This window comes from Marinomonas sp. S3726, from assembly GCF_000967665.1.
Classification (GTDB): domain Bacteria; phylum Pseudomonadota; class Gammaproteobacteria; order Pseudomonadales; family Marinomonadaceae; genus Marinomonas.
This window is the reverse complement of record NZ_JXYC01000018.1, coordinates 1-57,671: the sequence shown is the minus strand read 5'-3', so window position 1 is coordinate 57,671 and position 57,671 is coordinate 1. Positions and strand designations below refer to the sequence as shown.

30 protein-coding genes and 1 riboswitch (1 of these 31 running past the window's edge) are annotated in these 57,671 nt (G+C 38.0%); of the genes, 19 read left to right on the top strand and 11 right to left on the bottom strand.

The window, feature by feature from the left end; genetic code table 11:
• From TW85_RS14880 to TW85_RS14860, 5 genes are all read left to right on the top strand, one after another.
• Positions 1-2,092, top strand: partial view of an ATP-dependent helicase gene (locus tag TW85_RS14880; RefSeq protein WP_046017931.1) — the 3' portion only. The gene continues 218 nt to the left of window position 1, outside the view; the window shows 2,092 of its 2,310 coding nt (coding positions 219-2,310); its start codon lies off the left edge, out of view; the stop codon is at positions 2,090-2,092.
• 198 nt (positions 2,093-2,290) lie between these two features.
• Entirely contained in the window at positions 2,291-3,283 is a 993-nt protein-coding gene (locus TW85_RS14875) for a D-cysteine desulfhydrase (protein ID WP_046017930.1), read from the top strand.
• A 101-nt stretch (positions 3,284-3,384) separates the two neighbouring features.
• Complete coding sequence (locus tag TW85_RS14870; RefSeq protein WP_046017929.1) at positions 3,385-4,092, top strand: transporter substrate-binding domain-containing protein; 708 nt, start codon at positions 3,385-3,387, stop codon at positions 4,090-4,092.
• A 182-nt stretch (positions 4,093-4,274) separates the two neighbouring features.
• Positions 4,275-4,709, top strand: a complete 435-nt coding sequence (locus tag TW85_RS14865) for a GNAT family N-acetyltransferase (RefSeq protein ID WP_046017928.1) — start codon at positions 4,275-4,277, stop codon at positions 4,707-4,709.
• Positions 4,710-4,838: 129 nt separating this feature from the next.
• Complete coding sequence (locus tag TW85_RS14860; RefSeq protein ID WP_046017927.1) at positions 4,839-5,330, top strand: DUF1842 domain-containing protein; 492 nt, start codon at positions 4,839-4,841, stop codon at positions 5,328-5,330.
• Between the two features lie 53 nt (positions 5,331-5,383).
• Here the strand turns inward: TW85_RS14860 and TW85_RS14855 are convergent, their stop codons facing one another.
• Both TW85_RS14855 and TW85_RS14850 read right to left on the bottom strand, forming a co-directional pair.
• The gene (locus TW85_RS14855) at positions 5,384-7,240 is read right to left on the bottom strand and encodes a M3 family metallopeptidase (RefSeq protein WP_238326223.1); all 1,857 of its coding nucleotides are present in this window, start codon (positions 7,238-7,240) and stop codon (positions 5,384-5,386) included.
• Between the two features lie 255 nt (positions 7,241-7,495).
• Complete coding sequence (locus TW85_RS14850) at positions 7,496-7,915, bottom strand: MarR family transcriptional regulator (RefSeq protein WP_046017925.1); 420 nt, start codon at positions 7,913-7,915, stop codon at positions 7,496-7,498.
• A gap of 500 nt (positions 7,916-8,415) precedes the next feature.
• Here TW85_RS14850 and TW85_RS14845 point away from each other — a divergent pair, with 500 nt between their 5' ends.
• Together TW85_RS14845 and TW85_RS14840 are read left to right on the top strand one after the other, a co-directional pair.
• Complete coding sequence (locus TW85_RS14845; protein WP_046017924.1) at positions 8,416-8,715, top strand: hypothetical protein; 300 nt, start codon at positions 8,416-8,418, stop codon at positions 8,713-8,715.
• 170 nt (positions 8,716-8,885) lie between these two features.
• Positions 8,886-9,584 carry an aspartate/glutamate racemase family protein gene (locus TW85_RS14840; protein ID WP_046017923.1) on the top strand — a complete coding sequence of 233 codons (699 nt, stop codon included), beginning with the start codon at positions 8,886-8,888 and terminating at the stop codon, positions 9,582-9,584.
• 192 nt (positions 9,585-9,776) lie between these two features.
• Here the strand turns inward: TW85_RS14840 and tal are convergent, their stop codons facing one another.
• Entirely contained in the window at positions 9,777-10,727 is a 951-nt protein-coding gene (gene tal / locus TW85_RS14835; protein WP_046017922.1) for a transaldolase, read from the bottom strand.
• Entirely contained in the window at positions 10,717-11,763 is a 1,047-nt protein-coding gene (gene dusA / locus TW85_RS14830) for a tRNA dihydrouridine(20/20a) synthase DusA (protein ID WP_046017921.1), read from the bottom strand. The genes tal and dusA overlap by 11 nt, the downstream gene beginning before the upstream one ends.
• A 676-nt stretch (positions 11,764-12,439) precedes the next feature.
• Here dusA and TW85_RS14825 point away from each other — a divergent pair.
• The 4 genes from TW85_RS14825 (at position 12,440) to TW85_RS14810 (ending at position 17,052) form a co-directional block, all read left to right on the top strand.
• Entirely contained in the window at positions 12,440-13,336 is an 897-nt protein-coding gene (locus TW85_RS14825) for an alpha/beta hydrolase (protein ID WP_052702230.1), read from the top strand.
• Between the two features lie 197 nt (positions 13,337-13,533).
• The gene (locus TW85_RS14820) at positions 13,534-13,857 is read left to right on the top strand and encodes a hypothetical protein (protein WP_046017920.1); all 324 of its coding nucleotides are present in this window, start codon (positions 13,534-13,536) and stop codon (positions 13,855-13,857) included.
• A gap of 1,092 nt (positions 13,858-14,949) precedes the next feature.
• Positions 14,950-15,615 carry a response regulator transcription factor gene (locus TW85_RS14815; protein WP_046017919.1) on the top strand — a complete coding sequence of 222 codons (666 nt, stop codon included), beginning with the start codon at positions 14,950-14,952 and terminating at the stop codon, positions 15,613-15,615.
• A gap of 12 nt (positions 15,616-15,627) precedes the next feature.
• Complete coding sequence (locus TW85_RS14810) at positions 15,628-17,052, top strand: ATP-binding protein (protein WP_162197503.1); 1,425 nt, start codon at positions 15,628-15,630, stop codon at positions 17,050-17,052.
• Positions 17,053-17,129: 77 nt separating this feature from the next.
• Here the strand turns inward: TW85_RS14810 and TW85_RS14805 are convergent, their stop codons facing one another.
• Together TW85_RS14805 and TW85_RS14800 are read right to left on the bottom strand one after the other, a co-directional pair.
• A complete protein-coding gene (locus TW85_RS14805; protein WP_046017917.1) occupies positions 17,130-17,618 on the bottom strand; it encodes a 6,7-dimethyl-8-ribityllumazine synthase in 489 nt (162 codons plus the stop codon).
• Between the two features lie 125 nt (positions 17,619-17,743).
• Positions 17,744-17,887, bottom strand: a riboswitch (FMN riboswitch).
• Between the two features lie 180 nt (positions 17,888-18,067).
• Positions 18,068-19,006, bottom strand: coding sequence for a cupin-like domain-containing protein (locus TW85_RS14800; protein ID WP_046017916.1), 939 nt, complete (start codon positions 19,004-19,006; stop codon positions 18,068-18,070).
• Positions 19,007-19,145: 139 nt separating this feature from the next.
• Here TW85_RS14800 and TW85_RS14795 point away from each other — a divergent pair, with 139 nt between their 5' ends.
• A complete protein-coding gene (locus TW85_RS14795; protein ID WP_046017915.1) occupies positions 19,146-20,399 on the top strand; it encodes an MFS transporter in 1,254 nt (417 codons plus the stop codon).
• Positions 20,400-20,414: 15 nt separating this feature from the next.
• Here the strand turns inward: TW85_RS14795 and TW85_RS14790 are convergent, their stop codons facing one another.
• Positions 20,415-21,731, bottom strand: a complete 1,317-nt coding sequence (locus TW85_RS14790; RefSeq protein WP_046017914.1) for a hypothetical protein — start codon at positions 21,729-21,731, stop codon at positions 20,415-20,417.
• A 119-nt stretch (positions 21,732-21,850) separates the two neighbouring features.
• Here TW85_RS14790 and TW85_RS14785 point away from each other — a divergent pair, with 119 nt between their 5' ends.
• The 3 genes from TW85_RS14785 to TW85_RS14775 are packed head-to-tail and all read left to right on the top strand — an operon-like array spanning position 21,851 to position 48,456.
• Positions 21,851-27,013, top strand: coding sequence for a non-ribosomal peptide synthetase (locus TW85_RS14785; RefSeq protein ID WP_046017913.1), 5,163 nt, complete (start codon positions 21,851-21,853; stop codon positions 27,011-27,013).
• The gene (locus tag TW85_RS14780) at positions 27,013-39,063 is read left to right on the top strand and encodes a non-ribosomal peptide synthetase (RefSeq protein ID WP_046017912.1); all 12,051 of its coding nucleotides are present in this window, start codon (positions 27,013-27,015) and stop codon (positions 39,061-39,063) included. The genes TW85_RS14785 and TW85_RS14780 overlap by 1 nt, the downstream gene beginning before the upstream one ends.
• Positions 39,064-39,090: 27 nt before the next feature.
• On the top strand, positions 39,091-48,456 hold the full coding sequence (locus TW85_RS14775; RefSeq protein ID WP_046017911.1) for a non-ribosomal peptide synthetase: 9,366 nt from the start codon (positions 39,091-39,093) through the stop codon (positions 48,454-48,456).
• 61 nt (positions 48,457-48,517) lie between these two features.
• On the opposite strand, the gene dctP is transcribed toward TW85_RS14775, so the two are convergent.
• Genes dctP through TW85_RS14755 form a run of 4 tightly spaced genes read right to left on the bottom strand, consistent with a single transcriptional unit; the run spans position 48,518 to position 52,445 of the window.
• Positions 48,518-49,588 carry a TRAP transporter substrate-binding protein DctP gene (dctP, locus tag TW85_RS14770; RefSeq protein WP_046017910.1) on the bottom strand — a complete coding sequence of 357 codons (1,071 nt, stop codon included), beginning with the start codon at positions 49,586-49,588 and terminating at the stop codon, positions 48,518-48,520.
• 45 nt (positions 49,589-49,633) lie between these two features.
• Positions 49,634-50,926, bottom strand: a complete 1,293-nt coding sequence (locus tag TW85_RS14765) for a TRAP transporter large permease (RefSeq protein ID WP_046017909.1) — start codon at positions 50,924-50,926, stop codon at positions 49,634-49,636.
• 45 nt (positions 50,927-50,971) lie between these two features.
• The gene (locus tag TW85_RS14760; RefSeq protein WP_046017908.1) at positions 50,972-51,508 is read right to left on the bottom strand and encodes a TRAP transporter small permease subunit; all 537 of its coding nucleotides are present in this window, start codon (positions 51,506-51,508) and stop codon (positions 50,972-50,974) included.
• Positions 51,509-51,542: 34 nt separating this feature from the next.
• On the bottom strand, positions 51,543-52,445 hold the full coding sequence (locus TW85_RS14755) for an aldo/keto reductase (protein ID WP_046017907.1): 903 nt from the start codon (positions 52,443-52,445) through the stop codon (positions 51,543-51,545).
• Positions 52,446-52,745: 300 nt separating this feature from the next.
• Here TW85_RS14755 and TW85_RS14750 point away from each other — a divergent pair, with 300 nt between their 5' ends.
• The 4 genes from TW85_RS14750 to TW85_RS25555 all read left to right on the top strand — a co-directional run bounded on the left by TW85_RS14750 (position 52,746) and on the right by TW85_RS25555 (position 56,840).
• A complete protein-coding gene (locus TW85_RS14750) occupies positions 52,746-53,465 on the top strand; it encodes a GntR family transcriptional regulator (RefSeq protein WP_046017906.1) in 720 nt (239 codons plus the stop codon).
• Between the two features lie 26 nt (positions 53,466-53,491).
• Positions 53,492-54,613, top strand: coding sequence for a Gfo/Idh/MocA family oxidoreductase (locus TW85_RS14745; protein WP_046017905.1), 1,122 nt, complete (start codon positions 53,492-53,494; stop codon positions 54,611-54,613).
• A 186-nt stretch (positions 54,614-54,799) separates the two neighbouring features.
• Complete coding sequence (locus TW85_RS14740; RefSeq protein ID WP_046017904.1) at positions 54,800-55,780, top strand: TauD/TfdA family dioxygenase; 981 nt, start codon at positions 54,800-54,802, stop codon at positions 55,778-55,780.
• Positions 55,781-56,045: 265 nt separating this feature from the next.
• Positions 56,046-56,840, top strand: a complete 795-nt coding sequence (locus tag TW85_RS25555) for a hypothetical protein (RefSeq protein ID WP_052702229.1) — start codon at positions 56,046-56,048, stop codon at positions 56,838-56,840.
• Positions 56,841-57,671: the final 831 nt, after the last annotated feature.

Sequence of the window (57,671 nt, the reverse complement as noted above, 5' to 3'; positions counted from 1 at the left end):
TGCAGAAAGAACAAGCGCCCTAAAACCAGATGTAATGACATTTCATAGTTTTGGCATGAAGTTAGCGAGAAGGATGGAGCAGAGGCAGTTAATTGAGCGAGCTCAACTCGTTACAGATGACTTTTCTTTAGTTAAGCTTTTACGAGAGGCCATGCAACAGCTAGTTCGCCTTAATGTGAGCATTGAACTGCATGATGAAAAAGATTGGCTAGAAGATGCTATTTTGTTTCTTGATCAAGTGAAGTCATCTACACAATCTGCTAAAGCGGTATTCCACGACGTTAAGCTCTCAAAAGAAAGAGCTTTTTTCCCCGCTTTATATAAGCAATTTGAAGCCTTACGGCAGCGCAAAAAAATACGCTTTTTCTCCGACCTGATTAGTGACCCTTTAGCTTTTATACAAGCAGCAAACGAAGAACAAACAGCCTTGTATCAGGGCTTGGTACCTAAATACAGTCATTTGTTAATTGACGAATTCCAGGATATTAATGACAGCCAATATGCTTTGTTAAAGAAGTTATATCAAGACTCTAGTTACTGGATGATGGTTGGTGATGTTGAGCAATGCATTTATGAATGGCGTGGTGCAAAGCCAGATATTATGCAGAATCAAATTGATGAAGACTTCAAGCCAATAACACGATTTGATTTAAGTACAAGTTTTCGATTTGGGCACCAAATTGGATTAATGGCAACGAATTTACTGGCATTTAACATTAGAAAAGAGGTAAGCCAACCTGCCTGTTCTTTGCAACCATGCGTTATTGGTAAAGGGCAAGAAACTGAGTTTGCATTTGCTCAGTATGATAAAACAGGTAAAGCGCTTCTCTCTGAGCTAAAGCTTTGGGGAAATAGGGTAGGTACTTTATCTAATGCAGCCGTGTTAGTGCGTTTATACAGTGATATGGTCCCCATTCAATTGGCATTGATGCACAGAAAGGTTCCTTATCAATTACACGGTGATTCACCCTTATTTGAAAATCGACAAATCCGTATGTTAATGGCTTATATTGCCGTCATGGCTGGTGGTTTTGATGATGCAAGCCTTTTTTATAATAGGGATGACATTAGTTATTTAATGACAGTACCAAGCTTAGGTATTCCACCTAATCAAAGAAAAGCAATTAACCAAAGGGCGATCGCATCACCTCACCTTATTCCGCAAATGCTCGAAAGCATGGCTGATGAAGCGGGTGGGTGGCGTGCTAAAAAACTACTTGAACGTGCAGACTGGTTAAGAAGTCTAACGCTTTATAAAAAACAGCCCGATAAAGGCATTATCAATACTTTAGAGAAACTGGGGATTTATCGATATTTTGAAAATACCAGTAGTAAAGATATCCAATATAATGAAAAAGTTGCGACCTGCGAATCTTTCATTGCCTACATAGCGGGTGTTCAGCTTGATGCACCATCCTTACTTAATGAACTTAAGCAGCTTGCCATTCAAGATAAACAAAAAGAACAAGATAAAAATTTAGATGGTTTGCACCTAATGAGCTTGCATAAGGCCAAAGGATTAGAGTTTGATCTGGTGATCATGGCAGGGCTTAAGGAAGGACAGTTTCCTTATTATGAAGCGAATAAAATGGATACAAGATTAATAGAAGCTGAAAGACGTCTTTTTTATGTTGGGATTACCCGTGCGAAACAAAGGCTTGTATTACTTAATAAACCCGATAAGAAAGAGTTAAAGCGATTAACACTTGCTGAAAAAGCAGTAAACACGAAAAAAGCATCAGATCTATCTCGATTTATTTTTGAGTCCCAACCAATTCTGTCTCAAAAAGTTTTAACAAGACATATCGAAGGTCACACAGACCCTTTAGAAGTAAAGGACGCAGCCCAAGTTAAAACTTATTTTTCACTTGCTGGACTGTCTTTAGTTCAAGAATTAAATCAAGTGGAGAGTCAATTTAGTGGAAGGCTCAAACCGGGTGAAAAAGTGCGTCACGATCAATTTGGCCAAGGTGTGGTCATAAGGCAAGAGAGTGATGGGCACGAAATGATCTTTGTTGAATTTGAAGGTGTTGGATATAAGCGTTTTAATCCAAAACATACCAAGCTTGTAAAAGTTTCAAGTAATCGATAGTCATTTAAGTGTATCTCAAATTATTATATTCTAAAATGTGATAAGCTTATTTCTTTTCGTAATAAGATTTAAGCTTGATGTGGTTATTCTCTATAAAAACTAACCTCTATTTATCATTTGGTTCCTACTAAAACCTTCATATGAACATGCTATTTGTTTTTATTAACTCTGTTTTATACCTGAATTAAGGAGTGATTAATGAGTTTATTTGATCAGTTACCTCGCGTATCTCTATGCCATCAACCAACCCCGATAGAGTATATGCCGAGGCTTTCTAAGCACCTTGGGATCAACCTATATATTAAACGTGATGATTGTACTGGTCTTGCTGGTGGTGGTAATAAAACACGAAAATTGGAGTTTCTGTTAGGAGAAGCAAGGTCCCAGGGAGCTGATACATTAATCACCTTAGGTGGCATACAATCAAACCATGCACGCCAGACGGCTGCTGCAGCAGCAAAATACGGTTTTAATTGTGAACTTGTACTTGAAGATGTTGAAGGAACGGTAAAACAAGATTACTACGCCAATGGTAATATTTTGTTAGACCAATTATTTGGAGCAAATATCCATCGAGTTAATGAGGGCGTTGATTGCTTAGATTATGCTTACCAACTTAAAACAGAATTAGCCAAGAAAGGGCATAAGGCATTTGTAATTCCCCTTGGAGGTTCAAGTGCGATTGGAAGTATGGGCTATGTTCAATGCGCTAATGAGATTTTAGACGAGTCACAATCTAACAAGATTAGCTTTGATAAACTTTTTTTAGCGACAGGCAGTGCTGGTACACAAGCTGGATTATTAGCAGGTTTTAAAGCGGCAGATTGTAAGCTTCCTGTTTATGGTATGTGTGTGAGCCAAGACAGCCAGACAAAAAGTGAGTTAGTCACTGCATTGTTAGCTGAATCACTTAAATTAGTCGGTTTAGAAGGTACTGGAACGCAAGGAGATGTGATTACAGATGGCGCTTATGTTGGAGAAGGCTATGGTATTCACACTCCAGCTGTTGTTGAAGCAATCAATCTATGTGCCCAGCTAGAAGGTATATTGCTAGATCCGGTTTATACGGGTAAAGGTATGGCTGGACTAATCGATTATTGTCGCTCTGGAAAAATAACACCAGGTGAAAATATTCTTTTTATTCATACCGGTGGAAGCCAAGGATTATTTGCCTACAGAGAGACCTTTTAGCGCTGTGTTAACTGAATTTATAACTTGTTACTAATTGATAATACCACTGATTCCTCCCTTCGTATTAACCTATACTAAGCAAAAATAAACAGGTAAAAGCTATGTATAGGTTAATTCCTGCTTGCGTTTTTTTCATCGCAAGTCAATCCATTCAAGCCCTCCCTAACAATGTAAAACTTTCTACTAAAATTTGGCCTCCATATCATTACTTTGATTCTCAAGGTGAGTTAACTGGGATTAGTGTTAAGCATTTGAATTGTAGCTTTGCTTCTATGGGCATTAATCTAACAATCGAGGTCGTGCCTTGGAGTAGAGCGCAACAACATACTCAAATGGGCATAAGTGATGGTTTTTTTTCTGCTTCATGGAATGCTTCTAGGGATGAGTATGCAACACGATCTGTTGATATCGCTCCGCAAAATTGGATCTGGTACACCTTAAAAGATTCAGGCACGGATACAAGTTCGGATGACTTTAAAAAAACAGCAAAAGTTGCAGGAACTAGAGGTTCAAATATTGTTCATTGGCTTAAAAAAAATAATTACAATGTGTCTGCAGAGACAATGGCTCTTGATAATATGGTTAGTATGATTTTAACGGGTAGAGTAGATGCTTTTATGGAAAATCAGTTTGTTGCAGAAGATGCTTTGAAAGACAGTAAACACTTTGCAAAACTAGAACAAACAATAGCGAGATCTATGCCTGTTGGTGTGTATTTTAACCATCCATTCTTAACTAAATACCCAACATTTTTAGAGTCGTTTAATCAGGCCGTGGAACAATGTCATCATCAAAAAAATAGCGATTAACTGTATGATTATCTTAAAGTTACAAATGCTGTTTATTGTAACTAAATCACAAAAAATTGTTAGATAATTCATTCAATGTAGAAAATTGTACCCAAATTAAATTCAAGTTCGTTTGCTCATGTATATCTGTTATAAAAGGCAAAAATTGGTATATATAAATACAGGTATAAAATCTAGAGTTTATGATCATACAAGCTATCACCTGGCAGGAATGCTTACCTATAAGGCAACAAGTTTTATGGCCGAATCTGCCTGAAATCTTTTGTCAAACAGAAGAAGATAAAGACGCAAAACACTACGGCGTTTATATTGATAATCAAATAGTCAGTGTTGCTTCTCTTTATTCGAAAACAATCAATGATATTTGCCGAGTGAGATTAAGAAGGTTTGCAACGATTCAATCTCATCAAGGTAAAAGTATCGGCAAAAAACTCCTATCTCATATTATTCAAGACTTAACATCGTTAGGCGTAGATTATTTTTGGTGTGATGCACGAAAAGATAACCAACAGTACTATAAAGAACTTGGCTTTAACATTATTGGTCAGGCATTTTATAAAATGGATATTGAATATTATAAGTTTGAGCTTAAACTGAATCATATTCACTGTGAATAACAGATGTAATTCAATGTAATTAGCTTTTTCACAAAAGCTTACTATGCTCAAAATAGATTACAGCCTTAACAAGGATGCGTAGTCATGTTTGTAATCAATTAAGTCAGATTGACATATAAGGATGAACACATGAGTATACAAGCTGAAAATCAACAGGGAATGTTTCACGTATCATATTGCATTACACAAAAAATCTCAGGGCAAACTCATTTAGGTAGTGCCACACTCAGGTTAAACTTAGTAATAAATGGCCCAGATAAAACAGTAAATGGCGTTGGTAATGTATACCAAGCAACAAACCCTCCCGTAAATGTTATTTCACACCTTAATGGCGAATGGTCATATTTATCTAACAATAGTGACAATCATGTTCTGATTGTACTGGATGGATTCGACCTTTCGACTATTCAATTTGGTGGCCAGCCCATGGAAAGTAAAAACCTTACGTTAAAAATTGCAATCTCAGAAGACTGGCAAACTGGTTCTGCAAGTTTTAACTATCTCTATGAAGGGGAATGGTATGAAGTTGAATATGCACTAGTAGAACTACAGGATAGGGAAGAGACCCTTAATTTAGATGCTGTATCTAGCTATACAGGCTTTCATCAACCAAACATCTAATCTCTATGCACGACCTAGATTATAGGTCGTGCATAAGTTATTGATATAAAAAGTTAAGATGCAAAGTAACGACTATTAATATATTGCTCAAATTGATCACACATTTCATTATCGTTGACCTTATTTGAGCAGATGACATGATCGCCATCAACTAATTTAATATCTGCATTTAAACTTGCCGCTTCTTCTTGATCCCGCGTTTTTAATGCTTCTATTTTGCGCTTTTCAATCTGCCAAGCTTGTTCACTTGTTAGGTTGCATTGTTCAGCTAAAAACTTTGCAGTGAACCCTTCACCCGTAAGGCTTTCTAGGGTGGCATTATGGTTAATGCTGTTTCCTGGCTTCCAGTAATGTTCCGCTAAAAGAGGGCCTATTTTTGGGTTATCAGTTAAATAGCCAAAGGCGTTTATGAAGAAAGCGCGTGTTTGGTATACAGCCATATGCGCCAATAAATAACCTTGATAAGAACAGGCTGCCTCTTGAGATAAAAGGTGAGGTATTGCCAGTAGTGGCCTTGGGCTCGTTTCTAACCCTAAAATAGATTTCTCTGTTTTTCTCGCTAACTTTGTTAAGTATTCAGGTGTTAAATCTGATTCATCAGCGCTATAGACGGCATGCTCAAAATAAGGGACTACTAAAATACTTCTTTCTTCATAAGATTGAAAAGGTTGATTTGATTCTATTAAAGATTTAATCAACTCATCGGGTATTGCTTGCCCATCGTTATTGCTAGCGTAAAGCTTTAGCCAATCTGCATCATTTAATAAACTATCGCAGAACATGGATTGTGTTTCAGCATAAGCCATAGACGTTGGTGCAAACTCTTGTGAGAAGCAAGGTGCATTTTGTTTTACGTTAGCAAAATGAGCCGCATGTCCCCCTTCGTGAAACAGTGTGTTAATACCGTTATAACCACTCCCTACTTGGTCAGGCTTGGCGTTACTTGTAAAGTTAACTTTTGCTGCTTGCCAATCGCCATTATTCATTAAAGAAGGAATAGGACCATGGCAAAAACCGTTCTGAAACTTACCTTCTCTATCTAGTAGATCAAGAGTTAACTCGGCACCTGAATAGTCAATATTTAATCGGCCAAATGACTTGACCCAACGTTGTAGTGACTTAGCAAATGGTACATAAGCATCTAACTCACGATTAGCATCTCCTGAGTACATGAAACGAAAGTTATGTCCTAGTCTAGCTTTAATGCCTTTTGCATGAACTAAAGTCTCTATGCTTTTGAGGTTTCCATCACGTGTTTCTTTTTCAAAATCATCTAAGATTCTAAAAAGTTCATCGCAGCTCATTTGCTCAGTTTTATTAATTTTATAATCAAAAAAGTTTTTATAGCCCTGATCGCGAGCAAATTCATTTCTTTGTTTTACGAGCTCAATATAGCCATTTTCAAGCACCCATTGTTCAAGGTTTAGTAAGGCTTGGTGTGATGTTTGTCTGACACCCTCAGAATCACTATTACTGATGTTTGCAGATAGAACCGTCAATGATGCTGGCGTTGTAATTCCATTATCATTTTGAAAGTGCATTATGTATTTCTGTCTTTTAGCAAATAATTCAGCCTCGCTTTTAATCAGTGCTGACATCTTTTCTCTACCAGATTCACTTTCTATCGCATTAGCCTCAAAAAATGATAACCAACCTTTTAAACCATGTAATGTGTCAGGGTCATTTTTGTCTTCCTGAGCCAAAAATTCACGAGTTTGTGTAATACGAATAGGTGCAGAAATAAAAGCATTCAGATCTGACTCTGCTTGAGCAAATGCGTCATGCTGATCGCTTGTCCCCATGTATGTTTGCCAAAATAAATTTTCTTTTTCTTTATGTAGACTAAGATATTCATCATTAAGTTGATTGAAGTAATCTTTGGCATTATGGCTATTCATAGTTAGAGTCAAAATTTCATCCTTGTTAGTTTTACGTGTATTAAATAAACTCAGGCGATTTGCTTTTAATCTGTGTAATTAAGTAGAAATGTGTTTGTGGCTAACAAGCCTAATCACTTTGTAAAACTCTAAGTAATTGATTAATTTACTTAAAATACACTTTTATTAACTTTATGTGTAATCTAATAAGTTTAAATTTATCATAACGCGTTGTGAAGTGAGTGGGGTTGGGTGGTTTTATGAGCCTTTCGGGCTCATAAGGTGAGCTTAAACAGAGAGCTTTCCAAGTATCATGGCCAAGCTTGATGCTTCTTCTTTATCTAATCCGACTAACATTTTATTTAGCACTTGGCTGCGAGTAACGTCTAGTTTTTCTGCAATAATTTTAGCTTCATCGGTCAGATACATTTTTGAAACTCTAGCATCTGTTTCACTTGATTTACGAATTAAGAGATTTTTAGATTCTAATTCTTTAATTTTTCGTGTGATTTGAGATTTATCTCGGCAAACTGACTCCACTAATTCCCCAATTGTAAGCCCAGGAGATCGAAAGGTGACCATGATAAGCATAGTGTCTTGATGCGTTATTGGCAGATCTAGTTCTTTAACTGCGTTATCCATCGCTTTAAAAAACTTCTTTATAAAAGTTTCCATTAATAAAGATATATTAAGGTTCAGATTGGACATTTATCTCTCTTAAAACACTTGCATTTCAGGTTAAAAACATACTCATTATAAAGGTTAATGGGTTAAATCCTAATAATTTTTCCAAAATACCAAGGAATGAATGCGTAAATTATGTGTCAAACTTTAACTAAGACAAAGAAGTACAGGGTTAGTTGTGACCAGAATGACATTGATATTCCAAAATTTTAAGATTTCATCAGCAATAGTTACTGGACCAAAGCAATCACATTTGGCGTATTTAAGGAGGCGTTAAATCACTCTTTATGCTGTTGGTGAATAGAGGGCAGGGCATAGCATAGAGCGCGATGAGCTAAAGGGGGTAAAGCAAATTATACTTGCTATATCAGACGCTCATGGCTTGTATCAGCAATTTGGTGTTAAAAAATATTTAACATTGATATTTTAATGCAGGTATGAAATTCTGCTGTATAAACAAATTAAGAAACTTTTAAGACGGTACTTTTTATTGAACTAAACATTTTTAGAAACGAGGACGATCTATGAAATTAGCATTTGGTGATTATAAAAATGACATTGGCTTACCACTAGAGTGCCCAAATTGCGGTTCTAGTTATATGCACCAGAAAAAAGTAGAAGTATTTCAACGTAATGAAGATGATAGAAATGGATTGCATGTCGTAGTTGATGAAAAAGTAATGACAGACACCAATATTGCTGACAACCCAAGCCCAAGACGCCAAGGGTTAACTTTACATTTAAGCTGTGAAGGTTGTCCAAATATCTCCCAATTATCAATTTACCAGCACCATGGTTCAACATATATGAAGTTTAATAGTTAGTTGAAACACTCCTACTAAAAATCTAAGCCATGTATCTTCATGGCTTCTCTCTAAACAAACGGCTTCATTTCTCAAATACATCTGTATTCTCATACAATTAAAAACTGTCACTAATAAAGACTTTATCTTTTCGTTTTAAATACCCAATCAGTTTAAAAATTGGAGGTGTCATGAAAACAATTGGATTAATTGGTGGAATGAGCTGGGAGTCGACTGCGACCTACTATAAACAAATTAATGAAAAGGTTAAGGAAGCGTTAGGTGGCTTGAACAGTGCCAAAATATGTATGGTTAGCTTAAATTTTGCAGAGATTGAAGCTTGTCAACAAAGAGGTGATTGGCAAACCGCTAGTGACACTTTGATTGATGCAGCAAGATCATTAGAAGTCGCTGGAGCAGATTTTGTTCTCATATGTACCAATACGATGCATAAAGTAGCGAGTCAGGTAGAAGAGGCCATTTCAATTCCTTTGTTGCATATAGCACGTGCAACCGGGGATGAGCTAAAGCAAGACAAGATATCCAAGCTAGCATTATTAGGGACCCGATTCACAATGGAAGAAACTTTTTATAAAAAAGTTCTTCAATCGGAATACGGACTAGATGTCATTGTACCAACTGGAGATGATGCTAAAACTGTTCATGATGTTATCTATAATGAGCTGTGTTTGGGTATTTGCGCTGAAAAATCTAAAGAAGCATATCTTGCAATTATTGATAAGCTAAAAAGTGAAGGCGCTGAAGCCGTCATTTTAGGTTGTACTGAGATTGGTTTGCTAATCTCACAACAAGATCTGGATTTGCCGATTTATGATACAAGCCTAATTCATGCTCAAAAAGCAGTTGAGAAAGCAATAAAAGATGCTTAACGTTTTTAGACCATGCCCTTCAGGTTTTTGAAGAGTAGCTATATGGCATAAAATAGCAGATTGAGAAGAGGTGACTTAATCCTAGCTTCCCTAGGAAATCAGACATTAAAAAGCCGTAATAAAAATTATTACGGCTTTTTAATGTGTATTGCCTTTCTCATTTATGTATCAAAGTAAAGGCGATACCTTGCATTATAGTAATGCTGCTAGTTTTTCTTCTAACTTGTTCTGATCGATAGCGAAGTTACGAATACCTTCAGATAACTTTTCAGTCGCCATTGCATCTTGGTTCATTTCCCAGCGGAATTCAGCTTCTGTAATGGCTTCTGGCGCTTCTTCAATATCAGTTACAGGCGTCAGTTTACGCTCTAGTGTACCAGTGTCTTTTTCAAGCTCACCTAATAAAGCTGGGGCGATAGTTAAACGATCACAACCTGCAAGTTGTTCGATCTCGCCTATGTTACGGAAGCTAGCACCCATTACGACAGTGTTATAACCGTGTTGTTTGTAGTAGTTATAAACCTCAGTAACAGAAACTACGCCAGGGTCTGTTTCTGCAGTGTACTCTTCTCCAGTAGATTTTTTGTACCAATCAAGAATACGGCCAACAAATGGAGAAATTAGATATACGCCTGCTTCAGCACATGCTTTTGCTTGAGCAAAAGAAAATAGAAGCGTTAGGTTACAGTTAATGCCTTCTTTCTCTAGCTCTTCAGCGGCTTTGATACCTTCCCAAGTTGAAGCGGCTTTAATAAGTACTCTGTCTTTTGAAACACCTGCTTCTTCATATAAAGCAATCAATTTACGTGCTTTAGCAAGAGTAGCGTCTTTATCAAAAGATAGACGTGCATCAACTTCTGTTGAAATACGGCCTGGTACTGTTTTAAGGATTTCAGCACCAACAATGACAGCTAATTTATCTGAAGCATCAATAATCTGTTGGTTCAAATCATCACTTTGTGCTTTAGCCCAAGTGATTGCTTGATCAATAAATGGAGCATACTCAGGGATTTGTGCAGCTTTCAGCATCAAGGATGGGTTAGTCGTTGCATCTTCAGGCATGTACTCTTTAATGGCTGCGATATCACCAGTGTCAGCCACAATTGTGGTAAAGGCTTTTAGTTGAGAAAGCTTATTGCTCATTTTTAATTTCCTTCGCTCTAGTTAACTGTTCAATTACCAAATCAATGGCTTGTTTTAGCACATCTATCGATGCGTCTTTTTTATGTCCTTGCTCTGAAAGATAACGTCTAAACTGCTTACCTCCAGGCTGTCCTAAGAATATCCCCATAATATGACGAGTTAAGTGGGATAGCCTTTCGCCATTATTTAATCTTTGTTCAACAAAAGGAACAAAATTTAATAAGGCCTGAATTCGATCCGTTACTTGATCTGTTTGATCAAATAGACGTGAGTCAACCTGACTTAAAATCCACGGATTATTGTAAGCTTCTCGCCCAACCATGACGCCATCAACGTGGTTTAGATGCTGTTCACACTCATCAAGTGTTTTAATTCCACCATTAATGATGATTTCTAAATCAGGAAAGTCTTGTTTTAAACGATAAACATAATCGTACTTTAAAGGTGGAACTTCACGGTTTTGCTTAGGACTTAGTCCAGCTAAAATGGCATTTCTTGCATGAACAATGAAAGTGTTGGTGCCTGTTGTGGCAACATCACCGATAAAATCTCTAACTATGCTGTATTCTTGCTGATCATCTAAACCGATTCTATGCTTGAGTGTGACTGGAATTGAACAAGCATCCTGCATTGCCTTCATGGCATCTTTCACCTTTTCTGGGTGAGCCATTAGAATGGCGCCAATCAAACTATGTTGCACTTTATCACTTGGGCAACCCGCGTTCAGGTTTACCTCGTCATAACCAAAACTCTCAGCTAGCTTAGCGCATTGCGCCAGTGCTTTCGCATCAGAGCCTCCAAGTTGAAGGGCAATTGGGTGCTCCACATCTTCAAATCTTAAAAAACGCTCTGGGTTATCTCCTTTTAAGAGCGCACCGGTTGTTACCATTTCTGTATATAACAAGGTTTCCTTAGTTAAGGCTCTTGCAAAAACACGGTAATCAGAAGTTGTCCAATCCAACATTGGCGCAATGGAGAAACGGCGGTTTAGACTATTTTGTGATGCTGGTTTGGTGTTTTTGGTATTTTCTTGCATAAAATTATTTAGTAGTAGATGTTGTCAGTCAGTAACGTAAGTGTACGTATTTAAAAGGTTTAGGGCTTAATGAGTATCTTTTATAGATCCCTTATCAAGCGCTAACTTTATTAGCGCTAATTATGTCATAAATGCATGTATTTTAATGCTTATACTGACAAAAACATCATGTTATAAAATTTCATTTTATTAACTTAAACGGTTTAAGCTAGTCGTTAACCGCACTCATTATGTCATAAAATTACAATGAGAATCGATATTTTTGACCATATGTAAAATTTTTACAATCTAATTCATATGAAAGCGTTGAAAAGAACGCTTATAAATTACTTTTTCGATGTCAAAGGCTTGGCTAAGTGGCTATTAAATGGTTTTTTTAATGCTACGCTGAGATATTCTTTGTTAGGGATTTCACACGCTATTTGATTAAGTTCCACCCCTCGCCATAAATCTAACGGCTTTTATTCTCACGCTGAGGCGGGGGGGCTTATTAGCAGGTTCCCTAGATTACTTTAGAGGGCCGTCCTAACTGATACTTTTTCTGATAAGACTGAGAAGTGGTGGCTTATTCGAAGACTCCTTAATGCTTCTACGCTTTTTTCTTTTTTTAACTTTTCTTTAAGGAATCTAAGTGCTTATAATTGCAATCAACTTAATGCTTGAACGGTTCAAATAGATGATTTCAAAAATTTCGCTAGGTTTAATGCTAGCCAGTGCTTTATTAACATCACTGCCAGCAAAAGCTCAAATTGCACCTATCCAAGATCAGGTTCAAAAGCCAAAAGTCTTCTTTTTGGAAGATCAGCCTTTTGGTGATGATGACAAGCAAACCTTAGATATTTATTTACCGTCTTATCCAATTAATACAAAAAATCGTCCAGCTATACTTATGGTGCATGGTGGGGCTTGGACATTTGGTGATAAGTCTGATTCGATTTTTACATCGAATAAGCTTTCACGTTGGGTTCCCAATGGGATGGTATTTGCTTCAACTAATTACCGCTCTATTAATCGTGTTAAACCAGATGATCAAGCTAGGGATGTTGCAAAGGCAATCGCTTTGGTGCAGAGAAAAATGCTTGCATGGGGAGGGGATCCAAGTAATGTTATCTTGATGGGACACTCGTCTGGTGCTTATCTAACATCTCTATTAGCTGCAAACCCACAAATGGCATTTGAACAAGGCGCTAAGCCTTGGTTAGGTACAATTGCGGTTAACCCTATTGGTTTAGATACCGTTAACCTAATGCAAAACGATTCTAATTATGCTGAACGTGATGCGTTTGGGGCTGATCAAAATTATTGGGCGAGTGTATCACCAATGCATGTTATGCAAGCTTCAGCATCTCCAGTGTTACTTGTCTGCTCCATCATAGAAACACCAGATAATTGTGCCACTTCTGAGGCATTTAAACTTAAAGGTCAGGGGTTGGCTCGAAGTACAGAAATAATAAAACTCGAATTAGATGAGTTTGATATGATCGACACATTAGGCTTATCAAGCCAATATACAAATATTGTAGAGGGTTTCATTTATAAACTTTTCAAGAACAACCCAGTAAACAAGCAATAACTTCTTTCTTGCTTGATCAAAAAAACGCCAACTTGGCGTTTTTTTTGCTTATAACAAACTGAGTACCTTAATTGGTACAGATTAACGCTTTGCCTTCTGATTAAAGTAGTTTTAGTTAGCCGCAAACTGTTTCACGCGACTTTCTCATCAGACTCTGGCTATGCCGCTTATATAATTGGCTATTGGAGTGATTTTGAATGTTTGTAAAAGCAGAAAGACTGTCTCAATTATCCTTGTTTAAACTACTTCTAACTGCGTTAAGTAGTAGCTTATTTGTTCTACTACTCATCATCTCAATTCTCGTTGCTGTTTTAAGTTACAGCTCAGGTATCGATTTATTCGGGAAAGCGTATCACTACAGCTATGTTTTTATCGTCTTCATCATTATCTGGCCTTTAATCAGTTTGTTACTTACGAGTTTACTTTGGGCATTAAGCGCTTCCGGTCTTTGGCTTTTTTCCCAGATATTTAGTATTAAACTAGAGTTTGAAGATGTTATTGAAACGCATTTAGAACAATAACTTAAGATCGATATATCGAATATTTGAAGCCTATATTTTGTAAGTATTTTTCAGCACCTTTACCTTGTAGTAAGCTCAATGTTGGCAATAAACCTGCTTGAGAGCATGTTGGCGTGGCAACCGTTATGGAACGTGGAGGAGTTGAAACAGATCAAGCTGCTTTAGGATTTGATACATGAGAATATTGCTTCCCCTTATGCTAAATAAAACGCTTACTATCGCCTGATGTTGCAAGGGCTTCGCAGGTTAAAGGCATACTTGCTTGAGCATTTAAACCAATAGGTGATTCAATTCAAGCTAACCAAGCTGATTATTAGATTACAAACTATGTCTCCACCAAAGTTAACTAGATTTGGGACTTGCTTATAGTGCTGATTAACAAGCTGTAAAAACTCTCAACAGCATACTCTTTACCTATGCCACCTAAATCTAATTCCATTTAGGGAGGCAATTTTATGCCTTATATCTTATTTAAATCGACTTTTTTCCATCCAATGTTGCCTAATACTTGATCAATCTTACCTTGTTTGGTGACTTTTGAATTAGGTGTAAATTGCCTTCATTAAGCTTTTTAATAGAGTACTTAACATTAGGTTTTCATCTTGTTTCTACTGTTTAAAGTGAATATTAAGCCTGAGTCTTAATGTTGAAACACTATAGAATTGAAAAATTATCTCTAGATTAAGAGAGACATAATATTTCCTTAAGTTTAGTTGGTAACAATAGGAGGCACTTTTACAATTAAGTAATCAGATTTTATCTTTCATGATTGAAAAATATAAGCATGCCTATTAGGCAAGAGTATTTGTAAACTCTTAAGTGCTAATTGGTTAATTAATAATCATTAAAAAATGAACTGTATCAGTAGATTTTTCAAAAACGAATGATGCATTTAAAATTAATAGGACTAAAAGCCTGACTTATTGGTTCAAATATAGGGTGGCGTGTCGTGCCAAAGTTTGAAAATGATGTTTTTCAATGCAGATTCACAAGAAGTAGCAAGGTTTAAAGGTGTACCAACTTTGAAGCAAGTAGTTTCATTTTTACAAAATCACAAAAAGCACAATTAGAATAAGTTAAGGTTTAAAGAGCATGAGAATATTATTAGTAGAAGATGACCATTCTTTGGGTGAAGGGATGCGTATGGCATTAAAGCCAGAAGGGTATGTGGTTGATTGGCTTACTGACGGTAACCAGGCGCTTCATGCGCTTTTGAATGAAACCTTTGATCTTGTTATTTTAGATCTAGGTTTACCAAACTTAGATGGCATCTCTGTCTTGAAGCAAGCCAGGTCTGCAGATAAGAATATGCCTGTGATTATACTAACGGCAAGAGATGCCATAGACGATAGAATTGCTGGTCTTGATGCAGGCGCAGACGATTATCTAGTAAAGCCATTTGATATTACTGAGTTAAAAGCCCGCATAAGAGCTCAATTACGACGTAACTCAGGTCGTACTCAAGCCCACATTTCTCATGCCGGAATTGAGCTTAATCCCAGTGCAAAATTAGTTACATATGCAGGAAGCCCTGTCTCCCTAACTCGTCGTGAATACACCTTGCTTCAAGAAATGATGAGCCAGCCTGGACATGTTTTTACCCGAGACACTTTGCAGCAACTACTTTATGGCTGGGAAGATGATGTTGAGAGTAATACTTTAGAAGTCCATGTTCATCATATCCGTAAGAAACTTTTTCCAAAAGTCATTCGCACGGTTCGTGGTATAGGGTATGTTTTAGATAAAGAATCTGCATAAATGAGAGTAAAATTGAAGCAATATATTTATCAATCAATTCTTAGGCGTACCTTATTTTTAGTAATGACTTGCTTAGTGCTAGTAGGTAGCATTATTTCTATCGCTGGAATTGTAAACGCAAATCATGAAGTGGAAGAAATATTTGATGCTAGATTGTCACAACAAGCTAGAACACTTAGAACGCTAGTTACAGGCAGCATTATTAATGACCTAAATTTGTCACAACGCAAAAACTTTTTAGATGTGATTGAGAACTCTTTAAATAACAAAACAGACAGTTCAACTGAGCCCCATGAGTATGAACATAAGGTCTATTTTGAGATTAAGGTAAATGGTGAAAACTGGATAGGCTCAAGTCATGCCTTGATTAGCGACCTTTCAAACTCAAAGCAGGGATTTTCTTATGTCGAAAGCCATGACAAATCTTGGAGAACTTACCACCTTATCAGTAAAATAGATGGTAGAGATATCAGTGTTCTTGTTGCTGAACGTGAAGATATTCGTAATGAAATGGTTGAGTATATTGTCTTACAAACTGTCATTCCCCAAGTGATATCATTACCTATTTTAGCTTTTCTGTTGATGTTAGCGATTAAACGTGGTCTTTCTCCTATCGCCGCTTTGGCTAATGAAATATCTAACCGTAACCCTAAAAAGTTAGAGCCTGTTCAAATCTCGCCATTGCCAGATGAACTAGAACCAATTCAGAACAAGTTAAATGATTTGTTATTCAATATTGATGACATGATGGCAAGGGAGCAGCGCTTTATCAGTGATGCTGCTCATGAGTTAAGAACACCTCTAGCAGTGCTTAAAATACATGCTCAAAATGCCATTCAGATAGATGATTTAGCCGATAAAGAAAAAGCCCTTAACGAGCTTGAGCAAGGAGTGGATAGATCTGCACGTATTGTGGCTCAGTTGCTCACTTTAGCTAGGTTAGAGCAGGGTAAACCTGTAAAAGATGAAAAAGTAGCAGAGACAATACACTTGGCGAGACATTCAAGGCAATGTCTGGCAGAACTAATTCCGTTAGCTAACAAGAAATCAATTGAAATAACATTAGATGTTGAAGAGTCTGATAATTGGACCTTAACCATATCTGAAGGTATTTTCGATATCTTAATGCAAAACTTAATATCGAATGCTATTAAGCACTCCCACCAGTGCGGTTCTATAGACGTAATATTAACGCAAACGGATACGCATTACTCTGTTAAAGTACAAGACCACGGTGTGGGCGTTCAAGGAACAGGTGGAGCGGCGAGTATAAAACACCGTTTAATCGAGCGTTTCTATCGGGATGGTTCTCAAGCAGGTGCAGGATTAGGCCTCTCAATTGTCCATAATATTATTGAAAAATTAAATGGCGATTTGCTCTTTACAGACACATTTGGTGGCGGTTTGACGGTAGAGTTAGTATTGCCAATTAAATAGTCAAGCAGTACGACAAGACACTTTAACTACAAAAAAAGCCGATCATTTGATCGGCTTTTTTAATAACAAATTTAAACTTAGAGAGCTTTAGTTTGAGCCGTAAGTTTGATTGTTTCATCAACTGCATTAGCAAGTTCAGTACCTTTTACCACAAAGTGACGGCTAAAGTAGTCTTTATGCTCTGCATGCTCATGGAAGTTATGAGGTGTTAATACCGCTGTTAAAACAGGCACTTCAGTTTCTAACTGAACCTGCATAAGACCAGTACAAATTGCTTGAGCAACAAAATCATGGCGATAAATACCACCATCAACGACTAAACCTGAACCTGCAATAGCTGCATATTTACCAGTTTTAGCCAAGATTTTTGCTTGTAATGGAATTTCGTAAGCGCCAGGAACAGGGAAGACATCAATGTTGTCTGTATTGTATCCACGTTTGGCTAATTCTGCTTTAAAGCCTTCTAGGCAGTTTAAAACAATTTCTGAGTGCCAAGAACCGTATAAAAAAGCAATACGTTGGTCTTCAGCATTAAAAGTAGAGTTATTCGTTAAGCTCTGATTCATTGGTAAATCCTATATAAAATATTGAATCAGGGCGAACGGACAGGCAAAAAATAACCATGTTGAGCGAACTCACACAGAGTTACCAAGCAATTAGTTGACTAACTGCCATGGGACTATCTTGTCTATCACGCTCTCTATCATCCGGACTATAACCGTCGGCTCTGGAATCACACCAGATCTGCTGACTCTAACCAAGGTTAGACGCTCGCGGGCTTAAACATAAAGTTCTTACCGCCGGTGGGGAATTTCACCCCGCCCCGAGAACGAAGCTGGTTTTGTACCAGCAGGCAAAATGTATTGGTTTATCAGGCAGGTGTCAAAGGAGAAAGTGAACTAATTCGCACTTTTTTAGATGATTTCACAATATAGACATAATTTGTCCGTATTTCGACAATGAATTGAGCGTAACTGTATGAAACATAATCAGTTCATTGTCTAACCATGGTTAGTTAATTATTTAGATTTTTAGGCTTAAATGGGATTTGAAACAGTCGTATTGCTTGAGCAATAAAACTAAGTGAGCCAAAAGCAACAACAAAAGGTGTGTTTTTATTAGGTTTGGTAAGAGATTTTTTCCAAATTTTTCTAACAGTAGGATAAGAAAGATCACCCATAACATGAAAAGGTGAGCGCCAACAATTAGCAACAGTGATGCCGTACTCTTTCTCTAAGGTTTCAACACCGTGCCACCAAAAAGGAGGGATATAAAGCGCGTCACCAGGTTCGACCTGTGCAATGAGAGGTTGTATTTTCTCCTTGTCTTTATCTTTAAAAGCATCCTTTAACAAATAAGCATCTGTTGTGAAAATATCATGAACAATATCATCTGTAATTTTATCGGGCGGTAAAAGGCCAACGCGTTTTGTGCCTTTTACTTGGCACATTAAAGTTTCATCTACAAAATGATAGTGCCAGCCAGTACCTGCTTTCTTATAAAAGAAGGCACGACTTGTTGGATAGGCAATTGGTTTTGAAGGCTGTGGTAAAAAGTTGAACCCAGCCATATCTGTAGCCAGGACATTATAAGGCGTTCTTTCTAATAAAATGGAAGGAGCACTAATTATTTCGTCAGAGTCGACAGAAAGAAGATCTAGAATCTGAGAAAAACTGACTTTTGTCTCATCAACCAACATATTCTTTTCATCGTCATAATTCATGTGGGGGTAATAGTTAGAGGTATTCTCGCCACACAAAGTCTTTAAGTATTCTTTATCTGACCATTTATTCATTGCTGGCCAATGGGATATGGCATTCTTAATTAAACAAGGCTTGTTTAATGAGACAAAATTGTCGTAAAAAGATGACTCAGTTAGTGCATCAGCATCAATGCAAACGACCTGTTTGGCGCTATCCATGCCAGGTATGTTGTTTAAGATTTGTTCATCCATGAGCTATAACCTAAATCCTAAGTGATTAATTTATTGTGATAATTGTTTAATCTTTGTTATATGGTTATAACATTAATGCCAAATTAAAAATAAATTTTTTTGTAAGTGGTCAGTATTTAGTACTTGATAGGATTTATGGATGAATCGCAAACAGTTAAGCCATTATTATGGACTTCTTTTAGGGCTATTTTTCTTCGGACAGTTCTTAGCTCTGCCCATTTTAACGCCGTTATTTATCGAAATGGGCGCCAATATTGAAGAAATTGGCGTCATTATGGCGGTAATGGGTGGCACAGTTATCCTCTTAGAAATACCAACAGGGGGATTAGCTGATGAAATAGGAAGAAAGAAATTATTCATATCTTCGTTAGTTCTTAATATCTGTTCACTACTAATTTTGTGTGTTTATCCAAGTGTCATAGGTGCAATTTTAAGTATGCTATTTTGGGGCGCAGGGATCTCATTAAGTTCTGGAACAATAACTGCCTGGTTTGTTGAAACCTATCAAGCATCAGAAGGGGAGCAGAGCCTGCAAAAAGGTTTTGCCATGGTAGGTTTTAGAACGAATTTAATGGGGGCTTGCGGCGCATTACTGGGCTCTCTTTTAGTCTATCTAGGCATTTGGATATCAATTGATCAATTGACTCTCTTTCGAATCTTATTGTTAGCTGCAGCAAGTTGCTATCTTTTGGTGTCTATCGCTTCTTTTGTTTGGATTAAAGAAAAGAGGGTGTTTAACACTATGTCAAAGTCGAGTTTTAATGGCGTGAGTTTGCAGTTAAAAAATGGAATTATAGCCGTTTCACATCCGGTTTTATGGCGAATCTTAATGTCTGGTTTGCTCGCTATTCCACTTGCTAGTGCAATTGAAAAATTTTGGCAGGTTGAGTTTTATGATATTACTCAAGGTGAATCGCTTGCATGGATGTTTGGATTAGTTTTTGCCGTTACTCTATTTCTTGCAGGACTTGCAGCACGCGTAACAACATGGTTATGCGATACTTTAAATCAGCAAATGGGCAAGGTGCTATTTATTGGTTTGATGTGCCAGCTCCTTAGTGTCATTGCGTTAAGTCTTTCTAATCATATTATTCTGTTTCTCATTTCATTTATCGCCTTTGATTTCTCACTTGAGCTGGGTGCATCTGCTCGTAGCCACTTAGTTGGCCATGCGACACAAGATAAAGTGAGATCAACGGTTGACTCTATTATGTCTTTTGTTTCAAGGACTGGAGGAGTGCTTGGTACTCTGCTTTGCGCATTAGGTGCTAGCTACATGGGACTAACTAATACTTGGTTAGTTGGTGCTGCAATTGCGTCCTTTGCCAGTGTGATATTTTTGAGTCAAATTTTAAACACACGAGAAGAAAGCGCGATTGCTGACCCAAGTTAAGCTTATATCAGTCTTTCAACTGTCTTTGTGATGTCTAACAATCCCCACCGCGGCGTTTCTGCTCGCATTAATCACACCACTAGCGATAAGTGACTGTCTGACACTGCCGCCAGCAAATTGATTGTTAATATTGAAGAATCCATAAACACTAGGATAGGCCGATTCTACAAAGTCCCCTCTGGCTGTCATTGCGATGTGTTTTTCTTGGGTGGCGTTGACTCTACGCTGTAATATAAATGCTGAGTCCATATCTTTGGCATTATTTAAACTTTGTTGCCAAGACTCATTCTGTGTTTCCCATTTGCAGATAACACCTTGACCACCATAACCATTAGCCGGCTTGAGCAACCAATCATTGCCAAGATCGAGTTCAGGTGCGTTTTCTAACAGATAGGTTTCTGGTACGAGCGATTCAATGGCTTTAACTTCATCTGTCGAAAAGAGTGGGAAATGATTTTTATCAGCAATGAGAGCAAGTATGGCTTTGCTCATATAGAGCTCGCTTAAAAGATCAATTGTTGGTGTGATCTCATCATTGTCTATGGCGCAAAAGTATCCATGATACTCATCTTCAGCCTTAGCAATATGACTCATGCTAAAGACTTCGAAAGTCATAACATCACCATCATGTTCATCTAACGATTTCTCAAAATCCGTATGTACTATGGTTTTAACCTGAATCTGCAATTTAGTGGCAAGAGCCATAGAGATACTATTCGCAATCAGAGGGCTGTCTTGATACATGGTTTCATCATCAATCACTAAAACAAGCGGATTGTTTAGCTTGGTAAGTTTTTGGATCATAAAATTGGCAATTTCATCGAAAGGTGCAGCCCAACCTTCATTATCAAGCGAGCGATCTGTTTCTAGTTGGGCTTTGTTAAAGCAGTCATCATATATTTTCTGGACTTGATCGAAGGCAAAGCCACCTAGAGATCCACCAGCGTTAAGCTCTAAAACTTTTAATCCGGAATCTGATTTAATGAGATCCCAGCGACAAGGGGTTATGACATTGAGATGACGCTTAGCATAGCTATCAAAAAGGGCTTGTAACTTTATATTTTTAAAGCCTACAGCATTTGAAAAAGCGTAATAATCTCCATCATAAAGTTTTAGTACTAGTTTTTTTATGAGTTGGAAAAGCGTATTTAGCTCAAGCGTATTTTTAGAAATTTCCGTCTCAGTAAATAGGCTAGGAGTAAGAATCAAACTCCAATCAGGGCGTGTAAATCGGCTTAAACTTCCTACAGATCTAATATCATCAGCAACATCATCTGACTCTGGACTCTCATCAAAAAAAGAATACCAAAAATCTTTATTTACACTCTTCATTTAACCTCACGAGCTTAACTTAACAGTCAAGATTAATATTTTTCTTTACTAACAATAACTTTACAAATGCATAAATAACAAGTAAAAAGTTTTTAAAAAAATTTAGTTTAGGTTGAATTATGGAAGACTTGATCAAAGAAAATAATAATAAAATTGGCAAACTAACAACAGCTAAAAACAGTATATTTGATGCTAATAAAAATCTAATGATAGAATTTGAAACATTCTCGTTAGCTGAGCTGATAGATTACCAATTCGATCAACATGCCACTCAAGATGCTTTGATTTATAGGAACAAAACCATTTCTTATCAAGAGCTTAATAAGCTATCAGATACCTTGGCTGAACGAATAAGATGGGATTACCACCAACTCAATGGAAAAGACATAGATGATAAAACATTCATTCCTATTCTGTTTGATAAAGGTATTGACTTAATAGTCGCAATTATAGGTGTAATAAAATCTGGCGCGGCTTATATTCCTCTTTCACCAGATTATCCAGAAGATAGAATTCAATACATAATAGAAGATTCAGGTGCAGATATAATAATTTGTGATAAATTTCATTTGAATAAAATCAAATGCAAAAAAGAAAGTAGTCAATTACATCAGATTACAGAATTTACTTTTGATGGTATAAAAAGACCTACTAAAGCTAATGAAATTACTGATTTAGCTTATTTATTATATACATCAGGAACAACAGGAAACCCCAAGGGAGTGATGGTAAGACAGGATAGTCTTATTAACTTAATATTAAACCAAACTAGGGCGTATCACTTTACCGAAGATGAAAATATTATTTTATCTTCTAACCATATCTTTGATGCCTCAATTGAAAATATATTCTTAGCTTTACTCAATGGCGCCAAGCTCTTCATCCCTTCAAGTGATGACATAAAAGACCCAACGATTTTCAAGCAAATGCTCGAATTCAATAGAATATCCCACCTACATGCAACGCCATCATTTTTATCGGCATTGGGCGATTGTGGAGAACTGCCAAATTTAAAACGCATTGTCACAGGGGGAGATAAATGCCCAAAATCGCTTCAGCAAATTTGGGGTGAGAGACTTGTAAACTCATATGGTCCAACTGAAACCACTGTGACTGTCTCAATGAATCTTTGTCATGATGTTTCAAAAGCAAATAATAACATTGGTAAGCCAATCGATAAGGTGAACTTTTATGTTTTGGACCAAAGCTTGAACCGCTTGCCAATAGGCGAGATGGGGGAGCTTTATATTAGTGGTATCGCCTTATCTAATGGCTATTTGAATCAAGATACGCTCACTCAAAACCACTTCATCTCAAATCCCTATAGCGAAGTTGGTCATGAGACTCTATATAAAACAGGTGATTTGGTTGTTTGTCAGCAAGATGGCAGCTATGAGTACATCGGCAGAAATGACAGGCAAGTAAAAGTAAGAGGCTATCGTATTGAGCCTGCAGAAATTGAAGCAAGCCTTTGCCTTGATAGCCTGGTTGACCAAGCACTTGTTAAAGCAGAGGCCACAAAAGAAACGCATAAATTAATCGCCTATCTGGTAGGAAAAGACCTTAAAGACTCAGATATCGCCGCGATTAAAGAGAAATTGGCTAAAAGTTTGCCAGACTACATGATTCCAAGCCTATTCATTCCAATAGAAAAGTGGCCACTGACGTTGGCGGGTAAAATCGATCACGAGCAACTTCCAACAGGCTTTGCGCCACTAAGAAAAGGTGAGCTCATTTTAGCGAACTCACCAGATGAAGAAATGCTTGTAAATGAATGGAAAAATATATTTGAGCTAAATGATCTTGGGGTAAATGATGATTTCTTCGCTCTAGGTGGTGATTCAATTACCGCAATACGTTTTATGAGCAGATTACGAAGCTTGCTGAACCGTCATCTCACCATGAAGCAGTTTAAACAAGATGCAACAATACAAGGTGTGTTATCGAATAGTCAGCTTGAACAAATCTATGGTTTATCAACAAAGGCAATCGATAAAGGTAAAACTGAATTTCCACTTTCCAACCAGCAAATGGTTGCTTGGTACATGCATAAGAACCAGCCCGATAGCAAAGCTTATCTGGCTGAAGCCGCAACACATTTTAAAGGGAGGTTCGTAAGTGATGCTCTCGAGAAGTCGATTAACCAAATTATTATTAATCACGATATTTATCGCACAAGATTCACGGAAATAGATGGCCGCATTGTCCAAACTATATTGCCAGAATATAAGATGAGTCTAAGAAGTATTGATGCTCTAACCGTGACAGAGGAAGATAAAGAGGCCTTTTTAGAACATACTTTTAAGACAGAATTAGACCGTATCGAGGATTTAAGTCAGTTACCATTAGCTGAATTTATCTTGGTAAGATTTGATAAAGAGCATCATGTCTTACTGCATCAAGAACATCATATTATCCATGATGGTTGGAGTGCGAACGAGTTCACCAACGAGCTAATACATCATTACCATAGTTTTGTTAATTCTCAGTTTAAAACCTCTTATCAAGAGGCAAGCCAATATTCTAGCTTTGTTTTATCACAACAAGCTTGGTTAGATTCAAAGCATGCTGAAAAACAGAAAAGTTATTGGAAGAAGCAGTTAGAAGGTGCACCGCAAGGTGTGGCCCTTTTTGGTAAAAAATCTCATAGCTTAGGCTTTGCAGGTTCTCATGAAAAAATGATTTTCACGCGTGAACAATGGCATGCAATGGAGACTTTATGCCGTGATATAGGCATTACTCCTTTTAGTTATACATCCTCTATTTTGTATCTTTGCCTTGGGCGTTTTTCAGGTGAACAAGATCTAAGTTTTGGTTCAGCTTTTGCTAATCGTAACTGGGCGGACTCACATGCCACATTAGGTATGTTTGTGAATACGATTGTACTTAGGCATAAACTTAATCTTGAAACCCCCTTGTTTGAATTTCTTCAAAATACTCAGAATATCGTTGATCAGGCTCAGGCGAATGAAGAATTACCTTTCCCCCTTGTGGTAGAAGCACTTAATCCAGAGCGTGGTAGTGTATCTAATCCATTTTTTAATGTTCTTTTAGGCTTTCATGATACGCCGGTTAATGAGCACGAAATTGAGGGATTGTCTTGGTATAAAGACGAAACCGTTATCTCAGATACTTCAAAATTTGATATTGATTGTCTTGTCGTTCCAAGAGGTAAGACCTTTAACGAAAGTGAAGAAGTGCACTTTTTATGGGAATACCGTAATGACATTTACACCCAAGATGAGATGCAGCGATTTTTGTCTGCTTTCAAAACCAGTTTTTTAAATATTCTAGATGAGTATCGTTTTCTCTCTCATCAACCGATTTCTGCAATAGATGTCCTTACAGAACAAGAGAGAAAACAAATACTAAGTGTTTGGGGGCAAGGTGCTCCTTTATCTCATAATACAAGTGAGACGTTTAAAGAGCATGGTTTAGTTACTTCGATCAGAGAAAAGGCTAAGAGCCTTAATGACAAAACGGCTATTCAAGATACCCAAGAAACCCTTTCTTATGCCAAGCTAGATATCTACTCAAATGCGTTAGCACATCAGCTTAAAAATAATGGTTACCAAGAAGACGATAAAATCGCCATTCATTGTCAAAGAAATGCCTTTAATCTAATCGCTATGTTGGCTGTGTTTAAGCTCGGTGCTTGTGCCGTTATGGTGGGGAGTAATTTACCAGAACAGAGATTGCAGCATATTTTACTTGATAGCCAAGCAAAGCTCATCATTGATGATGGCTCGTTAGTTGGCGTTAATAACCTGCCATGTAATCAGATTGTTTTAAATAACGTGCTTTTCACAAGCATTCAAGATACACATTTTGAAGCAAGTCAGTACAAACCAGATGCAAGTGCTTATGTTATCTATACATCTGGCTCAACCGGACAACCCAAAGGCATTGAAATCGGCCAACTTGCTCTTTATAAAATGAGCTTATGGCATATCGATGAATTTAAATTAGATGAAAACAGTGTGGGTACAAGCCTTGCCTATGTTGGCTTTGATGCCTTTATGGCCGAGGTCTGGCCGGTATTAATGGTAGGTGGGAAATTGGTGCTTGTACCTGATGTAGAAAGAGATAACCCAAGTGCTCTAATGCAATTAATGAAGGCTCAACAAGTCACTCACACATGCTTACCGACAGGTTTGCTGACTCATGTATGTGCTAACCAAGTCCAATGGCCAAGGAGTTTAAAAACCTTGCTAACGGGTGGCGATGTCCTAGGAGACATTCGTTTACCAGAGGACTTTGATGCTGCTTTCTATAACCTATATGGGCCAACTGAAACCTGCGTTGATGCCTGTTTCTACAAGGTTGATATCAACAATATTAAAGACGTGCCAATTGGTCGTCCTGTATCTCATGCCAAAGTAAGAGTCCTTGTTAATGGTCAAATAGCACCTATTGGCGTACCGGGAGAGCTATATGTTGCAGGAGATGGTATTGCCAAAGGTTATCTAAATAATGACGAACTTAATAAAAAAGTCTTTATCCCGGATTGTGCCTTACCAGGCAAAGCCATAGACCCAAATACTAATCCAATGTCAGCTTCGGCTCAGATTTCCACTCAAGAAAAATATTACCGAACAGGTGATTTAGTTAAATGGAATCAAGATGGACAGCTTATCTTTTTAGGTAGACTCAACGATGAAATAAAAGTCCGTGGTTTTAGAGTGGCTTTGGGAGAAATTAATTACCAATTAGAAACTAGCCTAGATGTTAAGCAAGCTTATTCAATTGTGAGTGATGCGGCTATTTATTCTTATGTTGTTGTAGAAAATGAAGTCAAACAGGCTTGGTTAGCAGGACAAGGAAGTGAAAGGAAACTCGTAAGACAGCTTCGAAGACAACTAAAAGCGAAACTGCCTGAATACATGTGCCCAAATGCCATTATCTTAATGGATGAGATCCCAATGACAGCACAAGGCAAGGTAGATAAAGCCAAACTGGATTCTCCTCTAAGCACTGATACACCATTTGAGCCTGCCTCAAGCATGCTAGAAAAAGCGTTAAGTTTAATATGGCAAAAGCATCTAGTTAGAACTGAATTAAGTATTCAAGCAAACTTCTTTTCACTTGGTGGGCATTCACTTTTAGCGATGAACATCATTGCAGAGATTCAGCGACAATTCTTTGTGCAACTAAGTATTAGTGACTTCTTCAATAACCCCAACATTAAAGCTCAAGCGAGCTTCATTCAGGCCATAATCGACAGCAATGTTAGCCAAGACAGCCCTGAATTAGCGTTAGATCTAGAAGAAGGAGAAATCTAATGCCACATAAGCTAATTAGCCGGGCTAAGTCACAAGGTGTTTATCTATATGTGGAAAATGGTGCACTAAAATACAAAGCTGAAAAAGGCAAGTTAACTAAAAGTTTAGCGGCGGAGTTAAAGGAAAAAAAACAGGCTTTAATTGACTTTTTAGAGAGTCATAGAAAGCCTGAATTAGCGCTAGAAATTCAGGCATTAAACTCAAATAAAGCGCCTCTTAGCTTTGCCCAAAGCCGTGTGTATTATCTTGAAAAATTAGCTTGCGATAGCGCTCTATATCACATGGTGGCAGCGTTTAAAGTCTCTGGACCATTAAATATCGAATGGCTAGAAGCCAGCATTAAGCAGATCATGGCAAGGCATAGTATTTTGTCGACGGCTATAGCCTCTATAGACAAAAACATCAAACAGGTGATTTGCCAAAACCAAGTAGAATGCCCAATTAAAGTGGAAGAAAAGGGTGATCTAACAGAGTCCGATTGGTTAGTTAAACAAGCAAATAAACCGTTTGATTTAAGTAAGCCTCCTTTATTTAGAGTTTCCCTGTTAAAGCTAGCACCAGATGAAACTATTTTAGTCTTTGTATTTCATCACCTTATTTTCGATGGCTATTCCTACTCTTGTTTTTTTTCAGAGTTGAATGATATTTACCGAGCTTACGCGCTTAATAAACCCGTTTCTGAAGTGAAACTACCTTCATTAAAGTTTCAGTACGCTGATTACGCACATTGGCAAGAAAGTGAGCAGAGGAAGTTAAGTACAAAAACGTCAAATTACTGGAAAGCAAAAATGTCTGGGGTGCAAAGCTTAAATAGCTTACCAACAGATTATAAACGGACTAATCAGACCCTATCTGAGGGAGTTTTGATTGAAGATCAGCTAGATCAGGCAATGACTAACCAAGTCAAAGCATTTGCTCAGAGGCAAGGCGTCAGTCTCTATACGGTTTTAATGAGTGTTTATAGCGTGTTGGTAAGCCGCTGGCTTGAAAACGAAGACGTGGTTATAGGTACACCTGTCTCAGGCAGGGACATTTCAGGGGTAAGTGATTTAATTGGCTTTTTTGCAAATACGCTTATCTTAAGAAATCAAATTTCGGCGGATAAAAGCTTTTCCGAAATATTAGAAACAACCAAGCAAGGGTTAGCAGAAGCATTCCAGCATCAAGCCATGCCTTTTGAGAAAATTGTTGATCAGACTGGACTAGAACGAAGTGAGTTAAATGCGCCGATATTGCAATTGCTATTCGTGCTTAATCAGACTGACAAAACATCGTTAGCGTTAGATAGTGCTAATGTCACTAAGCTTTTAGTAGACAGAAAACGCATTAATTTTGAATTAGAGTTGCACGTTACGGATAAGGGAGATTGCTTAGAATTATATTGGCTATATGCAAAAGCCTTGTTCAAAGAAACGAGTATCACAGCCTTTAAACAAAGTTATAAAACCTTGTTAGAGCAGCTCATTCTAGCGCCTGATAAAAGCATCGTTTCTTTTTCATTAATTAGTCAAACTGATTTAAAACAAATTCAAGCCTGGAATAATACTCAACAAAACTTCCATCTAAACTTAAGTTTTGTTGAAAGGTTTGAGAAAAATGTCAGTCAGAACCCAGATAAACTTGCTTGTGTCTGGTATTTAGAGGGAAAGAAGCAAACCCTAAGCTATGCTGAACTCAACAAAAAAGCTAACCGTATTGCACACTACCTAATAAGCAAAGGCGCTAAAAGTGATGTTTGTATCGCCATGGGTTATTCATGGCATATTGATGCGATTATTAGCATTTTAGGAATTTTAAAATCAGGCGCAGCTTATGTGCCAATTGATACGGAGCAGCCGGAACAAAGACTGAAAGGCATACTGGAAAATGCCTCGATCAAATTGATGCTTGGCCCAGATACAGTTAAAACAGGGATGCAATCGCTGAATGTGATGGATATATCATCGCACATAGCAGAAGACATACTTGCGAACTTTCCAAACACAAATCCTGCATCCAAAAGTCATGCTTCAGATCTTGCTTATGTAATCTTTACTTCAGGTTCTACCGGGCACCCAAAAGGCGTTATGTTAGAGCACGCCAGCTTGAATAATTTTATTGATGCCATGCAAGAAAGAGTGAATTATCAAGCTCAAGATGTTGTGGCCTGCATGACATCAACACGGTTTGATATTCATATTGCCGAAATCTTAATGCCGCTTGGAAGTGGCGCCAGCATTAGTCTTTTCAGTTGGGATCAAGCTAGATCACCTAAAACGATTTTAAACAGGGTAAAGCAAGATAATATCAGCTTAATGCAAGCGACACCGTCAGTATGGCAGCTTCTTTACGATGAAGGATTCAGGCCTAATTCTGATTTTAAAATGATAACAGGAGGGGATCATTTACCTGAGAGCTTGAAACAAGCTTTATTGAACAGCCATCCAGAGGCTAAACTTTTTAACTTGTATGCCCCTTCAGAAGCAACCGTTTACTGCTCAGGTAATCAAGTCAGCCTTAATCAAGATAAGGTGAATATTGGTAAGCCCTTCGCCAATAATCGTTATTATATTTTGGACGAAAATGAGCATCAATTGCCCATTGGCTGTATTGGTGAGCTTTATATCTCAGGTAAAAACCTCGCCAGAGGTTACTTAGCTAATGATGAATTAACAAAACAGTGTTTTAGGCCGGATATCTTTTGTGACGATGCCGGTGAGCGTATGTATCAAACAGGTGATCTTGCGAGGCGATTAGAAGATGGCAGTGTTGAGTTAATCTCTCGAAAAGATTTCCAACTTAAGCTAAACGGCATTCGTATTGAAGCTGGTGAAATAGAGCATCACCTATTGCAGATCAACAACATTGATAATGCGCTTGTGACGATCAAAGAGATTAAACCGGATTATCAAGCTTTAGTTGCCTATCTGATTCCCAAGGCAGGTGAGCTACTTGATCTTGTTGAAATTCGTCGATATTTAACCAAGCATGTGCCTTCAAGTTTTGTTCCTAGTTATTTTGTTGAACTGGATGCTTTTCCTCTAACCCAAAACCTAAAGGTAGACAGACTTGCTTTCCCGTTACCAGATATAGATAAAGCTGTTGCAGAAAATACTGATCAGACTTTAGTGCTTCATGCTAATACAAACACAGAAACATGGTTAGCGGCGTTATGGGAGGAGATGTTAAGCATTACCAAGCTTGATATTAATAAAAACTTCTTCAGCCTAGGAGGTCATTCACTTCTAGCAATAAAAATGGTTAATCGTATCAGTGACAAAGTAGGGTATGAAGTATCATTAAGAAGTCTAATACAAGCTGGCACTGTGTATGAACTAGCTAAGTTAATAGATGAACTAAGTGATAAGTTAAGTGGAGATAATGAAGTTAATGTCATTCCTAAAAAACCGCTTGTTCAGCTGAGTGAAAAGCGAGAAAGCCCTTTGTCTTTCTCACAATTAAGACTCTGGACACTTGATCAACTTGAAACAAAAGGCAAGCACTATTGTGTGCCTTTTAAGTTCGAAATCAAGGGCGAATTGAACCTTAAAGCTTTGTCAGAAAGCCTCTTAACGCTAATAAAACGTCATCAGATATTAACGACTTCATATCATTCAGAGCAGGGAAGAACTTATCAAAGAGTGGTTAAGCATGAATCGGTTAATTCCAGTCTTGTTAAACAATTATTGGACTATCAAGACGTCACTAAAAAGCCTGATATAGATGATCTAGTGAGTCACTTTGAATTTAATATTTTTGAGCGTCCTTTTGATCTAGCAAAAGGCGATGTTTTTAGAGTAGGTTTGGCCAAAGTTGCTGATAATAAATACCATCTCTATATTGGCATTCATCATATTGCTATCGATGGTGAGTCTAGTGATATTCTTTTAAACGAGATACAAAATGCCTATAACGCATCTGTTTCTGGTAAGGATTACCAACCAAAGCCATTAGCCTTTCAATATAAAGATTATGCCGCTTGGCAAAGAAATGAATATGAAACTAACCCATCAAGTAAACAACAAGACTATTGGCAAACAAGGTTAGCTGAGTATCAGCCTAAAACATTTTTAACTTCGGACTTTAAACGTCCTGAAATCTCCAGTTACCAAGGGGCAAATGTTTCAACAGCATTAGATGAAAGTACTTCACATCATTTGCTAGAAACAGCAAAACAATTAAAAGTGACACCATTTTCCATCCTGTACTCAGCCTTGGTTGTTCTATTAAGCCGATACTCAGGAGAGAAGGATGTGCTTGTTGGGACAGTCAGTGCAAACCGTGAACAAGAAGCGCTCAATCACCTGATTGGCTTTTTTGTGAATAATTTAGCTTTACGTACCCATCTGTCTGAAAAGATAAGTTTTAAGGCGCTTATTCAAAGCTCTCATCAAAATCTCTTGTCTGATTTTGAGCATCAGTCTCTGCCTTTCGAGCAGGCAACTAAGCCCTTAAAATTCTCAGCAAAACAATTAAAGCAACCGTTATTTCAAATTATGATGGTGCTTGAACATGCCAGTAATAATAGTTTTGAACTTGAGAGTACTCAGGTAACACCGCTATCGATAAAACATAATGAAGCAAGGTTTGATATCAGCCTAGGCGTGAGGATTCATCCTAATAAAGTGGCGTTTAACTGGAACTATGCTTTAGATCTTTTTACTCAAGAGACGATTGAAGGTTTTGCGAAACAACTGAACCAATTAGTTGAGCTAAGCATTCGTTCATTAGACGAGGATGTTTTCAAACCAGCGTTAATGACTACCTCAATGAATATGGGTGAGCATGATCAATCAAATGTTCACAGTGCAGGGCACACGTCCTCAGATATAATTCCTGATACAAGTTTATTAGATCTATTTCAGCAAAAGGTTAAAACACATGGGAGTGAACCCGCCATCTCCTATCAAGGTGAAACGCTGAGTTACGATGAACTTGAAGCTCGTTCAAACCAATTAGCAAACGCCTTAATTGATAAAGGCATTTGTCTGGGAGATAGTCAGGGAGATATTATCGCTATCTGCCTTGAGAGATCCTTGAATATGATTGTTAGCATGCTTGCTGTTTTAAAAGCAGGGGCGGCTTATCTACCCATTGATACCAAAACACCGGCAAGCAGGTTGTCTTTCATCTTAAACGACAGCGATAGCCGTTTATTAATTTGTGACAATATTGAGTTAGCGTCTTTATGTGATAAAGCTGACTTTCTTTATTTACCTGAATTTGATGTATCAACTTATTCTGAATTTATTCCTGATTTTAGTCCTGAAATTCACCCTAAATCAGCCATAAAACCCACGGCAACAGATCTTGCTTATATCATCTATACATCGGGCTCAACTGGACAACCAAAAGGCGTGCAGCTCGAACACAAAGGTGTGGTTAATTATGTTAAAGCACAATCTGCATATCTAAAGCTTGATAAACCCAAGATAGACGGGTTAAAAGCCCCATCACGCTTTTTATATTTAACGAACTTTGCCTTTGACACCTCTGTTGCCAGTATCTGGGGGGCTCTGACTAGTGGTAATCATCTTGAGATAGTGAGTGAAGAAGATAGGTTTGATTTGGCTAAGTTAAATCGATTCTTATGCCAAGGTGATAAGTATCTTGTTGCTTATATTCCGCCCATTCTTTTAGACAAACTAACCCCTGATGATACGTCAAACTTGATTCCAAATATTATTATCTCAGGAGAATCTGTTTCACAGTCTGTCGTTGATAAATATGTAGAACATACCTGTTTAATTAATGAATACGGACCAACGGAAAACTCCATCTGTTCAAGCTTTCATATCTATCAAGCAGGTGATGATGCAAATACGATAGGTCAGTGTATTAATGGGGTAAATGCCTATGTATTAGATTCATTTTTTAACCCTGTCCCACAAGGTGTTATGGGTGAGCTGTATTTATCTGGGATTGGTTTAGCCAGAGGCTATCTTAATCAAGATGAATTAAATCAGGTTAGTTTTATCGATACTCACTTTGGCAGGCTTTATAAAACAGGCGACCTTGTTAAGACAAATAAAAATGCTCAACTTGTCTTTGTTTCTCGGATTGATGAACAAATAAAAATTCGTGGTTTTAGGGTTGAGCTTGGTGAAATAGAAGCTGAAATTCAAAAAGTTGAAGGAGTAAAAACGGCTAAGGTTGTACTCGTTGAAAACCAAGGTACAAAACAATTAGGGGCTTATGTATTAACTCACCAAAATGATCCTAAATTACTTTTAGCCATTTATAAAAGCCTAGCCCTTAGCTTGCCAGATTATATGTTGCCTAAATTATGGGCAAACACATCGTCTTGGCCATTGAATGCAAATGGCAAACTAGATAAAGCCGCTTTACCAAAACTTAGCCTTCTTCAGTTTAGCCAACAACTTAGCCTACAAGGCTCAGAAAAAGATTTAACAGCACAAGAGCAGACTTTACTCGGTTTATGGCAAGAAATGCTCAAACTGGAATCCATCGGGCTTAATGATAACTTCTTTGCTTTAGGTGGAGACTCAATACTCGCAATGCAACTGGTTGCTAGGGCTGTCGAATTAGGTTTGCACTTTAGTACAAAAAACTTATTTGAATACCCAAGTATTGCAAGCCTTCTCCCTCATATTAAAAACTCGAATAGCCTAGAAGCAGAACAAGGCGCTAGTCTAGGTAAGCAAGCCTTATTACCCATACAGCACGAGTTCTTTCATTTTGCTGGGAACAAGTCGAATCAATTTAATCAGTACAATTTGTTTGATGTGGACAACCGCTTTTCCCTTGAATCGATGAGACTCTGTTTTGATATTTTAGTCAGTCGTCATGATGCTTTAAGGCTAATTTTTGATAATAATCAGGCAGCATACCATGAGGAAAAGGATCTAAATTCAGCTTGCTATGAAACCTATATGAGTAAGATGGATAACGACTCTCTCAATGAAGTGTGCAATCAGATTAATCACTCATTAGATATTGCTAAAGGGTCTGTATTTAAACTTGTGAGACTCTATTGTGATCACCAAACAAAGCTTTTTATCCTTTCTCATCATCTCGTGATCGATGCGGTGTCATGGCAAATCCTTATCTCAGATTTTGTTAAGCTTTATCAGGCAAAAATTCCATCCCAAAATCTGTTAGCCGCTAAAACACTGTCTTATCAAGATTGGGGGAAGCTGCTAAACCATAAGGTGACGATTGAATATTTTGAGAAACATGAAGCCAACTATTGGGCGAAAGTTACTAAGCAAATTAAGCAAATTCCGACAACTCACATCAAACCTAATCTAACTGAACGGCCTCAGATAGCAATTGATCAATTTGAATTGAACCTCAATGACACGCAAGATTTATTGAATAAGGCAAACAAGGCGTATCACACAGATACTCAGACTTTGTTAATTGCAGCGATAAGTCTGACCTTGGCAAAAATGCAGAAAGAGGATGAAAAACGGCCTGTCTCTTTCACCTTAGAAAGCCATGGTCGTGAAGGTGTCAGCAAAGATTTAGTAAAACAGCTCATGAGCCATGGTCTCTTAAAAGCAGAACCAGATCTTAGCCAGACAATGGGATGGTTTAGCGCGACTTTCCCATTGTTGATAGAAACTGATGCTCAAAAACAAAAGGCGTTAGAAACATCAGATTTAGGTGCGGTTATTTGCCGAGTTAAAGAGAGCTTTAAACAAGTGCCAAACAAAGGCATTGGATATGGTGTGCTTAATTGGTTGGGTGAAAAGCCTAAACAAGCAATAATAGAGACAGATGTTCTTTTTAACTTTTTTGGTCAAACTCATTCAGATCAAGAAGGCTTTTACGAAAACTCAGCCATGAAAGGGATTACACCGCACAAAGTGACTCTTGAAAGTGGTGCTTATAATCATATGGCACCACAAAAAATGGCAATCAACGCAAGAGTGTCTGATGGTGTTTTATGCTTTGAATTAGCCTATCAGACAGGCATTTACTCAGATAATGATATCCGCCAGTTTAAGGCTGGCGTTTATGGTTACCTGATTCGTATTATTGAACATAACCTCGAACAAAAAAGTGTCAGATACACACCCTCTGATTTCTCACTGGTTAACTTAACTCAAGAAGATCTAGATATTTGGCAGGAGAGCGTCTCTAAAGAAGAGGCTAACCTCGTTAATGTCTATCCGTTAACGGGTATGCAAGCAGGGCTCTTATATCAGAACCAGCTTGAGTCAGACACCTATATTACTCAATTAGACTTACACTACCATGAACTTGATATAGAGATTTTCAAATACGCTTGGTATCAGCTTATTCAACGTCATGACATCTTTAGAACAGGGTTTATGACAACTACGGCAGGTGACAAGTACCAAGTCGTTATCGATAAAACGCCTTTAGACTGGCGTACATTGGATTTAAGCTATCTCAAGGCTATCGATTACACCGCACGCTTTAAAAGCGTTCAAGCTGAAGATAAGACAAGAGGCTTTAATCATGAAGAACCTTGTTTAATGCGCTTTAGTCTCATTAAGACAGAGTTAGGTGACTATCACCTTATATGGACAAATCATCATGCTCTTATTGATGGATGGTGCCTGCCCATATTGCTATCAGAGCTAAATCACATTTACCATGCGTTAAAGAATGAAACCGCGATCACTTTAAAAGAAGCGCCATCCTATCAAAACTTTGTGAAATGGTTAGATGAGCAGGATGTACAATCGGCAAATGAATTTTGGCAATCTAAGTTAAAACCTATTGCTGACTATAAACCTCTTTCAACTAGGCCTATTTCATCAAGGTCTCTTTCATCTAAGCCACATGATCTTACACAAAGCGAAAAAACGAAGGCGATTAAGAGTCAGTGTTACTTAAATAGCGTCCAAACAAGCGACTTAAAAGCCCTGGCGCAAGAAGCACAATGTACACTTAATACCTTATTCCAAGCAGCTTGGGGGCTGTTACTGTCAAACTATACAGACTCAAATGATATTGTCTTTGGTAGTATTGTTTCAGGGCGGCACTCTCAAGTTCACGATATTGAGAAGATGGTAGGGCTTTGTATTAATACCTTACCAGTCGTTATGTCACTTGATAATAATGCAAATATTAAGACTTGGTTGAAACAGCTACACAGGGAACATGTGGAAGCTGAGAGCTTTGCTTATCTTCCTTTGCAGAATATATGGAAACAAACCGTAACGGGTAATCAAGCAATGTTTGATTCACTGCTTGTGTTTGAAAACTATCCGCTTGATCAAGGCTTAAAATCAACTAAAAGTGGTTTAACGCTTGCCGGCCTAAAGAGTGAAGAGCAAACCAATTATCCTCTAACGATAGTCATCGTTGAAGAGGGCGAAATAGAAATTAAGCTTTTGTCTAATGATCAGCATTTAGCGCAATGGCAAGTGGATCAAATCCTTAATCACTTCAAGACACTGCTTGTCCATATGTCACAGACAAACAAGCTGTCTCAGGCAAATAAGCTGTCTCAGGCAAATAAGCTGTCTCAGGCAAATAAGCTGAATGATGTGAAAATGCTTAATCATGAGGATAAGCTTAAACAAGTCACTCCTTGTGAAGAGACCAATCAAAGGCTAGATAAGCGCTCTTTAATTGAATGCTTTGAAGCGATTGTTCAATCATCGCCATTCAATACCGCAATTAGCTTTAATCAAATAAAACTGAGCTACCAAACGTTAAATGAGAAAGCCAATACTTTAGCCCATTATTTGATTGCAAAAGGCGCCAAGCCTGGTGATAACATAGGCATTCATACAGAACGCTCTATCGAAATGGTTGTTGCCATGCTGGCGGTTGTGAAATTGCGGGCAACCTATGTGCCTATGGATACAAGCTATCCTGCATCACGCCTCACTCATATGATAGAAAGCGCAAGCATATCCCACATCATTTCTGATCAGGATACGACCAGTATTCAATCAGATATCGAACTGACATTTGTCGCTTTTACCCACTTACCCTCTGGGTTATCCAAAGAAAATGTGGATAAAACACAATTAGATAAGTTTGATGTGCAAAATAAAACCAACCCTGTTTATCTTATGTTCACTTCTGGCTCAACTGGCTTGCCTAAAGGCACCATGATTCCTGAATCTGGGATAAAACGGTTAGTAAAACAAACCAATTATGTTGAACTTAACCAAGATAAAAAAATCGCTCAGATAAGTAATTTCTCATTTGATGCGGCTACTTTCGAAATTTGGGGAGCCTTATTAAATGGTGCTCAGCTTGTTATCTTACCCAATAATGAAGTCCAAAATGCTCAAGCGCTATCTAATAAGCTTGAGTCTGAAAACATAGATATCATGTTTATGACGACTGCACTGGTTAATCAGTTGATATCTATAAACCCCAAGATATTTGCTGGCTTAGACACCTTGTTATTTGGTGGCGAAAAAGTGAATAAGCAAACCATTGACCGTATGCTTGATTCAGGTAAACCTAAGCATCTTGTACATGTTTATGGTCCAACAGAAAACACGACTTTTAGTACCTTTCATGAAATTAAAGAAAAGGCAGATGAGTATCCTATTGGTAAGCCTATTTCAAACACAAGCGCCTATATTCTTTCTACGTCTTTAGCGCTTACTCCTTTTGGTCAAGTGGGCGAGCTTTATCTTGGTGGCCAAGGGTTAGCGCTTGGTTATTTGGACCAAGCCGCTTTAACTCATGCAAAATTTATCGAATCACCATTCGATCAGTCACAAATACTTTATCGAACAGGAGATCTTGTTCGATATTTAGCCAATGGTGATATTGAGTTTGTTGCAAGGTTAGATGATCAGATAAAGCTACGTGGTTTTAGGATAGAAAGGCTTGAAGTGCTTAGCCAATTAATGACGATTGACATAATCTCTAAGGCAAGTGTTGAACTGATCGAGCGTGAGAAAGAGACTGTATTAGCGGCTGTTTTCACATGCTCACACACGATTGAGACACAAGCAGAGAAAGATGAAGCGCTGGCGACGGTAAAAGCGGAACTTAGATTAAAACTTCCAAGTTATATGTTGCCTAGTGAGTTTCATCTTTATGATGAACTCCCTCTAACCCCAAATGGCAAACTTGATCGTAAAAAAGTCGTTGAACGGCTGAAAACACAAAAAGCCAATAAACAGGTTAACACCGCAAGTCCGAGGGATGAGATCGAAATGGCCTTGTATCAAATTTGGCTAGATATTCTCACCACCAAAGACATTAGCATTACGGATAATTTCTTTGATATTGGCGGAACCTCGATTTCTTCGATCAAACTTATACACAAAATTGAGCAAGTTTGGCCGATTAAGCTATCTGTTTCTGAATTACTAAAGGCCCCAAGTATTGAAGCCCTAGGTGGCATCATTAGGCAAAATCTAGGTTCAGATATTAAAGCAATAAGAAATGAGTTGATTGAATTTAGAAAAGGGGAAGGAGAGCTAAATGTTATCTGTCCTCACTTAGGGGGTGGTACGGCATTTGGCTATTTGTCTTTGGCTAAAGTACTTCCTGATGAATTTGGTGTGTACGGCATTCAAGCAAAAGGTGTGGATACAGATGGTGTGTTTTTACCTGATGTGCAAGCAATGGCAGAGTATTACTTAACATTAGTCTCTCATTTAACATCAAAACCTCATGTTTTTGTAGGTTGTTCTTATGGTGGTTATATCGCCTATGAAATGGCAAGAATTTTAAACGCCGCAGGCCATAAATCAGTTGCCATTTTATTGGACAGTGAAGGGACACATGATCAAGCTGTTTTAGATCAAATTTCACCTGTTAGCCTAGATGTATTTAAGCAAAAGCTCGTTACCTATAACGGTATGTATCCACATATAGATGATGCTCAAATAGATCGTTATTTCAGAATTTATAACCACCATTTGCTGTCCCTAAAAACCATGTCTTTAGAAAAATCAGAGGCAAGAACAATTACAGTGCTAGCAACAGATGATAAATCTGATGCATATATTGATTCTTTAACCGCGTTTTGGGCAGGTAAGGCAGAAGCTGATTTTCAACTTGAGCTGGTGGATGGTGATCATTCAACTATGTTGCAGGCACCAAGCATCTTAAAAGTAGCTGACATTATTAAGACTGAACTGACGAACTAGATTAGTCTGTTTGAAGAGATATTATTCATGGATAAGAAAAATAATAAGCCTTTGTTTGAGCAAAATAACGGCAACACGCTCATTACAATCTTTAAACAATGGGTTAATCAGTTTCATAACCATATTGCGATTGAGTGCAATGATAAAGCAACGAGTTACCGTGAGTTAGATGATTTATCTGACATTCTAGCTCAGCATTTAATCAAAAATGGGGTTAAACAGGGTGATAGGGTTGCAGTATGTTTACCTAGATCTTTATCACTTTGTGTTAGTTTGTTGGCGATTACTAAATGTGGTGCTTGTTATCTCCCCCTTGACCCTGAGTCGCCCATCGCTAGACAAAAAAACATGTTGTCACTTGCCAAGGTAGAGATTGGCTTGGGTAACATCCCCTCTAAATTAGGCATAAAATGTATTGATATCGATGCAAGTAAAGCCTCACTACTTAAAACTGAAAAATCGACGAACTTTGAAGCGAGAGAATTAACACAGGACTTTTGCTTGTTTTTTACCTCAGGGACAACTGGCATTCCTAAAGGTGTACCAATTCACCAAGATGCCATTCTTAATCTTGTGATTAGGCCTGGCTATGTCGATATCAGTGCTAATGACAGAGTCGCTAGTTGGGCTAATCCTACATTTGATGCTCAGTTGTTTGAAATATGGGGTGCACTTTTAAATGGTGCTTGTTTGGTTATTTTTAATCAAACAGAGTTAATTGAAACTGACATCTTTGCTCAAAAGCTTCTCTATAGTCAGTTAGATTATGCTTTTATGACGGCATCGTTATTTAACTTCATGGTTACTAAATACCCACAAGAAATAATTTCGATCAAACACTTATTAGTTGGGGGAGAGGCTTTATCACCACAAAGTTGCATGGTCTTCTATCAGGCACAAGCTGGTAAAACCAGTAAAAGCCAATTGTATAACGCCTATGGCCCCACGGAGTGCACTACATTCAGCTTATGTCATAAGTTAGATGAAAGTCGTCTCGAAGAATATATCACCAATGCATCTGTGCCTATTGGGAAAGTCATTGGTAAAACGAAAGCGATTATTCAAAATAAAACAGGTGATTTGGCTGATACGAATGAAGTTGGCGACTTATACCTTGCAGGTCCAAGTCTGACTAAAGGCTATATTAGCGCTGATAGTGAGGCGGATAAGGTTTTCATTGAATTAGCCTACAAAGCAAACAAAGAGCTGGATTCTAATGTTTGGTATAAAACCGGTGACCTTGCAAAACGTAATGATAAAGGTGAAATTGAATATCTAGGGCGTGCAGACGATCAAGTTAAAATACGTGGTCACAGGGTCGAAACAGCAGAGATAGATAATCACCTAGTAAGCTACCCTAATATTAAGCAAGCGGTTACCTTAGGAGTGGATTCGGGACTTGGCTATAAAGACCTTTACACTTATATCGTTACTGCTCAAAGCGTTAATGAAGAGACAAGTTCAGAAGAGACCAGTTCAGAAGAGAGTCACTATCAGGAAACCCGCCCATTAAACAAAGATTCGGTGTTAGCTTACCTAAAAGAACAACTTCCAACTTATATGCTGCCACATCGTTTGTTTGTGTTAGCCAAGCTGCCATTAAATGCGAATGGTAAATTAGATAGAAAGACACTAGCAAGATTAGAGCTATCTGAACTGGCATCCAGTCAAACATCAGTGACAAGCGTTAATAAAGAGCAAGAAAGTTTAAATGAACTAAGAAGCGAGTTAGCAAAAATAGCGCCAATAAGAAGTAATATCTGTGTTGATTTATTACTCGAAGTGCTCAATCATTATGAACTTTCCTTAGAAAAAGGTTTTATTCAAACCGGAGGTGACTCTTTAAAAGCCATGCATCTTTCTTCTAGTATCAAACGTGCCTTATCGATAAAGCTGGGTGTAAAGGACATACTAGAAACTGAGACTATTTCAGATCTAATGGTTAAAGTTGAGCAGTTACCAGAATTGCCAAAAGAGTTAGAAGTAAATACACCGTTCCCTTCAACACACATAAAGCAATATGTGGCAACAGAGCAGCAAACACGTTTGTTTTTCTTACAACAAATGGAGCCTGATTCTAAGGCTTACTATGCGCCTTATCATTTCTTTCTGGAAAAGGGTTTATCTGTTTCTTTATTAGAATGGGCATGGTCTCAATTGCTTGTTCGCCATACGAGCTTAACAAGTCAGTTTCAGTTAAATAATAATGAATTGATGGTCTCTGAAACTTGTTTAGTTATGCCACTTAAGGTTTGTGAAATAAAACAAGCAGAAGTAGATACTGAACTAGAGCGATTTATGAAAACCCCTTTTGATCTAGAGAAAGGGCCTTTAGCCAAAATTTGCCTTTTTAAAGTATCAGACCCAGATGATAATCATGCAAAACAGATTTTGAGTTTTAACTTTCATCATTTAATCATTGATGGTTGGAGTCTTAATCTTATTCTTGATGAGCTCAGCCAGTTATATCAAAGTGGTTTAAAACAAGAAACCAACTCTTTAAGCGCAATTAACAAGAGCTACGGTCAATATAGTCATAAAGCTGAAAATCAAAGTCACCAAGATGACGAGAACTTCTGGCTCACTCAACTTAAAGCCTATTCAAATAAGCGTTTGTTATTTCCTACTTCTTTACGTGATAGCAAACAGGGCGAGCAAATTCATTCGTTTATTGATCCGACCAGATTGGAATCTATCGAACACTTTGTTAAAACGCAAAATCTCACCTTATTTAGCGTATTTTTAGGTGCCTATTACTTAGCGCTTGCGAATATCTTTAATAACAAAAAAATTCCCATTGGCTCACCAATCGCAAATCGTCAATCTTTAGAGGATGAAGCGATCGTCGGCATGTTCGCTAATACGAGTATTTTCCATTTAAAGGATAGCGCCAGTGAAGGGCAATCAGACTTTGTTAATTATGTACAAGGTCTCGTTATCGATATCTTGTCACACCAGAATTTAGACTTACAGCAAATTAGTGAGTTAAATAAGTCTCTGGGCAATAAGCCGCCTTTGTTTGAGACTTTGTTTGTACTAGAAAATACGGATTTGAATAAATTTAAGTTAGCAGGTCAAACGATTCAGGCGGTAACCGGATTTGCCGGTGATGCAAAATTCCCTATCTCTTTATATCTAATTAAAAGTCATGACAGTGCTGAATTATGCCTTGAATATCAAATCTCTTGTATTAATCAGACAAAAGCCAAAGCCATATTAGATAGATTTATTATGGAGTTGGATGGTTTAACAGATTACCAGCCGACAGATATTGGCTTAACAAAAGGCCGCGCATCTTTTGATTTGGAGGGATCTCTTAATTTTGAAAAAACACATAGTGACTTAGGGTTTGATCTTTCACTTTCTTTTATCGATATGTTTGAACAGCAAGTCGCTAGGACACCTGATTCAACAGCATTAATTTGGAAAGAGAATGATAAAGATAGAGGTATTACTTACAAGTCGTTAAATTTAAAAGCTAATCAATTGGCTCATTACCTTAAGCGATTAGGATATCAACAGGGAGATATTTTAGGGCTTGCTTCGGCTTGGTCTCCAACGAGCTGTTTGGCAATTCTAGCCATTGCAAAATTAGGCGCTTGTTATTTACCTCTGGATTCTAGAAATCCTCAAAAAAGACTAATGAGCATGCTCAATAATGCTGAGGTAAAAACGGTTTTAGGCGATCTTGAAAACTTACAGAATTTGAGTGAAGCCTTAACACTGATTCCGCTTGATGATGCTAACCATGAGGCATTAATAAAAGAAGAAGCCACATATAACCCGGCAAGAGCGAATGATGCAATTAATGAGCTTGCCTATATTATCTATACCTCAGGCTCTACTGGTGAACCAAAAGGTGTCATGGTGACTCAGGCTAATATCACCAATTTACTCTTATCCATGAGGCACGTACTAGATGTCTCAGATCAAGATACCTTTATGAGTCTCACCGCACCCAGCTTCGACATCCATGTTACCGAAATTTATTTGCCTTTAATTTGTGGCGCAAAACTCGCGCTGTTAACTTGGGAAGAAACGCATACGCCTCAGCTTTTATCTAATAGGCAAAAGCAATATGGCGTAAGCCTAATGCAAGCAACACCTGCAACTTGGCAGTTGTTGGTTGATATTGGTTGGAAACCCTCCAAAGGGTTAAAAATGCTGACAGGGGGTGATCATCTATCTTTGCCATTGAAAAACGCCCTTATAGTGAATGAAGCACGTCTATTTAATTTGTATGGTCCATCTGAAACGTCTGTCTATTGCTCTGCTGCTGAAATGACGAAAGAGCAAGATAATATCCATATTGGTAAAGCATTGGAGAACAATCGGCTCTATATTCTCGATGAATCGAAAAAGATGGTAGCGAGAGGTGAAGTGGGTGAGCTTTATATTAGTGGTGCCAATGTTGGCAGAGGCTATCTAAATAACCAAGCGCTGACCCATATTAAATTCACATCAGATCCTTTTATATCTAGTACATCACCTTTTCGAACAATGTATCAGTCAGGCGATTTAGCCAAACGTGATGCTGATGGCAATATAGAACTTGTTGGACGTAAAGATTTTCAGATCAAAGTAAACGGTTTTCGAATTGAAACCGGAGATATTGAGACCTGCCTTTTAGGCCATGAAAGCGTATCTCAAGCTCTGGTAACCAGCATTGAAAATGAGAATGCGGGTAGTGAGCTTTTAGCTTATGTAGTTCGAGTACCCCCAGTACCAATTGAAAATAATCAAGAGGTAGCATTAATCACTTCGCGCGGTTCGAAAACGTTGAGAACCGAATTATCCAAAATGCTAATGGATAATTTACCCAGTTTTATGCAACCCTCATACATAATGGTAATGGATGAATTTCCGTTAACCTTGAATGGTAAAGTGGATAGGCACAACTTGCCCATTCCAAATTTCAAAGATGGTAAAAAGACAAGTAACACGAGTCAGAGTAAGACTAATCAGACGTCCAGCTTTGATAAAAATACAGAGCTAGATAAATGCAGTAAACTAAATAAAAGCAATGAGCTAAATAAAAGCAATGAGCTAAATAAAAGCAATGAGCTAAATAAAAGCAATGAGCTAAATAGAAGCAATGAGCTAAATAGAAGCAAAGAAGCTTTAGTTTGCCAGTTACATGAGGTCTTAACCCCCATTCTTGGTTACCAAATCGATCAAGAACAGCACTTTTTCGAAGCAGGAATGAACTCAATACTCATGATGAAGTTTCATCATGCGTTAACTAATGCTCAAATTGCTTCTTTTGATCTAAGTCTCATGAGCTTATTGGATACACCAAATTTAAATCAGTTAGCCGAAAAACTAAATAAAAATGACATTGAGCAAAGTCCTTTAAGTAACTATGCAGGTTTAGTTACTGAAGAGATATTAGAAGAACAAACAGCCGTAAGTGCAAAAGCAAATAATGGCATTCAAGAAATCGCTGTCATAGGAATGGCGGTGAATTTGCCACAAGCCAATAATTTACAAACTTTCTGGCAACTGATTAAAAACGCTACCTGCGCAATAAAAACGCAAGATGAAAAAGAAGATCGCTCAGATAGACACTGGGTGAATAGCGTATCTAGCATCCAAGATGTGTTTGATTTTGATCCTCACTATTTTGGCATATCAATTAATGATGCCAAGCTAATGGACCCACAGCATAGACATGCACTTATGACTTCGGCTCAAGCATTAGCGGATGCGGGTATTGTAAGTGACGGATTGAATAAGGTTGGTGTTGCGTTCAGTCAAGGTGATAGTGATTACCAAACTAAGCTTCTATCTAAGCTTGAAAATAAACATCTAGATAAATTTCACATATCCCTGCTAAATGAAAAAGACTTTATTGCGACACGCCTTGCTTATCATCTTAATCTTAAAGGCCCAGCTATCTCTGTTCAAACCGCCTGCTCAAGTTCGCTCGTTGCGATTCATCAAGCCTGTCAGCAACTCTTAAATGGTGATAGTCAGGTTTGCCTTGCTGGCGGTGTAAACATAGACCTAAATTTATTATCAGGTTATCCATATCGCGAGGGCATGATTTTATCCAAAACAGGATTATGCCGGCCCTTTAGTGATGATGCTGACGGTACTGTCCCTGCAAATGGTGTGGCCGCCGTTGTGCTTAAGCCATTAGAGCGGGCTATACAGGATCAAGACAGGATTTATGCCACCATAAAAGCGAGTGCGATTAATAATGATGGCAGTGATAAAGTGAGTTACTTTGCGCCTTCACTTTCAGGGCAAATTGAGGTGATTAAAACGGCACTTAAAAGAGCTGAGATCGAACCTTTTGAAGTCGGTTATATAGAGGCACACGGTACAGGCACTTTGCTTGGTGATCCGATAGAAGTCAGTGCGCTTTCACAGGCTCTTAAATCAGTAAAACAAGAACAGATTGAAACTGTCGATCACCAAAATAAACGCTACTTAGGCTCTTTAAAAAGCCAAATGGGGCATTTGGGCGCAGCAGCAGGTGTTGCAGGTTTTATTCGAACAGCCTTATCTCTTTACCATAAAAAAATACCCGCCAGTCTTCATGCAAATACACTAAATACTAAAATCGACTTCATCAAAGCTGGATTTGAAATAAGCCCTCATATGCTTGACCAAGATATGTCAAAGCCATATGCCGGTATTAGCAGTTTTGGTATTGGTGGCACAAATGCTCATCTTATTATGGGGCAATCACCAAACTCGGATTCGAGAAATGAGCTTAAGCCGCCAAAAATCGAATTCAATAAGCGCTCTTACGCGAGTGATTTATTCAACCATGAAAAGAGTGAAGACACCTCTTCATTAAATGCTTCTTCGTTAAATACTTTTTTGTTAAATAATGAGCCATTAGAGAGGGCAAAAAGTAAGGCGGTTACAAGGTTTAAACAGTTACCTGAAACTGATTGGTTTCTACAGGAAAGCTGGTTGAGAGGAGAAAGCCTTGAAGGGAACAAAGCACCCTTTAATAAGCACTATGTCCTTATTGATAACCCAAACCAACAGGGGAAACAGCTAGCAGAGAAACTCTCTTTGTTCACTCAGGTTAGATATTTTTCTAATCTAGATAACCTTGTTAAAACCCTTGAAACACATGAGCTAGAGCCTTTAGAAGATGTCACTGTGCTAAATTTTAATCAGCTAGCGTCTTACTCATCAACATTGTCTCAAGGGCTTTCTAATGACTCAGATTTAGCACCATTTGGTTTTAAACAAATTTTTAATGATTGGAATGATCTGATTAATCTTATTCAGAGCAAATTGATTAATCATTCTAAGCAGTCAATCAAGATCATTAATCTTGTTCAAGGCAGTGCTCAAATATTAGGAGATGAAAGCTTAAATCCAACAAGTGCATTATTGCTTGGCTTATTACAAACCTGCCCAATTGAGTTTGAAAATTTGAAATACACGGTGTTGGACCTACCACCTACTTCAGAAAAGCTCATTCTTAATGCATTACTTAAATTAGAAAGCCTATCATCCGGCCATTATGCAATCAGAGGGCATTTTTTATGGCAAAAGCATTATCAAAGATCTATAAATCCACCCAATTCAGTATTCGAGTCTGATAAAACGACTTACCTTGAGGCTCTCGATAAAAAGGGGAGAAAAGAAAAAGTTTATGTACTCACAGGGATTGGAGGCATAGGCGAAGCCTTGATAAAACATCTAAGCAAAGATTCAAATAATAAGCTTATTTGTTTGAGCCGCTCTTCAATGTGTAATACGTTAGATACAAAGTTAGCGGTAAACAGACTCAAGTGTGATATCACTGATCTTATGTCGATGAAATGGGTTAAGCAGCAAATTCAAGCAAGTTTTGGTGATGTTTACGCACTGGTTCACCTAGCGGGTAAAAGTGGTAGCGGCATGATGCGTCTTTTAGATTCAGAAAAGACGATAGATAAAATGTCAGCCAAAGTACTTGGCGCAATTAACGTTGAAAAAACCTTATTGTCTCTTAAGCCTAAAAAGGTAATGTACTTTTCATCAATGTCTTGTGTGAATGCGATAGCAGGTCAAACGGATTATTGTGCTTCAAACCATTTTTTAGATCTATTAGCAAAACATCAGAACCAGGTTTTCCCAGATACAGAATTTATCAGTGTGAACTGGCCTACTTGGCAAGGAACAGGCATGGCTAGCGAGGTTGAAAGAAACGATTTTGCTATAACGCCTGAACAGGGGGCTAGCTTGTTTTCATCGACTCTTGAGCAGGGCTCAAGTCAGTATCTAATTTCTCCTTTAAGCGATCATGATAAAACGGCATTTTTTAAAGAGATAAATAGCAATAAACTCATTCCGCAAAGAGCAGTAGAAAATAAAGAAGCTCAAACTTTGGAGAGCCTAATAACAAACCTTTTTAAAGACTGTTTGGGGTTAGACGACATATCAAAGGAGGTTTGTTTTTATGATCTAGGTGGTGACTCACTTACCGTTTTAGATTTATTTGATGCTTTAGAAGCGAGTTTTCCTGGAAAAATCTCACTTAAAGAGCTTAACCAAAATGTCACTATCGACCGTTTAACAAAACTCATAAGTAATGATGAAGTATCTGAATCAGAGAACCAAAAACTGGATTATAGTCAAATGCTCAAAGCTGGAAATGGCGCTAAAAACATGCTGATTCACCCAATTGGTGGTGAGTTAGGGGGTTATAGAGCCTTGATAAAAGCATTGCCTGAAACTGATGAGACGTTAGGTATCAAGGATCCTTTATTTCATGATAACTCACAAACTCTTACCAGTGTTGAAGCCTTAGCAGCGGCTTATCTTGGTAGCATTAAAACGAATGCGCCAAAACGCATTATTGCTTGGTCTTTTGGGGCACTGATTGCTTGGGAAATAATACGTCTACTAGAGCTGGAAGAAAGTGCGTTATTGGAAAATTTAGACTTGATATTCATAGACCCGCCTAGCCTTAAACAGAATTTGAGTCATAAAGAAGAAGCAACTGGGCAAAATGTATTTATTGAAGAACTGAAACAGCAATATCCACATTTAAAAGATAGCCTTAACCCTATATCGATCAAAAGTGGTTCTGATGAATTAGGTGTATCAAATGTGATTGAAGCTATATTGGGTAAAGGTTCTAGCCAGATTAATGCGACTTTAAATCAGGAGGTTCATTCATTTTTCCAAAATGTTATTTTGAGTTGTAATAAGAATCAAAAGGCCATGTTGAGCTTTGAACCTGTTACTAAAATCAATTTAAAAACACAGATATTTATTGCGAATAGAAATGACATACTTGAGATTGAAAACGTTAAAAGTACATGGGCAAGTATTTTAAGCGATGTTCGTTTTTATGAAGTAAATGCCGATCATTATTCGATCATGGAACAGGGCAATGTAGAAGTGATGGTAGAGCAAGTATTAGCTAAACATTAGCTTTAAAGTAATCCAAAAAAAGAGGCCCGTAGGCCTCTTAAATGGAGTAAGAGCAATACTATTAGTTCAAGTCATTTGCATAAGCGTTATCGACTTGTTTTTCTGCATCAGCTGCAGATTTAGCAAGGAGGTTAAACCACTTCTCGCCATCTTTTATATTACCCTTGAACCAGTCATAAACAGGCTCAGCTGATTTCTTGAACTCAGCTTTTTCAGCAGGTGTTGGAACATAAAGCTCGCCACCGGCTTTAGCAAAGTCCTGATAAGCTTGGATTGATTTACGTTTTGGTGAAGCAAACGTTGCTTGCTGAAGCGCACTGAAACCGTCAACAACAACTTTACGTAGATCTTCAGGCATATCCATGAAAGATTCATTACTCATATACCAAAGCGCAGACATATAAGCGTGTCCGTCGAGAGTGACGTGCTTAAGACCTGCTTCTGTGAACTTCATACCCATGATGTCTGTGATGCCATTCTTAGAGCCTTCAACAACACCTGTTTGGAATGAAGTGAAAAGCTCTGGCCATGGAATTGGAGTAGGACTAGCACCTAATGATCTTACTAACTCTTGAGGTAAATCTGATACCACGGTACGAATTTTCAAGCCTTCCAAATCATCTGGTGATTTGACCGTACGCTTGGTATTCGCAAAGTTACGCCAGCCACCAGTATTACCGATTGTCATCAGACGGACAGTATCACCTGAATCTTCAAGGATCTGCTTACGCAACTCACGGGTAAAGTCACCTTCAAAAACTGTTTCAGCAATTCTGTCGTCCCTTAATAGATAAGGTAGGTCTAGCACCTGAACGTAAGGGTACATGGCAGATGCTCCGCCAGAGGTTGAAATGTAAACATCAACAGAACCGTATTCAAGCGCTTCAAGACACTCAACACCATTACCGCAAAGCTGTGTACCTATATATAGATCTACATTGATACGGCCATTTGAATGTGATTCTACAAAGTCTTTGAAAACAACTAGACCATCATAATCTTCATCATTTTCGTTCGAGTTTGCGACAGCACGAAGGTTAAAATCAGCAGCTTGAGCTTGAGCGCCTAATAGCACACTGGTAGCAAGTACTGCAGTACCTATCATTCTGCTTATTTTTGTTTTTAGAAACATGAATTCGTCCTCGTTTTTTTATTATTTAATGATTTAGCTAATTACTTATCCTGACACCAGCCCCAATAATCTGGGAACCGTCATAGATAAAGATGGGAAAAAGGTAATAAGAAATATCACGACAATCTCAACCGCTAAGAAGGGTAGAATTGCCTTTGAAATTGATTCAATTCGCTCACCAGAGACACTAGAGGCCACAAACAAAACAAGCCCCATGGGTGGTGTAGCAAGACCGACCGTTAAGTTGACTGACATGATGATGGCGAAATGAACAGGATCTATACCAAGATTAATAAAAATAGGACCTAAAATAGGACCAAGAATAATGATGGCAGGGCCTGCATCTAAAAACATACCGACAACGAACAAGAGTATGTTTATCAAGAAAAGCAGCATAAGTGGGTTATCGCTGATCGCTAATACCCATTCAGCTAGAATCTCAGCACTGTGAGAAAGGCTAACGACGGTTTTAAAGGCGATAGCAGAACCGACGAGAAGTAGTACAACCGCTGAAGCTTGAGCACCTTTGATAAAGATATCAGGTAGGTCAGAAAGCTTAACGGTTTTCATCACCCAAACACTGATAATTAGAGCGTAGAAGGTGGCAACTGCAGACGCTTCCGTTGGCGTAAAAATACCGCCAATGATGCCACCAAGGATAATGACAGGCGCAAATAATGGCAGTATTGCACCTTTAGTGGCTTTGCCTCTTTCTTTCCATGTGGATTTAGGACCGGCTATGGGGAAGTCATACTTTTTAGCCATTAAAGCGACCATAAGCATTAATGACACACCAACTAAAATACCAGGCACAATACCAGCCGCAAATAAGGCAGCGACTGATACTTCCATTGTATATGCATAGATAATCATTATGCCTGATGGTGGTATGATTGGGCCGATTACAGAAGAGGCCGCCGTAATTGCCGCTGCAAACTTACGTTTGTAACCATTCTTCTCCATTGCCGGAATCATCATGGAACCAATGGCGGAAGTGTCTGCTACTGCCGAGCCTGAAAGACCTGCAAAAAGCATACTTGAAAGAATATTTACATGTGCAAGACCACCACGAACATGACCTATAAAAGATTGCGAGAATTGAACTAGGTTAAGCGTGATGCCGCCACGATTCATTATCTCGCCAGCTAGCATAAAGAAAGGGATTGCCATTAAAGGAAATGAATCAATACCGTTGTAGATGTTACGAAAAAGCAAGGATACATCTCTTTCCATGCCAGTTGCGTATAGCATGATGCCAGGCGCCGTTAACATGGCAAAGAAGACAGGCATGCCGATTAACAAGAAGACTAAAAACAGGGGTAAAAATAGAGCTAACATTAATTTTCTCTCGTTTTTATTATTTTTAGAAAGTAAGGGTATTAATTACTTTTCTTTAAAATTCAAAGCGTATTCATCTGCCTTACCTAATAGGCAGCCAATTTCGCGTAACACTAATTCAATGTTGGATAACAGCATGGTAAAAAAGCACACTGGCATAGCTAAATAAATCCAGGCACGAGAAATATGAATAGAAGCCGCTCTGGATCTGAATCCTCGCTCAAAAAAATCTATTCCTAAGGTGAAAAGTTTGAAAAGAACCAATCCTGCCAATAGATAGAGAGCAAGCTTTAAGAAGCTTGCAATCTTATCTGGGAGGGCAAGAATCAGCATATCTATAGCAACAAAACTTCCTTTTCTATAAGCCTCACCAGCGACGACAGCCATCATCCAAATCATGAGGGCTCTAGCGGCTTCTTCTGGCCAAGGAAGTGCGTTGTTAAGAACATAGCGAAAGAATACTTGTAGCAGTATTACGCTTATCATTAGGGCAACCAGTACCCATGCGATATTTCGTCCAACCTTATGTAGCATAAGGTTGAAACTGCTGAGATATTTTACCAAAGACATTAGTACGATCATTTTGCCTCCCATTAAAGAATGTGAATTCTTAGTTTTATGGCACTTCTTGGCCTTCAGCGGCAGTCCATAACTCGAACCAAGTTTCACGATCGATATCTAGGTTTAAAGCATCTGATAAATGCTTAATACGCTCAGGATTGTTAGTACCAACAACAGGTAAAATATTAGCTGGATGAGCTAACAGCCATGCTAAGGCAACATGATCAATGCTAGTGTTTTGAGCATCACAGATACGTTTAAAGATAGGCGCTAAGCGCTGGGTTGCAGCAGAATCTTTAAATAACTGTCCGCCAGCAAGCGGTGACCATGCCATTGGTGTGATCTCATCTGTTTGCATCGCAGCAAGAGTGCCATCTACAAAGCTTTCACGGTTAAGCAAACTCATTTCAACTTGGTTGGTTAAAAGTGGATGCTTCATATGTTTTTGAATCAGCTTCCAATCCCATGGACCAAAGTTAGAAACACCAACACCACGTACTTTACCGCTATCAACTAATGCATCTAAAGCGGATGCTGTTTCAGCTGCATCCATAAATGGATCAGGGCGATGAATCAATAAAAGATCCAAATAATCTGTTGATAGGTTGCTAAGGCTCTGTTCTACACTTGTAGTTATATATTGTGCGCTGGTGTCGTAAAACTTAACTCGGCGGTCAGGAAATTTATCCGATAAAAGAGCAATATCACACTTAGAAATAAGCTGTATATCTTTACGAAGAGAGTTATCGTTTTTTATAGCATTGCCGAAAATAGCTTCACAACGGTAGTCGCCATAGATGTCAGCATGATCAAAACTAGTGATACCTTGAGATAAACACAGGTCAATTTTCTCTCTAACATGTGCGCTTGATGTATCTTCAGCATCATCTAGTCGCCATGCGCCATACACTAAACGGCTTAATTCAATATCGGATTGACCCATTTTTATTTTTTTCATTTTTTAACTCACCCTATAATCGCTTTAAATGAAGTGATTATTTTTGCTCTAGAAAATGAGCATCAATTCAGTTCAAGAATCTAAATCGACACAACTTGTATATTTACACTATCAGTGTATTCTAATGATGTAAATCAATAGTAAATGAATTTTGTTTAATTTTGGCTTTTTAAGCACTTTCTAAAATATACAGCTTACTTATTACGATTTATCAATTGTTACGATTGCATTAAGTGCATACTTTCTAATGTCGTTTGAGTCTGTAAAATAGGCTGATAAATAAGTATATGGAGTGAGTGTGTGAAAGATAAAAAAACAAAAAAGAAATTGCCGCTATACATTCAAATCGGAGAGTTATTACACCGTGAAATTGCAGCAGGTCATTGGCAGGCTGGAGAGAGGCTTCCAGTTGAAGCTGAATTAGCTGTCAAGCTTGGCGTTGCTGTAGGCACGCTAAGAAAAGCACTTGCTAAATTAGAAACTGATGGTTTATTAGAAAGACGCCAAGGTTCGGGGACTTATGTTAAAAGAGCCCCGGGTGGAAGGGCAATTTATCAGTTTTTTCATTTAGAGCTTTTAGCCGGTGGTGGTGCACCTAGTGCCGATACTTTAAGTGTTGAAAAAGATCAAAACACGGACGTAAACCAACAGTTAAGGTTAGAACAAATTGATGCAAGTACCTGGTGCATTAAGCGTCTGCGATATTTAAATACTGATTTAGTGGCAGCCGAACAAATCTGGTTTAGCCATAAACACGCAGAGAAACTAACGTTAGAAGATTTACACGAATCTTTATATTTACATTATCGAGAAAACTTTTCTTTCTGGATAAGTCGAGTTGAAGACGAAATTGATTGTGCGCCTATTCCTGATTGGGTTGCAGCAGGGCTTCAATTAGATAAAGACCAAATACTTCCAAGGGTGCAAAGAAGAGGCTGGTCAAACGAGGATAAAATTGAGGAATACTCTTTAACCTGGTTTGACCCAAGTAAGTGTCGATACTTTGCTCGTTGGCGTTAATACAACAAAAAAATGAGGTAAAGAAAATGAGCAATAGCGTACGTTATGGCATGCTTGGTTGCGGCATGATGGGTCAAGAACATCTTAACAATATAGCCCTTATTGAAGGTGCTAAAGTGGTTGCAATTGTAGAGCCAGACCTTGATATGCGAATTAAATGTACGCAAATAGTACCTGATGTTGCTTTTTACGATTCACTAGAACTTATGCTTCAAGGTGAACCAGAATTAGGTGCCATAGTTGTTGCGACACCTAATTTTCAGCATGCAGAACAACTTCTTTACCTTTTTGAACACACTAAACTTCCAATCTTGATTGAAAAACCAGTCATCACTCAATTAGATCAAGTGAAAGCAATACAAGAGGCTGCTCATAAACATCCTTCACCTGTTTGGGTTGCTATGGAATATCGCTATATGCCCCCTGTTGCTCAGCTAAGAAAGCAACTTAATGAAATTGGCGATATGAAAATGCTAAGTATCAGAGAGCATAGGTTCCCTTTTCTTGAAAAGGTACAAGATTGGAATCGATTTAATCATAAAACCGGGGGTACCTTGGTTGAGAAATGCTGTCATTTTTTCGATTTGATGCGTTTGTTGGCAGAGTCCGAAGTTAAGCGTGTTTATGCCTCAACAGGGCAAGATGTAAATCATCTAGACGAAAGTTACGATGGTGAACAACCAGATATTATTGATAATGCATTTGTTGTCGTTGATTTTGAAAATGGAAAACGTGCTAGTTTAGATCTGAATATGTTTGCTGAAGGATCAAGATATCAGGAAGAAATCTGCGCAGTTGGCGAAAAGGCTAAAATTGAATGCTTTGTGCCAGGCCCAGGTCGTTTCTGGCCTGTTGAAACGCTCGGTGAAGCACCAATCCCTAAAGTCGTTTTAAGTCCAAGGGATCCAAAAGGGCCAACTGAGTCTGATATTCCAGTAGATGACACTTTACTTGCAGCAGGCGACCATAACGGCTCTACTTTTTATCAACATTTAGGCTTTTTTGAGGCTATTACTCAAGAAAAAAGTGTTGAAGTTAGTATCGAAGATGGGCTTAAAGCCGTTGTTGTTGGTCTAGCAGCTCAACACTCAGCAATGACAGGCCAAGCTGTAAATATCACAGAAAATGGCTATTCCTTCATAAAATAACCTCTAAAAAAATTCTAAATTAAATCAATAGTTTGAATGTATATTGTATAAATTTAACAACAATTCATTCACTATTGATTTACTTCTATAAATATAAAGATTAGAGTTTTAAGTATTGATACATGATTGATTCGCATAGTTTCAGATAACTAAGCTAACAATAATAATTTAGATTTAGGAGATAAAATGAGTGTAGTCATAGGTAAACTAGCAGAACAAAAACAAGTAAATGGTTTAGATTTTCCTTTAATGGTTACACCTAGTGAGACGCAAAAGAATGCGACCAAAGCTGAATTTTTAAACTGGATTAGTGAAAATAAAGCAGAGTTACATGAATACCTGATCAAGCATGGAGCAGTGTTGCTACGTGGCTTTCCACTAGATAGTGCCGCTGAATTTGAAAAGATGTTAGATCAAACTGACTATAAAAATATGCCTTATGTTGGTGGCGCAGCGCCACGTGAACAAGTTACAGCATCACGTATTGTCACAGCGAATGAATCACCTGCAACTGAAAAAATTCCTTTCCACCATGAAATGGCGCAGGTACCGACACCACCTGGTTATATTTTCTTTTATTGTGAAACAGCATCACCTAAAGGTGGAGCGACATCGATTCTTCACTCAGGTGAAATTTGCAAATCCTTATTCGAGTTGAATGCGGATTTCGCATCTAAAATTGAAAAGGATGGTGTTCGTTATGTCAGAGTGATGCCTGAAGTGACAGACAATACCTCCGCTATTGGTCGCTCTTGGAAAGATACATTCCAAGTTACTACCAAAGATGATGCAGAAGAAAAAATGAAAGAAGCTGGCATGAGTTGGGAGTGGCTAGATAATGGCGACCTTCGTACTCAAACTAATACCTTATCTGCAATTCGATTTGATGAAGAAACTCAGCAAAAAGTCTTTTTCAATTCTGTTGTTGCTGTATATACAGGTTGGAATGATAGTCGTAACACAGGTAAAACAGCAGTAGAAACAGGCAAGGGAGAGCTTATGGATGAAGCTACCATCGATGCATTAGTTGAGCAGATGGATGATAAGTGCGTAAACTTTAAGTGGCAAAATGGTGATGTACTTTGGGTTAATAACCACACCGTATTACATGCTAGACAGCCATTTGAAGGTGATCGCCGTATTTTAGCGTCCATTTCATTTAAGTAGGCTGAAATTTAAGTCCATTCATACAACAACTTCATCGATCAAAGTTCGAATTCATCTTAGCTCATTATCAAGCAGATAATGAGCAGGGTGATCATACTGAAATCTTTAGTTTAATTTATTCCATTCATTCTTATCAGAATACACTTTTAGAAAGCCTATATATTACAATTGTTCAGTAAAGGGAGTATTTTTGCTGTAATCTAGTAAGGCTAAAATGTAAGGGGTTACTCTATACATATAACTCTAAAAGTAGAAAGTTGTCGCAATGAATACGCAGAAAATTAATTTTTGGCTCTTTGTTTTTTTAATGTTTCCAGCAATCAGCCAGTCATCAGAACCCATTCAGCTAACCTTGTCATATCAAATCAATCCATCTCCGCCATACCAAATGGGTACGGGAGTAGATGTAATGGAACCACCCGGTATTGCTTTGGATATTATTAATGCTGCCAGTCAAGAACTTAACATCAAGGTTGTGTATAAACGATACCCTAATGTGCGAGTAATGCATCTACTTAAACATGGCCAGATTGATGGTGCTTTCATGTTTTCCTATAAACCCGAGAGAGCCCAAATAGCTCGCTATCCTCTGACACAAGAAGGCAAGCTTGATAGTTCAAAAAGGCTCGCTACCCTTAGTTATTGGCTCTATTCACTAACAGAAGCTAAATTAGACTGGGATGGCACGAATTTAACTGGGGCAAAGGGCTTTATTGTTGCTGAGCATGGCGATTCCATCATTGGCGACCTTGAAAAGATAGGGCAAAAAGTTCAACAGCCTGATTCTGCGTATAAGGCGTTATTAATGCTTACTAAGCGTCCTCAAGTCGTAGGTGCTGCCTTACAAGATGTAAAAGTGACCCCATTACTTGATAGTGCAGAATTTTCAGGAATAAAGCGTTCATCTGTGCCACTTAAAACAAAGGATTATTTTTTAGTGCTCAGCAATAGGTTTGTCGATAGGTATCCAGATTTAGCTGATGCATTATGGGAGAAAATTAAGTTGCGTAGAGATGACGTTGCTAAAGAAAGTATGTACCGTTATTCCACATTACAGTAACTTTAAATGTGTGACATCTTTGCAGATAAATAAGACAAGATAAGAGAAAACATACTTTAAACACTTCAATTCACACTAGCTTTTTTATAATAAAAATAATGAGCAGGGTGATCATGTAGAAAATCCTCAATCAACTTTTCTTACATATCTTGGGGGCTAACATGCCCAATATAACTTCTATGTAATTTTAACTATCTAGTCGCTTATATAACTCAAGTGTAAGCTGTGATAATTTGAATTCCAAATTAGGTAACGGCGTTAGCTGTATCGTTAAGTGTGCATTCTTAGAATGAACTAAAGACAGGTTTTTTGGCATGTTATCTAGAATTCATGAGTGAGATCTGGGTATTACTGATTTATCTATAAGATAGAACGCCTTGTCATAAATTTGCGTCTTAACCAAAAGCGCTTTAGTTAAGGAATAAAATTCTGGAACAGTCTAACTCATACCGTGGCTGTAAAAAGTTTGATATCAGCAAGCACTATCAAATTTATTTAGTGAGCGTTTGTGTCTAGCAACAAACTCAGAGCCCATAGTTATTTCCCGAAATAAAATATTCCCAGCATCAAACAAGAAATGAAATCAGATCACAAAGAGTTAGATAGAAAGCGCTTTATTAATTACTCAAAGCCATACAACTAAAGGGTTTGAGTGAAAGTCAGCTTAGAACTTATTAGTAGGATTAAGGGCATATGAATATCTACTATTTCCGATAAATGTTATTATCGGAAATAGTAAATATTCATAAATTCACTCCTATATAGGCTTATTTCTTAACTTCTGCCTGCGTTCTGCGTTCTGTGTTCTGCGTTCTGTGTTCTGTGTTCTGT

Bases quoted from the DNA above. Each gene is read 5' to 3' on its own strand.
- TW85_RS14875 (WP_046017930.1), top strand. From the start codon at position 2,291: ATGAGTTTATTTGATCAGTTACCTCGCGTATCTCTATGCCATCAACCA.
- TW85_RS14870 (WP_046017929.1), top strand. From the start codon at position 3,385: ATGTATAGGTTAATTCCTGCTTGCGTTTTTTTCATCGCAAGTCAATCC.
- TW85_RS14865 (WP_046017928.1), top strand. From the start codon at position 4,275: ATGATCATACAAGCTATCACCTGGCAGGAATGCTTACCTATAAGGCAA.
- TW85_RS14860 (WP_046017927.1), top strand. From the start codon at position 4,839: ATGAGTATACAAGCTGAAAATCAACAGGGAATGTTTCACGTATCATAT.
- TW85_RS14850 (WP_046017925.1), bottom strand. From the start codon at position 7,915: ATGTCCAATCTGAACCTTAATATATCTTTATTAATGGAAACTTTTATA.
- TW85_RS14845 (WP_046017924.1), top strand. From the start codon at position 8,416: ATGAAATTAGCATTTGGTGATTATAAAAATGACATTGGCTTACCACTA.
- TW85_RS14840 (WP_046017923.1), top strand. From the start codon at position 8,886: ATGAAAACAATTGGATTAATTGGTGGAATGAGCTGGGAGTCGACTGCG.
- tal (WP_046017922.1), bottom strand. From the start codon at position 10,727: ATGAGCAATAAGCTTTCTCAACTAAAAGCCTTTACCACAATTGTGGCT.
- dusA (WP_046017921.1), bottom strand. From the start codon at position 11,763: ATGCAAGAAAATACCAAAAACACCAAACCAGCATCACAAAATAGTCTA.
- TW85_RS14825 (WP_052702230.1), top strand. From the start codon at position 12,440: ATGATTTCAAAAATTTCGCTAGGTTTAATGCTAGCCAGTGCTTTATTA.
- TW85_RS14820 (WP_046017920.1), top strand. From the start codon at position 13,534: ATGTTTGTAAAAGCAGAAAGACTGTCTCAATTATCCTTGTTTAAACTA.
- TW85_RS14815 (WP_046017919.1), top strand. From the start codon at position 14,950: ATGAGAATATTATTAGTAGAAGATGACCATTCTTTGGGTGAAGGGATG.
- TW85_RS14805 (WP_046017917.1), bottom strand. From the start codon at position 17,618: ATGAATCAGAGCTTAACGAATAACTCTACTTTTAATGCTGAAGACCAA.
- TW85_RS14800 (WP_046017916.1), bottom strand. From the start codon at position 19,006: ATGGATGAACAAATCTTAAACAACATACCTGGCATGGATAGCGCCAAA.
- TW85_RS14795 (WP_046017915.1), top strand. From the start codon at position 19,146: ATGAATCGCAAACAGTTAAGCCATTATTATGGACTTCTTTTAGGGCTA.
- TW85_RS14790 (WP_046017914.1), bottom strand. From the start codon at position 21,731: ATGAAGAGTGTAAATAAAGATTTTTGGTATTCTTTTTTTGATGAGAGT.
- TW85_RS14785 (WP_046017913.1), top strand. From the start codon at position 21,851: ATGGAAGACTTGATCAAAGAAAATAATAATAAAATTGGCAAACTAACA.
- TW85_RS14780 (WP_046017912.1), top strand. From the start codon at position 27,013: ATGCCACATAAGCTAATTAGCCGGGCTAAGTCACAAGGTGTTTATCTA.
- TW85_RS14775 (WP_046017911.1), top strand. From the start codon at position 39,091: ATGGATAAGAAAAATAATAAGCCTTTGTTTGAGCAAAATAACGGCAAC.
- dctP (WP_046017910.1), bottom strand. From the start codon at position 49,588: ATGTTTCTAAAAACAAAAATAAGCAGAATGATAGGTACTGCAGTACTT.
- TW85_RS14765 (WP_046017909.1), bottom strand. From the start codon at position 50,926: ATGTTAGCTCTATTTTTACCCCTGTTTTTAGTCTTCTTGTTAATCGGC.
- TW85_RS14760 (WP_046017908.1), bottom strand. From the start codon at position 51,508: ATGATCGTACTAATGTCTTTGGTAAAATATCTCAGCAGTTTCAACCTT.
- TW85_RS14755 (WP_046017907.1), bottom strand. From the start codon at position 52,445: ATGAAAAAAATAAAAATGGGTCAATCCGATATTGAATTAAGCCGTTTA.
- TW85_RS14745 (WP_046017905.1), top strand. From the start codon at position 53,492: ATGAGCAATAGCGTACGTTATGGCATGCTTGGTTGCGGCATGATGGGT.
- TW85_RS14740 (WP_046017904.1), top strand. From the start codon at position 54,800: ATGAGTGTAGTCATAGGTAAACTAGCAGAACAAAAACAAGTAAATGGT.
- TW85_RS25555 (WP_052702229.1), top strand. From the start codon at position 56,046: ATGAATACGCAGAAAATTAATTTTTGGCTCTTTGTTTTTTTAATGTTT.